Raw genomic sequence first — 57671 nt, 5'->3', positions numbered from 1 at the left:
GTATCAAAAGCGTTGAGCCGAGCCAGTGAGCTTGGGGTTGGCTTGGGGAACGAACTGATCGAAAAAACGGGTCTAAGAGGGTGTTGGAAAAGTCCAGAAACCAGCCGTTTTGGCGGCTGAAGTCGCCACTACAAACGCCAAGCAACCCTTAGGACAGTCCAATGTCGAGGTTCGTAGTCACGGTTTGACAGCCGTTCCCTCTCTAATGAAGTACGGTCAAGCCTTGCGAACCAGGGGCTTAAGCCCCTGGTCTGTACCTTACCAGGCATGGCAGTGCGATAACCGCGATCCCCCTTTTTAAACATCCTCTCAACGCCGTGAGGTTATGCGGCTTAAGGTTGCTAGACTGAGGGCGAAAGAACCCAATACCCGTAAGGGGGGGGTTGCATAAGCTGTCTACCCGGAGCGTTTCCCCTACGGAGACGCTTCGCGAAGGCGACTTCCGGACGGTTAGTCGTTGGGAACCAGCCCGTCAGGTTGGTTCTGAATGGGGTTACCGTTGGGGGAAGCTCGATCTGTCGGTGCATGAGGTTGTCTGTATGAATTGTGGTACCCATCACGATCGGGATGAGAAGGCCGCTGTCAATATCCAGCCAGTCGGGGCGGGGCACGTCCATGACGCTCAATGGACAGGGATGGCGCATAGGACGGGTTCGCTCGCTAGTCCTGTTGAGCCGTTAACCCGCCTAATAGCCGTTCAGTTCAGTTCGTTGGCTAGTTAGGAATCCCCGCGTCTGCACCGGGGGGTGGCTCTCAACTTCCTCTGTGTTTTGTTCAGGAGCAATGTTCAGGATTGATTAGCACTATGTCGCAACCACAATCCTCCTTCCTCGCAACCTGGGGCGTGCTCATCGTTATCGGTTTGGCCGCCTTTGTCCTGGTGTTTGATATCACCATAATGAATGTGGCGATCGCCGCTATCGTCGCCGATTTGAATACAACCGTGCAAGGCATCCAAGCCGCTATTGCCCTGTACGCGATGGTCATGGCGGCCTTCACGATCGCCGGGGGGAAGTTTGGTGATGTGTTTGGCCGCCGGCGAGTTTTTATCCTGGGCCTAGTCTGCTACGCCGTTGGGACGCTGACGGCAGCCCTGACCCCCAATATTGGGATTCTGGCCCTAGGGTGGTCGTTGATGGGAGGATTGGGCGCTGCCCTGATCCTGCCGATGTTGCTGACGTTCCTCACCCGCCAATATGTGGGTCAACAACTTGCCCTTAGCTTGAGCGTGATCGGTGGGGTGCAGGCCAGCGGCGTGACGATCGGTCTCATTTGGGGTGGCTTTATGGCTTCCCAGTTAAGTTGGCGCTTAGCCTTTGGCAGTGAAACGCTGATCGTCGTTATCATTTTGGCCTTGACTTATCTCCTGCCGCGTTCCGAACCGCAGCCAGGGGCCACGATCGACGGGCTGGGCATCCTGCTCGTGGCGACGGGGTTCATGTTTATCCTGTTTGGGGTGATTCTGGCGAGTCATTACGGTTGGGTGTGGGCAAAACGTCCTTTCCTGCTGGGGGATTGGGAGGTGGCCCCCTTGGGACTCTCGATTGTCCCTTTCTTGATTGCTTTGGGCCTGATGTCCCTGGTGACATTGGGGCTGTGGCAGCAGCAACAGGTGCAGTTGGGTAAAACCCCCTTGGTGCGTCTGGCTCTGCTACGCCATCGTCCTTTATTGGCAAGCATGATCGCCGCTGGCGTGTTGAACCTGATTATGGCAGCGATTTTATTTACTATTCCCGTCTTTTTACAGGGAGCCTTGGGCCTCAGTCCTTGGCAGAGTGCGAGCATCCTGCTGCCCCTGTCCCTGAGTGTGGGGGTCCTGGTCCTGAGTGCCTCTGGGTTGGGCCAGTTGATTCAACCCAGGTACGTAATGCTGTTTGGGTTGGTGATCATGATGATTGGCATGGCTACCCTCCACCAGGCTCTAGCTTCCACGCTGACAGGCGATGAGTTACTGACCGGACTCCTCGTGTTAGGTTGCGGCGCGGGCCTGGTACTGGCGCAGATCACGCCGGTAACGCTAGCCAACACCCAACTGGACACAGCGGACGAAGCGTTTGGTCTCACCAATACGGCGAAACTGCTCGGCACGGCCTTGGGGACGGCGATCGTCGGGGCGTTGCTGATTACCTCCCTCTTGGGCGGGATTGCCACAGGGGTTGCTCAAAAGGAAACACTAGATGCCCAAACGCAGCAGACGACGATCGTCGCCCTCCAGGATGCGGCCCAAGCCCTTTCCCCTGACCAAACAGTTGCCTTTCTCACCCGTTTCTCCACTGATGAGCAGGCGCGCCTAACCCAGATGGTCAAACATTCCTGGATCCGGGCTGAGCAAGTGGCCCTCATGGCAGTGATGGGGTTTACCCTGCTCTGCCTGGTGGCGGTTTTATGGGTCTAGAGGTCCCAGCCTTGGGGAAAGCCAGTCAAAATTCACAAGTCAAAATTCACAAGTCAAAATTTATTGCCCATGAACCTTCCCACCTGGATCACGGTTTCGCGTCTTCTGGCTGTGCCCCTGTTGCTCTATGGCCTCCATGACCCTAGCGATCGCTGGCGGTGGGTTTGCCTGGGGGTTTTTCTGCTGGCAGCGGGGACGGATTGGCTGGATGGTTATCTGGCCCGTCGTTGGCAACAAGTGACGGACCTGGGGAAGTTTCTTGATCCGTTGGTGGATAAGTTGCTGGTCCTGGCGCCCTTGTTGGCCCTGGTTGAGTTGGGACAAGTGCCCGCCTGGGGGGTATTTCTCATTCTGGCGCGGGAATTGGCGATCGCCGGGTGGCGGGTCAATCAAGCCCAAATTCGGGGAGCCAACCTCTGGGGTAAGCTTAAAACCGTTAGCCAGATGGCTGCGATCGCGTTGCTGATTGCACCGTTACCCGATCCGTGGCAGTTGCCGACCCTAGTGCTGTTTTGGATAGCTGTCGCTTTGACGCTGCTTTCGGGTGGAATTTATCTGCTGCCGACGGAGAGCTAGATGAAATCCTCTGGCCCAATTAAGCTCGCCTCAACTCCTGGCAGGACAGCGATTAACTGGCCAGTATTGCGGTTAGTAATGAGTGTTTCAACTTGCTTATCCGGGACAAATTCATCAAAGCCCTGGCGAATCATCAGATCGGCAAAGGTCACGCCCGTGGGTAGTTGGATAAAGTCTTCGCGATCGTTATAAAAGACAACGTCAAACATATCCCCACCCAGAATGTAGGTATCCCGGCCCGGTCCCCCAATGAGGGTATCTCGGCCTAAATCCCCCCCTAACACATCGTTGCCAGCATCCCCCACCAGGGAATCGTGATCTTTGCCCCCGTAGAGGGTATCATCCCCATTGCCACCAATGACCGTATCCTTTTCGCGATCGCCGTAGAGCCAATCATTCCCATCCCCGCCAGAGAGAAAATCATCCCCTTTGCCGCCGCGAAGGGTGTCATTCCCGGCTTCACCCAGGAGGCGATCGTTGCCCTGCCGTCCATGCAACCAATCATTGCCGCCCCGCCCGGAAAGGGTATCGTGACCACTAGTCCCTAGCAACTCATCATCCCCCTCCGTACCCACCACGCCTGAATGACCAGAATCGGTATTGTCGGAATCGGTATTGCCAGAATCGGTATTGCCAGAATCGGTATTGTCGGAATGACTACCGCTACCAGTCGTTGACCCGTTAGGAATCGTATTATTGCCTGAGGTCCGACCCAAGACCTGGACCCAGTAGTGTTTGTAGTTGATATTGCCTGTATCATTGGCCAGGAAGAAATAGCCAACGCCAATACTTTGCAAATTGGGATTCAAGATATTCTGACGATGGTTGGGGCTATTCATCCAACCACTCACGACTGCTTCTGGGGTGGTATACCCGGCCCCAATATTCTCCGCAGCGGCACCGCTAAATCCAAAGGCTGTCGCCCGACTGTTGAATGTAGAGCCGTCTAAACCAGTGTGGCTAAAGTAATCCTTCAAGGCCATATCTTCACTGTGGGCCTCGGCGGCATTGATCAAGCGAGAGTCAGGCACGAGGGCGCTCAAGCCAGCCTTGGCCCGCTCCTGGTTGGTGAGGTTGATAACTTGGGCAATAAAGGCAGTAGACATGGTGAATGCAGGCCGAGTGAGTAGGCGCGTCAGGCGCGTCTGCGGGCGACGGTGTTAGTATGCCCCGATCGCGGCAAACCTGCCATCTACTCAAGGTTGGTTCTAAAGTTGGTTCCGCGCTTTCAGTTGCAAATAGCGATCGACGACGGCCTCGCTCACCTGGGTAGCGGGCGCATCCAGGACCAGCACCCCCCGCTGACGCAATTGGGCAAAGGCAACCCGGCGCTGGTCTAAAATATCCAGGGCCACCGCACGGGCATAGGCGCGATCGAGATTAGACGGGTGGGGCAGCCTATTGCCACTGGCTACCTGGGGGTCTGCGGACCTCGGTAGGATGCCAAAACCGTCCCCCCTGGCTACTGCATCCACCCCTGGATCGCGCAGCGTCACACAGAAGGGGAGATAACGGGGCGTCAAATGGGCCAACGCCGAGAGTAATTCCGCCGAAGCCGTTGCATCCACCACATCCGTAATCACCACCACCAGGGCGCGACGGGGTTGCTGGGTGACCAGTGTCGTCACGGCTCCGACGTAATCTGGCTCTAATAATTCCGGCTGTAGCGGTGTCAAGCGTTCCAGGATATGGGCCAGGTGGGCCTGTCCCCGCTCCGGCGGTATCCATAGGGTTAAGCGCTGCTCAAATACTCCCACCCCTACCCGATCGCCCCGATGCAAGCCAGCCAATGCCAGCGAGAGCGTGGCGTTTAATCCCCAGTCAAACCGTTGTAGCCCCTGGACCCGTGCCGTCATCAGTCGCCCGCGATCGAGCAAAATAATTAAGGTTTGTTCCTGTTCCGTTTCCAGGACTCGCACTAGGGGTTGCCCTCGCCGTGCCGTTGCTTTCCAGGCAATCAGGCGGGGATCATCCCCGGTACTGTAGTCTCGCAATTCTGCAAATTCGGTTCCCAGGCCCCGTTGCCGCACCCGCCGGATGGTCCCGCTGGCCTGGAGGGTGAGCCGAATCGTCAATTCCCGAAGGCCAATGAGGTCAGGATAGACCTGCACGGTTTGCGCTGCCGGGAGACGCCAGGTCTGCCATGCCAGTTGCCAGGGGCCTTGCTGTCGCAGGTGAAGATCCCCCCAGGGATATTCGCCCCGCTGACGGGGATGCACGGTATAGGTGAGGGTTTGGGTCTGGTTGGCTCCCAGGGTAACGGTGAGGGGCATGGTGGTAGGCCCAAAGGTGGGAGGACAGGCATCATAGATACGAACTTCAGCCGCCTGTGGCCCATTCGCCACCGTCAAGTGAATGGGGTTATCGCGCCCGATCGCCAGCCGGGGAATCGGCGAACGCTGGACCTGCACGCGCCGTCCCTGTACCCGGATACCGTCCACGATCGCAGCCCCCACGATCACGAGGTCAAAATAGACCAAAACGATGAAGACCAGGGAATCGGGCAGCCCCGCGTTATCCAGCGCAACGGCGATCGCTAGCCCCAGTCCTAGTAATAGGTAGGTTCGCCGGGTGGGAATCATCGTTTGCGATCAGGGGATAATTCCCGCCAACAACGCTGTACCTCTTGAAGGGTAAAAAGGGCCTCGAAGCCGATTCCCGCTTGCTGATAGCACTCGGCTCCCCCCTGTTGCCGATCGACGATCGCGATCACCTGATTAACCTGATATCCTGCCGCCCGCAGGCGATCGACGGCTTTGAGGGCCGACTGTCCCGTCGTGACCACATCCTCCAGGACCACCACCGGACTTTGGGGCGGCAGCGTTGGCCCCTCCAGATAGGCTTGGGTCCCGTGCCCCTTGGGTTCCTTGCGCACGATGAGGGCAGCCAGTTCGCGATCGTGGTACGCAGCCACCACACTCACCGCCGTTACCAGGGGATCGGCTCCCAGGGTGAGACCCGCGACGGCCAGGGTATCCGCTGGCAAGTAGGGCAGAAGTAAACGGGCGATCGCCACCGCCCCCGCTGGATGCAGTGTCACCTGTTTGCCGTTGATGTAGTAAGAGCTGGCTTGCCCAGAACTCAGTTGAAAGTTGCCCTCCTGGTAAGCCACTGTACAGATGAACTGCAAAAGGCGATCGCGTAAGTCGGAGAGATCTAGGTGGGTGGCAGCTTGAATCGAAAGGGGAACGTTAATATTCATGAACAGCCATTGAACAGTGCTTACAGGGTGCGTGCAGGGCTGGAAGACCCAAATCGGGTATCGAACGTGTGTACCGCTATCCCAAGCGTGTACTGGCTTGACTTCCCAGGCAAGCAAGCCTAATGGCCATGCCTACCTCGCGCTTGTCTGAAAACGGGCGCTTTCCCATCTTACTGCGGCTGGGGAGTACCCTCGCGGTGGCCTGGTACCTAGAGGTCTAGAGATCATGGTGTTGTCCCACTGCGTCGTCCCAGGATGCCGTTGGAGTCGGTGTATCCCACCCGCATACCCTTCACACCCAAATTAAGTTAAGATTGGGCAAAATTCTGAGGGTTAACCCTATGGATGTGAGGAAGAGAAATGCGCTTTTGGGTTTGTTAACACTGGTGGGTGTGGCCCTTGCTGCTCCAGCGGTGCGGGCTGAAGAACAGCTAGAGTTTTACCGCATTCGCTATGTGACCATTCCCACTGCGTTCAATACGGAATTTTTCCGTGCTTCGAAGGATATCTTCGGCAACGCCACCCTGCTCGAACAAACCGCCCAGCTATTTTGGGATTATCCCGAAAACCAAATTCTGCGCGACTCTCGGCGAGTAGCACGGCTCCATCAGGAAATCTGGCTCCAGCAAACCTCCAGTGACCCCTTGATGCGCACCCTGGATGCCGATAATCCGTTTAGTACCTCGATCCGGCTCTCCCCAGAGTTGGGGGGTGCCCGGATTCTGGGCAGTGAACTGGTCTTCGAGCGGATTCCGCTGCGTTAGGACGACCCAACCTGTTTTTGTTCTCCCGTAATCCCTCACCCCGATCGGGCTACGTTCGTAGTGACAACTTGAGTCAGCGATCGGGTGGAGGGGCTAGGGGCAATTGGCCTACCCCCCAGCGATCGGGAGGGCGAAAATCCAGGGTGCAGGAGTTGAACCTGCCTGAGGCGAATTATGAGTTCGCTGCCTAGACCGCTCGGCCAACCCTGGTCATCGTAGAATTTCCCCTATTGTAATGTCCCTGAATCCAACTGACAGGCTAGGGACTGGCAAAATTTATCTCTTTGCCTTAAAACGTAGCTAGTGGATTTTGCTGACGGGGTTTGATCGGGCCGTATGCGACTCAACTCAACACTTGCACTTAGTTTATTGCTCTTGTCCTTAATGTTTGGGGCAGGCTTTGTCAGCGCAGCGGCTGGCTTTGCCCTAGGGCGACAAGCCCTCAAAGGCGTTAGACAACCGGAAGCTCGCCCGACGAAAAAGCCCCTCGGTCATCGACCGGGGATTAATGACAGTGCCACCCCCATCCTGCTGAAGGAAGCCGATATCCTGGCCACTGTCCTCAAGCGAACCCAACAAGGGGGTGCCCCCGCTGACGCGTTCACCAAGCCCTCGGCAACCGACGCCGCTACTGCCCAGCCCAGTCCTGCTGCCAGTCCCGCCGCCAGTCCCAGTCCCGGTGTCTCGCCTGCGGGGACTTTCCCCTTGGTCAGCCAGGATAAGGAGGTGAAACTGGCGGTGTTGGGATCGCGTCGCCAGGGGGGATCATTGCTGCTGGATGTGAGTCTGCAAAATGAAAGTGCCCAGCCGATCCGGTTCCTCTACAGTTTTTTGGATGTGTCTGATAACAATGGCCGGCCCCTAAGTGCGATCGCGGAGGGGCTACCGGGCGAATTACCCCCCCGCAGCGATGCCTTCAAGGGAACCGTGCGGATTCCCACGGCCTTGCTAGAAGACGCCCAAAGTGTATCGCTGATGCTGACGAATTATCCTGATCAGGAGTTACAGCTTAAGGTGGCCGATATTCCGCTGAATCCCTAGGGGGTTGTGAAGCTTAATTGATTAGTAGACTGGGTCAAACGCCGTGCGGCCCAACCAAGCAAACGTGTTGGGGTTTGCAAATTCAACACCAATCGACCATTCCCCTTTTTAGCGACGACAGACTCTTAGTGCTAGGCTGGTGGTGCTGTGTCAGGGGCGATGCTCCGCGATCGCCAGATGATCAGCAGGGAAAAATAGGGCAGTTGTAAGTTGGGATGGGCACTGAGGTCATGATAAATCTGCTGATCGGGAGCCGTTGCTCGGACAACGACGGCACTTTGAGCTAAGAGATGATGGCGCTGTAGGATTGGCCAGACCTGGCGATACACCGAACTGACCTTGAGCAGCACGATCACATCCGCCTGGTTCAGGGCGGCTTCCAAATCAGCGATCGCATAAAGGGCCGGCAAGATTAACAACCGCTGTTCCGCCATTGTCAAGGGCAAGTTGAGGGCGGCAGCAGCGGCCACGGGGGAGCAAACCCCTGGTACGGTGACGATCGCAATCCCCCCAGGGATAGTGACCACAGCAGGTAACTGCCGTAATGCCTGGGCTAAATAGGTAAAGGTACTGTAGAAACTAATATCACCCTCGCAGGCAAAGACCACATCCTGTCCCTGCTGGAGATACTGCCAGACGATCATTGCCGCTGTGTCCCAGGCGGTGCGTAACTGGTCACGATCGTGGACATAGGGAAACTTCAGGGCCACTTGCTGCTGGTGCGGCTGTAACCACGGCGCAATAATTCGCTCGGCAATCCCTGGGTTACCCCCCACCCCCACCGGAAAGGCCACCACTGGGGCACGTTGCAATAAGCGCCACGCCTTCAGGGTCAGTAACTCTGGATCGCCGGGACCGACGCTCAGCCCATACAAGGTCCCGATTCCCGCCGGGATCGCTTCGCCCACATTCACCATGATCGGTCTCTAGACAAAAGGTTGAGGCGTGGTAGGTCACCCGCTCCCTAGCGGGTACTGGTGGGTGGAATGCCCTCGGTGACAATGAGGGCTTCCATGACGGTCTTGACGATCGGGGCTGCTACGGTTGAGCCAAAGACCACGCCGCCAGTGGGTTCGTCCACCACGGCCAGCACCACATAACGGGGCGCTTCCACCGGCAGAATGCCCACAAAACTGGTGATGACCGCATTGCTATAGCCCCCGTAGGGGCTGGCTTTTTGGGCTGTGCCTGTTTTGCCCGCAATCCGATATCCCGGAATTTGGGCCGGTTTGCCCGTCCCATCCTTCACCACTTGTTCCATCATTTCCACCACCGCTTGGGCAGTTTTCGCTGAGAACACGCGCTTCGCATCCGGTAGGGTGGGCTGCCATTGGGATTTGCCGTTTTCATCGATTAACCCCTGTACGACATGGGGGGTGATCATCAGGCCACCGCTGGCCAGGGTCCCGTGTAGGCGTAGTAATTGTAGAGGGGTTAGGGAAAAGCCTTGGCCAAAGGACGTTGTGGCTCGATTGATTTTGGTTTCGGCAAATTCCTGCCGCGATCGCACCTGTCCCTCGGCCTCGAAGGGCAGGTCAATGCCCACCGGTTTACCCAGGCCAATGCGTTCGAGCCAGTCGTAGTAGGTATCTGCCTTCATCCGCTCGACCATGTGGACCATGCTGATATTGCTAGAGTATTTCACCGCTTCGATGATCGATAGGGAACCATAGGAGACGCCATCGTTGTTCCGAATCGGCCAACCATCGACGAAGATTTCCCCCTCATCCGGTAACACGGTTTGCGGCTCTACCACACCTGCTTCCAGGGCGATCGCGACGTTAATGGGCTTGAACGTGGAACCCGGTTCATAGAGATCAGTGAGTGCCCAGTTCTTTAGTAAAGCCATGTCCGCTTCATAGTAGCGGTTGGGGTCAAATGACGGTTCCGAAACGAGGGCAAGCAGCGATCCGTCTCTGGCATCCATGACCAGAACGGTGCCCCGTTTGGCATTAAATTTTTTGATTTGTTCCTGGAGGGCTGTCCGGGCGACCCGCTGAAGGCCACTGTCAAGGGTTAGTTGCAGGCGCAGGGTATCGGCGTGTAAAAAGCTTTCCGGCAGGTCAATCGGCAGAATTGTGCCATCCCCTGTCCGCCGGAGCCGGAGATCGGGAGCCGATCGCTCTAGAACCTTCTGTTGACTAAACTCAACCCCGGCCTGCCCCTGGCGATCGGCATTGACATAACCAACGATCCCCGCAAACAACTCTTGCTGGGGATATAGGCGTTCCTGCTGTTGCTCTAAATCCAGGCCATCCAATTGCAAACGCTGGATCTGTTGGGCGATTGCCTCTGGTAAGTCGATGGCCACCTTAACTCCCGTATCGGCTTGGGTAAAGGTTTGCACCAATGCCTCCACGGGACGGTCCAGGAGGGGGGCTAACTGGGCTGCCACCTGTTCGGGCGGGAGCGTGAACATCCGGGGATGGGCGTACATTAGGTACACCGGTTGATCGATCGCTAGGACCACGCCATTGCGATCGGTAATCGGACGGCGGGGAATAAAGGGCCGCACTAGGGCGGTTTGTTGCTCCTGGGCGCGTGCTTGCAGGTCGGCTGCCTCCAAAATCTGTAAGCGCCCTAGATTCACAAGCAACCCCACACTACTGGCTACGAGCAACCCCCAGACCAACAAAAAGCGTAGACGCGAAGGCTGGCTCAAAACTTCCCGTGAACGTGCGGTACGGGAGGGACGGGACCGAGGCGCAGCCGCCGGATTGGGCGCGGGGCGGGAATGCCGACGGGAACGCTGATGGGATTGGGCCAGTGGCGGGGGAACCCATCGCGATCGCCATGCCCCCGTCCGCTCAGCAGGGTTGACCCCAGCCCCAGAAAGGCTTGGGGCAGAGCGATCAGCCGATTTGGGTTGGCGCGTCCACGGCGACGAGCGGGGGGTCGGGCCTGGAGACGATTGCCTGACCTCACCCCGATCGGAACGTTTTCCCCGCAATAATGGCAGTCTGGAAAGAGTCATGGTTTCCGCCGACTTGAAGCAATCCCTGAATCGCCCTATTGCCTGAAGGCTTGCGGTTGAAATCTCCTCTGGGCGTAACGAGGAGACAAGCCGCCTCTCACAGTCGCCCCATTATAAAGCAACTGTTTCGGAAGCGGTGGCAAGTTTATCCAAGATTCAGGTTTGCCCCGGCACGGCACCTTTGCCCCGGCACCGCACCAGAGTTGACCGACAGGCCGGACTCGCGACGCGCCTTACCCTAAAAACGGTGCCTTAATAAACAGTGCCCCGATAGCGGCGGACGGGGGTTGGCACGGCGGGTTCTTCCGGTGGGGCAGCGGCAGGTTTGGGTGCGCTCGCGATCACCTTGGTTTCCACTTGAATCTTGGGATTCGCAACCGGAGGCGCTGGGAGCCGGGGTTCTAGGCGTTTAGCCGCAAGCTTCTGGGGCATGGGATTCCGCCGCTCTGGCACCTTACTCAGATCCAACAGCACGGGGATTAATGACTGCTGATCCAGGGCCTTATTTTCCAGGAATTGCAAGACCTGCTCAACTCCTGACATCAGATCGGTTAGCAAGGTCTCCCGTTGGAAACCGGGAACAACCCCCTGCGCCCCCTGGAACACTGCCCAACGACGCTCGGCATCAGAAATTTGCCGTTGGCTGTTATTGGTGAGAATAATCGCAAGATCGGGATACGCATCCCGGCAGAGGCGACAAAAGGCGTAGGGGTTGAGGCCGGAAATCCCCATGTCCAGCAAGAGCAGGTCCGGTAGTCCAATCCCAGCTTCTTGCAGTTGCCGCAGGATGAGAATCACATCCGCATCTGGAGATTCACGAATAACGGCCACTTGTTGGGATGCTAAGGCCAGTTCCCAGGCTTGTCCCTGGAACTCTGTTGCCTGAATGACAAGGACAGTCGGTTGTAAATGGGCCATGACGATTTGGGAGGTATGGGGGGGTAAGGTTATGTGGAGCGGCTAACTAGCCAACATCGAAACTGACAGGCAGTGATAGGCAGTAGAGACACCCACCCCAGCGAGTAACTGCTTGGGAATTGGATGCGCCTAGTGACAGGCGATCGTGAGTACACTGAAACCGTAAGAAAATAAGTAAAAATTATAAAACGCTCTAAATTCACCGCGTATTATCTACTTTACCTTCATGGGATAGGGATGCTAATGTTCCAATGGATGTCCCACTCCAGTCAAAACTTTCAGTCAAAATACTTACATCAAACCAATTGCACGAAAATATTATTGCTTAAGATCCCGTGAGCTGTCACTCCCATTCTGCATCAGCGCATACATTTAATCCAATCTTTATAGATATTTATAGACCGTTGGGACTGACGGGAGCTGTGGGCCACAAGGCAGGATCGTCATAGGAAACCTTGTGGCAGTGGGGTAGGCACGTTCCTGGCCCACGGGAACTAGGTAATACGGGGAACCTCCCTAGGCTTAAGAGCCGGATTGATCCCCAAATATACTCATCATCTATGTACAAAAAACAACACCTCTCCTGGGGAGAGGTGTGTGTAGAGACTGAGGGTCTCCGATCGCCCATGAATCGCTGCGGTGGGGGCGGTTAGTTTACGGTAATCGAGCCAACCATGCCGGCGCCCCGGTGGGGTTCACAGTAGTAGCTGTATTCACCCGCAACATCAAAGGTGTTTTCAAAGGTTTCACCGGGTTGATAAACCAGCTTATGGGAAAGGCTTTTGGCGAGGGCGGCGTCACCACCAGGGACCTTAGCCGGATCGAAGACGACGTTGTGGGGAGGGAGCTTGTTGTTCACCCACTGGACGGTGTCGCCCTTTTTGATGGTCAGCTTAGCGGGTTCAAAGGCGAGCATCCCGTTGTCAGCCCCCATTTTGACCGTATAGGTTTCTGCTGCTGCCGGGGCTACACCCACCCAAAGGGTACCCAGCACCAGAAAGCCAGTGACCAGCAGAAGACTCAAACTCCGTCTGAGCGAAGTTATGAGGCGCATACTTACCTCCAAAGTTTCACGTATGTTTGACAGGCTGTCTTATAACAATTTAGAACAAATTGGGATCGCTCCTGGTATTTCCGTGGGATTGTCGGCCAGGAGGGTGGGTTCGTAGCGGCTGCCGTCGGGCAACACTAGGCCGCATAGGTCGGCCCCGGCCAGGAAGGTTCCGGTCAGGGTGGCGGCTTCGAGGTTACTTTGCCGGAGATCGGCCCCCCGGAGATCGGCCCCCTGGAGGTTGGCAGCCTGGAGGTTGGCGCAGCTTAGGCTGGCTTCCTTGAGGGTGGCTTCCACCAGCGAGGCTTGGCGCAGATCAACGGCATAAAGGTTGGCTTGGAAGAGAAAGGCACGGGTGAGGTCGGCGCGGAATAGTTGGGCGCGACTGAGGCTGGCGGCACTGAGGGTGGTTTCCCGGAGGCGGGCGCTGGTCAGCAGGGCTTGGGTGAGGTTGGCCGCATTCAGAACCGCCCGATCGAGGTTGGCTAGGTTGAGGTTGGCGGCGCTCAGGTCTGCATGGCTAAGGTCAGCGGCAAACAGATCAGTGGCGGCAAGGAGTGCCCCGAAGAGATTAGCGCCCTGTAATTGGGCATAGCGCAGATTGGCCCCGGCCAGATCGGGAATGAGATCCAGGTGGGTTTGTCGCCAGTGGTTCCAAGCCGCGACATCCTCTTTTAAGCGTGCGACATGATCGGGATTAGCCATGACGACGAGTTTTCATCCTGCCTGACGGCGTGACATTGGCTGATCGGTAGGGTGGGGTGACCCCGATCGTAGCCCAGGGGGCATAGGCCCCCACCTCCCCCTACTCTCTTTCTTCAGGGCGATGGGCAATTACCCGTACTAAATGCAAGATTGACATCTACCCCGCGCTGAAGACGCGGGGATTCCTAACTCACAAACAGGCTTAACTAGACTGCTATTCGGCGGGGGCAACCAGGTTCGTCGTAACGGCTTCAGCCGTTGTAGGCTAAAGCCAGCCTGACCAACGGTGCCGAATTGACCGTTCGCGCGACTAGGACCCAGCGGACTGACCGGGGGTAATCATGCCGATTTACGGCGGGGGTGGTGAGGCGATCGCAAAGCTGCCATAGCCCAGTTCACTAACGCCATGCCAACGGAAGATCGCTTCTCGGAAGGTTTTCCAGGGTTCGTAAATTTCCCGAAAACTCGGATTGGCGGTGGCTTTTTCTTCCAATAGGTCTACGGCTGTCCGTTGGGCGGCGGTGAGGATGTCGCGGCTGTAGGGCCGCAGTTTCGTGCCCTTTGCTAACAATCGCGCCAGGGCCTCTGGATTGCGGGCATCGTACTTGGACAAGCAATCAATGTTGGTATAGGCTGCCGCTGTCTCCACTACGGCTTGGTACTCCTGCGGCAATTGCTGCCAGGCTGTGCGGTTAATGGTGAGATCAAAACTAGACCCTGGCTCCCACCAACCGGGATAGTAATAAAATTCGGCGGCATCGTGCAGACCCAACTTCTCGTCATCGTAGGGACCGACCCATTCAGCGGCATCGATCGCGCCGCGATCAAGGGCCAGGAAGATCTCGCCCCCTGGCAAAACCTGGACATTCACCCCCAGGCGGGCCAGAACCTCACCCCCCAGCCCCGGAATCCGCATCTTGAGGCCATTCAGGTCAGAGACCGTGTTCACTTCCCGCTTAAACCAACCCCCCATCTGAACACCGGTATTCCCCGCCGGAAAGGCAATGACATTGAAATCGCTGTAGATTTTGTTCATTGCCTCAAGGCCGCCGCCGTAGTAGAGCCATGCATTTTGTTGCTGGGCATTTAAGCCAAAGGGTACGCAGGTGCCAAAGGCGAGGGCGGAATTTTTGCCAATGTAGTAGTAGCTGGCGGAGTGACCGCACTGGACTGTACCGGCCTGCACAGCGTCCAGGACCTGAAGACCGGGGACAATTTCGCCCGCTGCGGCGGGTTCGATCGTAAAGCGGCCATTGGTCATGGCACTGACCCGTTCTGCCAGGGTTTGGGCAGCCCCAAACAGCGTATCCAGGGAGGTGGGCCAACTGGTGGCCATTTGCCAGCGCACGATCGGGAGATCGCTCCCGGTGGTGCCTGCCGTTGGGGTGGCATGACTACACGCCCCTAGGGCTGCTACTGTCCCCGCCCCGATCGCGGTTTGGGTCATAAACTGACGCCGCTTCATAGTTCCCTTCCTTGAACGCTGATTTTGCAGGAGTTACTGTCAGAATCTCATATACAATGGCCGCCTGCACTAGATGTGCGGCACTAGGGTGGGTAGACTGGGATGGTTGGCACTCGCAACCTGTACGCAGGATAGTCTTGGATGATGAGTTGGGATGTAGACCCCCCCATGTCTGGCGGGTCGCCGTCGGAAAATCGCCCGGTGAAGAAGGTTTGGGTTGAACAACTGGAAGCTTTCGTCCGTAACCACCAGCATACCCTCGCTGCCCTGAATTGGGCTTTATATCTGGAACAAGGGGCTGAAAAGGACACGATCGGCGTTGATTTTGAACCCACTCCCCACCTCGTCTTCTGCCGCCGTGAGGCGATCGCAACGCTTAATGAGCAGGTCAACAACCAATTGCGCGAAATTATCGGCATCCTGAACGGTCATAAGCCGGAACAGGAGGTCTTCATCTTAGGGATTGGACCGGGACAAAGTTGTGAATTTAAGCTGATCCAGTTCCAACCAGACCCCGCTCCCCCCACCTGTTACGAGCAGCGATCGGGCAATCCGTCCGAGCTAGTCGTCCAACTGGAGGGGGAACTCAATCGCTTTACCTAAGAATGTTTAACTTTTCTGTTCATGGCAAACATTTACTCAGGGTTCGTGTCATGCTTAAAGTGGTAAGGCACTGATCCCCTGGTGCAGTGCAGTGATCCTTTAACGCTCAGACCTCGACCATTTCCGCTCTTCACCCCTTCAGTGCCAAGCCGTCGTCGTGCGATTGTCAGGGAGAAGGATCATGTTTCTCAAGCATAAGCCCAGTCAACAACTCGTCGAAGTTCTCACGCTGCCAGATCTGTGGGACCCTTGCTTGACGCAAATCATGGGGCGTTTCCATGCGGGGGAAGAACTGCAAGAAGCGGAAACCTTTGCAAAAAACGAGCTTGTCTTCCCATCGGACGAAAGCTTGCCCGAATGCTGGCTCAATCCCCACTACCGCGATCGCAGCAGTCCCCATCTACACCCCCTGACGGCCCTAGCCCGCTAGCAGTCGAGACCAGACCTCGGAGGTTTGCAAAACCTCCGAGGTCTTTCTAGTCTCGGCATTTGTAGCGGTACACTTTCCGCTAAGATGAAGGGTGCTTGTCAATACATCCTTTTGGAAGAATTTCTGTACTTGGGTTGAGGAATTGTCATGAGTGAAGATGAGATTTTTGCCAAAGTCCAAAAAATTGTTGCAGAACAATTGAGTAAGGACGCGGCGGAAGTGACGCCTGAAGCCAGTTTTGCCAATGATTTGGGTGCGGATTCCCTGGATACGGTGGAATTAGTGATGGCGCTGGAAGAAGAGTTTGAAGTCGAAATCCCGGATGAAGATGCGGAAAATATCGCCACCGTGCAAGCGGCGGTAGACTACATCCGCAACAAGGTCGCTGCCTAAACAAGCTTGGTTTCAGGCGCAGGCATTGAGGCCACCCTATTGGGGCAGGCCGTTAGCCACCCTTCCTGTTCTCTACCTTTTTGTGTATTCATGGCAAGTTCGGAGCTAAAGCGCGTTGTTATCACTGGTCTGGGCGCAATCACTCCCCTCGGCAATACCCTCGCCGACTACTGGGAGGGGTTACGCACGGGGCGTAACGGCATTGGTCCGATCACACGGTTCGATCCGGCGCGTCATGCCTGTCGCATTGCGGGCGAGGTCAAAGGCTTTGACCCCCATGATTTCATGGACCCCAAAGATGCCAAACGCATGGATCGCTTTGCCCAGTTTGCCGTGGCGGCGAGTCAGCAAGCCTTGGCCGATGCCCAATTCGTCATTAATGATCTCAATGCCGAGCAGGTCGGCGTGGTGATTGGGACGGGGGTGGGGGGCATCAAGGTCATGGAGGACCAGCAGGAAATTAACCTCACTAAGGGACCTAGCCGCTGTAGCCCGTTCATGGTGCCGATGATGATTGGCAATATGGCCGCCGGGTTGACGGCCATCCATGTCGGGGCTAAGGGACCCAATTCCTGTGCGGTGACGGCCTGCGCAGCGGGGTCAAATTCCATTGGGGATGCCTTTCGGCTGGTGCAGCACGGCTACGCCCAAGCGATGCTGGGGGGCGGTGCCGAAGCCGCGATTACGCCGCTGTCGGTGGCGGGGTTTGCTTCAGCCCGTGCCCTTTCGACCCGTAATGATGACCCGGCCCATGCCTGTCGGCCCTTCGATCGCGATCGCGATGGTTTTGTCATGGGTGAAGGGGCGGGGGTGTTGTTGTTGGAAGAACTGGAACACGCACGGGCGCGGGGTGCCCGAATCTATGCTGAGATCGTGGGCTATGGCATGACCTGTGATGCCTACCATATGACGGCTCCCTCGCCTACGGGTGAAGGGGCGACGCGGGCAATGCAATTGGCCCTCAAGGATGCGGGGTTAGCGGCCACCGATGTGGATTACGTGAACGCCCACGGTACCAGTACCCCTGCCAATGATTCCACGGAAACGGCAGCGATTAAACGGGCATTGGGGGACCATGCCTATCAGATCGCTGTCAGTTCCACGAAATCCATGACTGGGCACCTGCTGGGCGGATCGGGCGGGATTGAAGCCGTTGCGACGGTGATGGCGATCGCTAACGACATCGTTCCCCCCACGATCAACCTCGAAAACCCAGACCCTGCCTGTGACCTCGACTATGTGGCGGGTCAAGCCCGTGCCCAAACGGTGAATGTTGCCCTGTCCAATTCCTTTGGCTTTGGCGGTCACAACGTCACCCTGGCCTTCCGGAAATATGCCGACTAAACCAGACCTCGGAGGTTTTCAAAACCTCCGAGGTCTAGGCTTGCTTGCGGGTCCCCGTCAATGGTAATGGTGAAAAGAACCGATCGCTGGCGTTGCGAAGCCTTGAATAGCTAGTCGTGATGCCGGGGTCGTGCCCCATTGCCGCCTGCCCGATGCTTTCTGCTCGATGCACGTTGGTGCTGTCCTTAACCCTCGCACAGTAGATCATTATGGTTGTTGCCTCCCAATCTTTGGAAGAACTTTGTATTAATGCGATTCGCTTTCTGGCGATCGATGCGGTTGAAAAAGCCAAATCGGGTCACCCCGGCCTACCGATGGGCGCGGCCCCAATGGCGTTTGTCCTGTGGGACCAGTTCCTGCGGTTTAACCCCAAAAATCCCAAGTGGTTTAACCGCGATCGCTTTGTCCTCTCGGCGGGCCACGGCTGTATGTTGCAGTATGCCCTGCTCCACCTGACGGGTTACGACAGTGTTAGCCTGGACGACATCAAGCAATTCCGCCAGTGGGGGTCGGTTACCCCTGGCCACCCAGAAAACTTTGAAACCCCCGGTGTGGAAGTCACCACCGGCCCCTTGGGCCAAGGGATTGCCAATGCGGTCGGTCTGGCAATGGCGGAAGCCCACTTGGCCGCTCGCTTCAATCAACCTGACTGCACCCTGGTGGATCACTATACCTACGTCATCCTAGGGGATGGCTGCAACATGGAAGGGGTTTCCGGCGAAGCCTGTTCCCTGGCCGGTCACCTGGGTCTTGGTAAGCTAATCGCCCTCTACGACGACAACCATATTTCGATCGATGGTTCCACCGATATTGCCTTCACGGAAGATGTGGGCAAGCGCTTTGAAGCCTATGGCTGGCACGTCCAGCACGTCCCTAACGGGAACACGGATCTGAAGGCCATTGCGGATGCGATCGCGGCGGCTAAAGCAGTCACCGATAAACCCTCGCTGATTAAGGTCACCACGACGATCGGCTACGGCTCCCCCCAAAAGGCCAACACGGCAGGAGTCCACGGTGCCCCCCTGGGTGGTGATGAAGTCAAGGCCACTCGCGAGAACTTAGGTTGGCAGTATGGCCCCTTTGAGGTGCCCGCCGATGTGTTGAATCACATGCGCAAGGCAGTCGATCGCGGCGCTAGCCTCGAAGCCGAATGGCAGGAAACCCTGGCTACCTACCGTACCCAGTACCCCGATGCGGCGAAGGAATTTGAACGGATGTTGGCGGGTACCCTGCCCGATGGTTGGGAGCAATCCCTACCCAAGTACACCAGTGCTGATAAGGCGATCGCCACCCGCAAACACTCGGAAATTACCCTGAATGCCCTAGCCCCGGCCCTTCCGGAACTGATCGGGGGTTCAGCGGACTTGACCCACTCCAACCTGACGGAGTTGAAGATCTCCGGCGACTTCCAGAAGGGGCAGTATGGCAACCGCAATCTGCGCTTTGGCGTGCGTGAACATGGTATGGGGGCGATTTGCAATGGCATTGCCCTGCACAACTCTGGTCTGATTCCCTACTGTGCCACGTTCCTGGTCTTTGCGGACTACATGCGGGCCGCCATGCGCCTAGCCGCCCTTTCGCAAATTGGGGTCATTTATGTGATGACCCACGACTCGATCGGGCTAGGGGAAGACGGTCCCACCCACCAACCCGTGGAAACGATCGCCTCCCTGCGGGTCATCCCCAATATGCTGGTCATACGCCCGGCTGATGGGAATGAAACCTCTGGTGCCTATAAGGTTGCTATTGCTAACCGACAGCGGCCTACGGTGATTGCCCTCTCACGGCAAAACCTGCCTAACTATGACGAAACCACGATCGACGGAGTGAGCCGGGGCGCATACATTATTTCCGACAGTGAGGGCACCCCTGACCTGATCTTGATCGGCACGGGGAGTGAACTGCACCTCTGTGTGCAAGCTGCTGAACAACTCCGGGCGGCGGGAACCAAGGTGCGTGTGGTATCCATGCCCTGCTGGGAACTGTTTGACGAGCAGGATGCCAACTACAAGGAGTCAGTACTGCCCAAGGCCGTGACCAAGCGGTTAGCCGTGGAAGCGGGATCGACCTTTGGTTGGTGTCGTTATGTGGGGGATGCCGGTGCGGTGATTGGGATCGATCGCTTTGGCGCATCGGCCCCCGGCAATGTCTGTATGGAGAAGTTTGGCTTCACGGTGGATAACGTCATCGCTAAGGCCAAGGCTCTGCTGAGCTAAGCCAGCTCGACAGCAAACCCTATTAGTTCAACGCCTGGATCGGTTGCACAAAAAGGTCCAGGCGTTTTTTCGTGATTTTTAATTTTTAATGTTTGATCTGTCGGTTGTTCAAGGGGGCAGGCAAGATGTCTAGGGGCAGGCAAGATGCCTACCCCACGTGGGTTTGCGATCGCTTGCTTCGGAATGGAAGCGGCTCGGTCAATGCGGATGGGATTGGATCTCCACCAACCCATAGCCGATCGCAATGCCCAGAAGACTCGTGCCCAAATCCCAAAGGCTAAAGGTGCGGTTACGGGAAAGCTGTTGCAGCCCTTCTTCGATAATCGTTAAGCTAGTAAAGAGGGTGGGCCAAAGGGGTAACTAGGGTCGGCCAGCGCGGTGAAATCGCCGCAGTAGATGGTGGCCCAGATAAGCACCGATGCCGTACAGCCCAACATGGCCAACCTTGTCGTAGAACGGAACTACCTGGATGCTGCTGGGGAGGTTGCCGTGGTAGGCCAAGGCCAAAATGATACCCAAGAGGGCGATAAAGCATAGGCTGAGCAGGCTGCCGAGCGCCAGGGGCCACGATCGGGATAAGGGTCGGGTTAGTTGGACATGGGCTGAAAGGCTGCAATAAAGATTTTCGGGGATTCATAGGCATTTGTGCAATCTGCCTGTAGGCTAGCAGTGTGTAGCTTCCCCTGGAGGATACAGAAAATGAAGGCACTGTTCTGGATTTTACCCATCGCGATCGGCCTCCTGGGCCTCGGTCATCCGGCACTGGCCCAAGTGGGCACCCCACGCCCAAACCCGCCCGCGCAACCGCCCGCCGAGCCGGAGGAACCAATGGGGTCGGCGGCTGATTTACTGGTGTACGATGCCGATCTATCGACGATCGAGCTAGAAGTTTCCCGACCGCCGAATGCTTCCATCCTGCCAGACCAAGCTGAGCCGCTGATAGTCGTTCCGAGTCAGCCCAATAACTCCCTAATCTGGTTGCCCAATAACGAAGCGCCTAGCGATCGCCTGCGGCTGAGTGGGTCATAAGAAGTAGGGCACGACGAATGTTTCAGAAGCTTTGGCACTGGCTTCAGCAGCTATGGCAGCGGTGGTTTGGCCGTCACCCCGCTGCTGCGGTGGCACCACCCGCCCCGATAGGGAATGCCGCCCCAGCGCGATCGGAAGCTGAGTACGAGGCCTTGTTTTTAGCCCTGCTGGATAATCCTGAACTCACTTCCGGTCGGTTTAAGGGCTGGCTAATCAGTAAGAACCTCACGGAAACCGAATTGACGGTCTGGTTACACCATTTTGGCGATCGCCTACGGGATAATCCTGAGCAGCACCAGGAATTAGCCCAGCGGTTAATTCATTTTGGCACGATCGTTAATGGCCCCACGGCCCAGGCCGCGTTACAACTCGGCAAGCAGATTTATATCCCCCCCCCCGAGCCGGAAGCCGGAGAGTGGGACGTGATTGAGGCTATCTTTAAAGGTGATCCCTTGGGGCATTAAACCTTGCCGACACCCATACGTCTGTGGGATCGTCAACGGTCAACGGCTCAGGATGGGCCAGAATGCATCCCCAAAAGCTTCACGATCGCTGGTGATAAATCCGAATCTCTGGGTTGATCTTGTCGAAGTTAGAGTGAATCGCGCGTGTTTCCAGGTACCGTTCGCCCAATTCTGCATGGTTAAGTAGATCAGGCCACGGTTGAGATTGATAAGCAAAAACGTTTTCATAGCCTAGTGTTCCCCCCGCAAGCTGGGTAAAGAATTCATATTGGGGGGAGCCGATCGCAAACCGGCGAATATCGTAGCCACTGGTTGTAATGACATACTCAAAGTCCTGCGAGTGTAGATGCGCGATCGTGGGTTCCATTTCAATATCTACATGGGCGTATTGTGCTTCCAATCGGGGTAAATAGCGTTTTGCACCTGTGGCCAAAATGATGGCTTCCCGATCCATATTAGCCGCCATCCAAGACTCGACCGTATACCGAGAATCGTGCTTCATCAAGACATTGATCGAATAGGCATAGAAAAAACTGTAGATAAAGATCAGGATAATGGCTAGCGATCGCCAAGATCGCCAAGATCGCCAAGATCGCCAATGATTTTGCATTTGGCCTAGTGTCTGATTTTCCCTCTGTTTGGTTGCTTGGTCTTGCCGGGAAAACTGTTGTGCCAACCACTGCCCACCAAAAATTGTCAGGATAAGATTAAAAGGCAGAAGATAACGCACGTCATTAAAGACAATCACGGTAATATAGGTTAAATAATAGGAAATAAGCGGAACCCAAAGCATCAGGGCAAGGGCATTTTGTCGCGGTTTCCGCAGGGCGTTGATCAGACCCACTAGGCAGATAAGATACAGGGGCCAACCAAAGGCAAAGCGAATATGTCGCCAACTCTGGCTAAACATTTGCAGGTGTCCCCACAGATTTTGCGGGTAACGAGGAATAACACTTGCTGACCCGGCGGTAATCAAATCCACGTGTTGAACAAAACCCTGCCAATTAAAAATCAGATTATTCAGAACGATAAAGGTAAAGGCTCCGGCCATGATTGTATACACAAGACGCGGATCGCGTAGTACCTGAAGCCAAACCCGCGATCGCGATGTCTGACCTGTCTGGGCTTGCAGCAGTCGGGAGTATTGCCAGAGAATGAAAAAGGGAGTCAGGATGTAAAATCCGTAGGCTTGATCTTTGGTCGAAACCGCGATCGCAGCCATGATGGCAAATAGAATATAGTCTTTTAAGCAGTGATATTTAAGAATTCGCACATAGAAAATAAACGAGACCATCACCCAAAATAAGTAGGGAACATCCAGATTAACAACCTTGGCATAGTAAACCATTGGTAACAGGATAGCGGTCATCAGTGTTGCCCATAATGCCGCCGATCGCGAGGCAACCTCCCGCGCTAACCGATAGAGACAAAAAACGATGCCTACCCCCATCACGACACTGAGTAAACGCCCCAGATAAAACAAAAGGGTATAGGTTGGTAGGTCTTCCAAAAGCTGATTAAATTCTCGATGGTGTAACCAGTAAACAGGGGTATAGAGAATGGCTAATAGATAGAAGTGAAAGGGGGGATACTTTTCGGACCAACCATTGGTAAATCCGGCCTGCATCCCCCGTAATACCTGGGCGGGCAACACTTCATCCACGGCCCAGCCACTGAAACTAGGCAATCCCCAACTGATACCATCCAGATAGAGGCATAAACTTACAATCAGAATCGCAATTAATAGGGTATGGCGTGTTTGTAGTCGTTTAATCCAGGATTTTGTGATCCAGGTCTTCATCCGTCATCGCCTGCTCCGATTCGCCTTTCCTATTGAAGCATTGTGAGCCGCGGTACTTCCAGTTTTTCCTAGCGCGATCGCTTTTGCGACTGAAGTCGCCACTACGAACGTGGGATACAAACGTGGGATGCGAATGTGGGAAAATGACTGGGAGGGCTAAGTATTAAGGTTTGTAGTCGCGGTTTTAACCGCGATCTCCCTCTTAAAATATACCCTTACTGACAAGCTAGAGCCGAAATGGTATAGGCGTTATTATTCGCTCCCCCAATGCGGAAGTTAATTTGATGCGGCTGACGGCCTGTTGGCGATTGGAACGGCAGACTGTAGGTACGGCCTCGCTCCAGAGGAACACGGCGTTCAAAAGCCGTCGAGGAAGAACGATCGGGGTAAATCATGTTAATCGTGGCATCGTACTGAGCGTTGTTTTCCGGTGTCATCACGGCCACATAAAAGGAAAAAGGCGTACCGGCTGGCACCGCAAAATCCGTGTTCCAATTGTTCGATCGTACAATTCCTACCGTGGGGGTATTAATCCGCTTGCGGATATGGGTTTGCCCCGTGCTAATCTCCCGCAAATATTGACAGCTAGAGTTTGGATCAGTACTCGCGGCTTGCGTTTGGGCGATCGCCGGGGGGAGGCCGCTCAGCGAGAAACACACCCCTAGCCCCCCCATCAGGCCCACCACCTGACCCACCGTCGTTTTAGTCATTTTCATAACCACATCCTTGAGCAATATAGAAATCGAGCCACAGTATAGCCCCCCCTTCGATAACTGCAAAAAATGGACACAAAAAATGGGCACAAAATTGCCCCCTACGTCCGTATGCTGGGTATGGGATAGGCGGTAGGATAGGGCCTGCCCCCGCAGTGGGGAAGGTTGTGATTCGGAATTGGGAGGCGGCGATCAGGATGGTGACCCCAGCGACGGTTTGTGTAACGGTGCCAGCAACGACGGCGAATTTGGGACCTGGATTTGATTGTCTGGGGGCGGCCCTAACCCTCTATAACCGCTTTACGTTTACTCCTCTCCCAACAGCGGCCCCCCCTGTGGAGATTCGCATGACGGGGGCCGAGGCCGATCGCGTCAGTACCGGGCCAGACAATCTGCTCTACCAATCCTTCCTGCGGCTGTACCAGGAGATGGGGCAATCGCCTCCCCCTGTGCGGATTGAGGTGGAAATGGCGGTCCCGTTAGCACGGGGATTGGGGAGTTCAGCGACAGCGATCGTTGGCGGGTTGGTGGCGGCCAATGTGCTTGCGGGGGAACCCCTGTCTACAACTGCGGTTCGGGACCTGGCGATCGCGATCGAGGGCCATCCGGATAACGTGGTCCCGGCGCTGCTGGGGGGCTGTCGCTTAGCGGTACAGGCAGAAACGGCTAACGCGTGGGTGATTTGTGAACTTCTCTGGCACGAAACGATCGCCCCAGTCTTAGCCATCCCCGACTTTGAACTTTCAACCCAGGCAGCCCGCCAGGTCCTACCCACCCAGTACAGCCGTGCCGATGCGATTTTCAACGCCGCCCATGTGGGTCTACTGGTGCAAGCCCTCGCCACTGGCGAACGCACCTGGTTGCAGACAGCCCTCGCCGATCGCATTCACCAGCCCTACCGTCAATCCCTCATCCCAGGCTATGAAGCCGTGCAAGCTGCGGCGCTGGCAGCGGGAGCCGATGGCCTAGTGATTAGTGGCGCAGGCCCCACATTACTGGCCTTAACGTCACCCACCCAAGCTGCCGCTGTCGCTGCTGCAATGGTTGCCGCATGGCAAGGGGTGGGGATTCAGGCGACGGCCCTGCCCCTCGCGATCGCCGCCCAGGGTACCCAAGTCCAGATTGTTTGAAGGATGAAATCATTTTTTCATCTACAGGAGGACCCGCGATCGCTGCCCAGGGTACCCAAGTCCAGATCGAGGGGGGGGACACACCGTAATTGCACTCGCCGTAATTGCACTCACTGTAATTGCACTCACCGTGATTTCACTCACACCTGCGGTCGAAACACATCACCCCTCAGCCTCTGGACTATCACGACGGGAGGCATGGCCCATCACTGAAGCAGCGGGAAATCCAGCCGATACTAAAGATATCGAGAGAACCAACTGACCGCTGAGGTGTTCGCCATGCCATCTTCCTCCTTTACCCTCCCCAACCTGGAAAACAACCTAGAACAAGTTGTGACCAAAATTTTGACGACCCGCCGCATTACCCGCATGGACCAAGAATGGTTGATGAGCCTGCTGAACAAGCCAGTGATTGAACCACAGGAGCATGATCTGGTCAATCGAGTCTTTCAAAGCTTGCAACAAGGTCGGCTGCGGGTTGTTTAGCCTTCCCTTCCCGGCAACCCCTTGGCACTGCTTTGGACCTGGTAGAGAACTTCCAATAATTCCTTCGTGGTAAACGGCTTCGGTAAGAAATACTGTACCCCCAGTTGCTCCGCTTGCAGGGTGGGTTCCGATGCCCCCAAACCGCTCATGGCCACGATCGCCAGATCAGGCCGCAGGTGACGAATCAGGGGGATTGTGGAAAGTCCATCCATGACGGGCATCATCAAATCAATTAAAACGCCTTGTAACTGATCCTGATATTCCGCCACGAGGGCGATCGCCGACAGGGCATCATTGGCCGTGAGAACACGATAGTTATAGGTTTCCAAGGTAGCCTTCGTAATCTCACAAATCGCCGTTTCATCATCGACCACCAGAATTAATTCCTGGTGGCCCAGTAATAGGGCTAAACCATCCTGTGCGGGCGGGGAACTGGGCTGGCAGGCAGGGAGAAAAATACGAAACTCACTGCCCTTGTGGACCTCGCTCACGACATCAATAAAGCCCCCGTGGCTTTTGACAATACCCATCACCGCCGATAGGCCCAGCCCCGTACCCTTGCCTAGGGGTTTCGTCGTAAAAAAGGGATCAAACACCCGGTTCAGAACCGACGCGGGCATCCCCATCCCCGTATCCGTGACGGAAACAACCACATAGGGACCCACCTGGGCATCCAAATAACGGCGAGCCATTGCCTCATCCACCTCACAGTTGGCAGCCGCTATCTGTAAAGTGCCCCCATCGGGCATGGCATCCCGGGCATTCACGCAAAGGTTCATCAAGACCTGGTGTAACTGGGTGGCATCAGCGAAGACGGGCCAAAGCTGGGGGGCAATATCTAGTTGAATCTCGATCGACTTGGGTAAGGTTTGCTGAATCATCCGTCGCACTTCGGCCAGTAGATGCTCAATTTGCAACGAGACGCGTTTTCCCTCAACCCCACGCGCAAAGGAGAGAATCTGTTTAACTAAATCGGCTCCCCGCTGGGCACTGGTTTCTAAGGTTTGCAGTAAATGTTGGGTTTGCTCGTTTAAGTCGGGCACTTTCATGGGCAATAGCTGCACCACGGCCAAAATCGGGGTCAGGATATTGTTGAGGTCGTGGGCAATGCCGCTAGCCAATGTCCCCAGGCTTTCCAGCCGTTGCGCCCGCAAAAATTGGGCTTCCAACTGCTTTTTCTCGGTGATATCCATGTGAATCCCGATCATGCGCAGGGGCCGTCCTCGATCGTCTTGGAACAGGCTACTTTTCACAGCCAGCCAGCGAGTTTCCGTCGCCGACCAGCGGATGCGAAATTCCGTATTTAAGCCCTGGTTATTCGCGATCGCCTGCCATAGTTCCTGCTCGGTGCGATCGCGATCGTCGGGATGGAGGGCCTGTAACCAAAGCTCGTAACCATCGCCAAAACTCCCCGCCGCCAATCCGTATAGGGCTTCCACCTCTGGACTCCAGGTCACCTGATTCGAGCGAATATTCCACTCAAAAGTGCCGATTTTACCCGCTTTTTGGGCCAGTTCTAACCGTCGCTGCACCCGCTGTCGGGCTTCGATTTCCTGGCGCAGGAGTTCATTTGCCGCCTTTAATTCAGCGGTGCGTTCCTGGACCCGTTGCTCCAGAATTTCGTTGGTTTCCCGTAGGGCTTCGGCATTTTGCTTGCGTTCGATCGCATATCGCAGCGATCGGACTAATAATTCTTGATTAATATGGCGCTTAACAATATAGTCCTGTGCCCCGTGCCGGACCGCCTCAATCGCCAGATCCTCATCATTGGTATTCGTGAGTACCACGATCGGTAAACTGGGCATCTGGGCAATCAGGGCATCTAGCGAATCGAGACCCGTGCTATCCGGTAGGGTCAAATCCAGGAGCGCTACGGCAAAGGACTGTTCCTGTAATTGCTGAAAGGCATCCTTTAAGCGCTGCACATGGACCAGTTGGAAATGATGCAGGGCCATCCCCTTAAGGACTTCGCGCAGCAACCGCGCCTCCACCAGGTTATCCTCCACCAACAGCACATTAATGACGGCCCGGGCACTTAAGGGCTGATGGCTTAAGGGCTGGTTGCTTAAGGACTGGGATCTTGGCCCTGGGGGGGTAATGTTGCTGTCTCTAACCAAAATTCTTCAATCCCCCGCACAATTTTGAATAATTGACTGAGATTGCGTGATTTAGAAATATAGCAATTCACGTGTAAATCATAACTCTTAAAAATATCCTCCTCATTGCGGGAGGTGGTCAGCACAATAATGGGAATATGCTTGAGAACCGGATCGGCCTTGATCTCAGCTAAGACCTCGCGACCATCTTTTTTGGGAAGGTTCAAGTCTAACAGAATCAGATCGGGATAGGGAGCCTGGGCAAACTCCCCATCCTGACGGAGATAGGCCATCGCCTCCATGCCGTCCCGTGCAATCACAATGTCACACGGGACATGGGTGCTTTTCAGCGCCTCTTGAATCAGACGAATATCCCCCCGATTGTCTTCAATCAGGAAGATAATTTTATTTCTGGTTTCCGCTGGCATGGTGGTGATTGACGTAGCGATTCTCTTGGGGAGACGCTGCGCGAACGCGGCGGGAATCCCGGCCTCCGACCGGAATCGTGAAATAGAAGGTGGCTCCCTGACCGAGCTGGGAATCGACCCAAATCCGACCCCGGTGACATTCCACAATCTTCTTACAAATCGCTAGCCCCATCCCCGATCCGGGATATTCATCACGGGTATGCAACCGCTGGAAGATCACGAAAATGCGATCGGCAAACTGGGGATCGATCCCAATGCCGTTATCTTTAACCGAGAAGAGCCAAGCATCCTCCTGCCGCTGTACACCAATGTGAATGCGGGGCGCGACATCGGGTTGCTTGAACTTGATCGCATTGCCCACCAGGTTTTGGAACAACTGCATCAGTTGCGTGCCATCGGCGACGATCGTGGGTAGCGGATCATGGGTGATCACCGCTTCGGTTTCGGTGATGCGGCGGCGCAGGTTACCCAGCGCTTGGTTAAGGGCCGTCTCCACGGGGGTCAGTTCCCACTCAATCCCCTTGAGATCCACCTTGGAGTAGGCCAGCACATCATCGATCAGGGTTTGCATCAGGCTCACCCCATCGACAGCAAAGCCGATGAACTCCTTGGCATCGTCATCCAGGGCTTCGTCATAGCGCATTTCCAGCAGTTGCACAAAGTTGGCGACCTGGTTCAGGGGTTCCTGCAAGTCGTGGGAGGCCACATAGGCGAACTTCTTCAACTCAGCATTGGAGCGCTCCAAATCTTCCGCCAGCAGGGCCAGTTCTTCCGCCTGCCGCAGGACAATGTTGACGATCGCCTTACGCAATTCCAACGCCGCCTTGACTTCGACCACCTGCCACGGTAGGGACTTCAACCGGACCGTTTCCTTCCACAGGGCAAAGGACTGACGCGGACATAGCCGTGCTTCGCCGCCCCGTTCCTTTAGTTCATACGCCTGGTTGGGATCACCGCCCCAGTTCACGGTTTGGATCACCTCCGGACGGAACCACAGCACATAACTGCGCCGGGAGATGGGAATCGCCAACAGACCACTGGCCACGTCCTTGAACCGTTCGGCGTCGGAATAGACCAGAGGTAGGGAATTCGTGTAGAACACTTCCTCATCCACGGATTTCGCCAGCCATTGCACCAGATAATTCAATTCTTCCTCTGGCGGTGTCCGGCCTAGGGTCGTCCAGCGGCCCCGGAAATACACGGCGGCACCACTGGCATCGACCACATCCAGCAGGTTAGGTTCATGCTGCACCAGGCCATCAATGAAATCCTCCGCCTGGGACATGGACTCCATCAGTTCCACCTGCACTTGGGCCAGTTTCATCCGGTAACCGTAGTCGGCGGCTTCTTCCCGCGTAGAGATTTCGCCAAAAATGACTCGGCCTAGGAATTCGCAGGCTTTGCGCAGTTCGTAGGGCACCAATTTCGGGGTGCGGTGGTGGCAGGCGATTAGGCCCCAGAGCTTCTGATCCTTCATCAGGGAAATCGTCAGCGAGGCTCCCACGCCCATGTTGTGCAGATACTCCAGGTGGCACGGGTAGGGACTGCGCAGGATCGAGAGGGTCAGGTCGATCGCTTGCCCGGTAATCGGGTTCTGGGCAGGATACAACGCCACGGGTTCGGCATGAGCATCGGGAATAACGCGAATCCAGTTAGAGAGGAATAATTTGCGGGCCGGTTGGGGAATATCCGATTCGGGATAGTGCAACCCCAAGTACGGCTCCATGTCATCAAGTTTGTCCTCGGCAATGACTTCGCCATGCCCATCGGTGTCGAATTTGTAGAGCATGACGCGATCGAACCCCGTCACACTGCGCACCTCCTGGACAATGACCTGATAGAACGCTTCTAACCGGGAAGTGGTTTTGAGCTGGTTAATCGATGCCTTGGCCAGGTGATAAAAACTTAAAAAGGGAATGGTGTCCTGTGTCAGGGCTGGCTCCAGTTCTAGGACTAAAAAACCATCGCCACTGCGGTGGAAGACGGCATCAAAGACGCGGTAATCATCCCCGTCGCGACGGACCCAAACCTTGCTGGGGTTGATCAGATCCAAATTGCCATTGGCGAGACCCGCTTTGAAGCGATCGACCTGGAACGGATCAAGAATTTCATCCAGGGGCTTGCCCAAAACGGTATCGGGCGCTAAACCCAGCGCGGCACTGCTGTTACGACTCACCTGGAGAACGGTAAAATCTGGCTCCTGCAACACGAGGAGGACCCCATGTGGCTGAATTTGGGTCAGGGTATGAATCTCCGGCTGCTTAAGCTGGGTCAGATTAAACGTTTGCCCCGCCTCTAACTGAACTGTTTCGACCATAAGGCCCTCCACGATAAAAATGAAGTTAAATCACACCCCACATGCTTTGCTGCGTCACGCACCGCGATCGCGCCAGGATGGCTACCCCATTTCTAGCGAAATAGCTTAAATAAATACCGGAATACCGAATCGTCATACAAGACTTAACATCTATCAAGTAAAACTTAATATCAATCAAGTAAATTTCTTATCTGAGCCTGAAGATATTCCAGGGGAAGACGCGGTCTGAATGTCATCCCAATCGCAACTTCTATTCAGCAGGATATCGAGAAAACCCAGTGACTTTCCCGGAAAATTATTAAATAAACCAGAAACTTTCCCGGAAAATCCTTGCCGATAACTTAAATTCTGATTAAACCTTATGGTTATTCTTAAAAAAATTAAACTTAGTTAATCAAAAGTCTAACATCCAATAGCCTTTACTCTAGAGGTAAGGTCACAATTCCTAACCAAAACTCCTCAATTCGCTTCACAATTTGAAACAGGCGATCGCCCGCCGCTGGCTTGATCACATAGCAGTTCCCCTGGAGGGCATAGCTGGTCAGGATGTCCTCATCGCGATCGGAAACGGTGAGGACGACGATCGGAATCCGCCGCAAATCGGGGTTGGCCTTAATCTCAGCCAATACCTGATGGCCGTCTTTCCCTGGTAGGTTGAGGGCCAGCAAGATTAAATCCGGACGGCGGGCGTTGGCGTAATCCCCCTGCTGCTGCAAAAACGCGAGGGCCTGTTGGCCGTCAGCCAGGATCTCTAGCTGGTAGGGGGTTGCTCCTAAGTCAAACGCACGACGAATGGTGTCGATGTGTTCGGGATTGTTTTCGACAACGAGGATGAGGCGGTGTTCCGGAAAACCTTGCATGGGGACTGAAAACGCATTGATCTGCATTTTAGGGTTAGCCATGCCCGATCGCTGCTTAATGCTTAACTCTGTCCGTGGTCTTGTCGGATGTTCAAAACTCTTAACACCGCGATCGCCCCCCGCGCTTGCTATGCTTATTTCCATTACTTTGTAGTTATTAAGAAATTTTGGATGGTTTAGGCGTGGTTGACTCTCTTCCTTCCCTCAAGCCCCTGCGCATTGGCAAGCATCTGGCACAGGTGCCGATCGTGCAGGGGGCAATGGCCGTGCGGGTATCCGGTGCGGGACTGGCGGCGGCAGTGGCAAACGCGGGCGGTATCGGGGTGATTTCCTCGCTGGGGTTGGGATTGATGTCCCCCTATTTCAATCATCCAGGGCAGCGCAAACCGTTCCCGGTGGCCAATCGGTTGGCTTTGATTGATGAACTGCAACGGGCGCGATCGCTCAGCCCCCACGGTTTGATCGGTGTGAACGTCTTGGTGGCCACCCGTGACTACGCTAGCCTGGTGCAAACTGCCGCTGCCCACGGCGCGGATTTGATCATGACGGGGGCCGGTGCGCCGCTGGATTTACCGGAACGGTTGGCCGACTATCCCCAGGTGGCCCTGGTGCCGATGGTCTGCGGTCTGGAAGCCGTCCGGGAGATTTGCCGCACTTGGCAGGAGCGCTATCAACGGTTACCGGATGCCCTGATTGTGGAAAACTCCCAGGCGGTGGGCGGCCATATTGGCACGACCTGCGGGATGCCCACGGACCATAATCGGATTGAGGTGATCCTGCCCCTGATCCGCGACTATATTCACCAGGAACTGAAGGCCGATATCCCCTTGATCGCGACGGGCGGAGTGTGGGATCGGGCCGATGTCGATCGCCTACTGGCCTTGGGTGCCCAGGGGGTCCAGGTGGGCAGTCGCTTTATCACCACGGAAGAATGTGATGCCCACCCCCGCTATAAGGAATTCCACCTGAAGGCCAAGCCGGAAGATGTGGTGCTGGTTCCCAGTCCGGTGGGGAAACCAGGGCGGGCGTTGCGGAATGCCTTCGCAGAACAGGCGATCGCGGCTGATCCCGATCTTGTTCAACCCTGCGTCGCTAATTGTCTCACCACCTGCCTCTGTCGAGATACGAAGCGGACCTATTGCATTGCCCAAGCCCTTGCGAATGCAGCCCAGGGCAATCTGGAACAGGGGTTGGTGTTCTCCGGGGCAAATATTGGGCGGGCCGATCGCCTGCAACCAGTTGCGGAGGTCATGGCCAGCCTCACGGGAAGCTAAACCCCCAGCCATCGACTTGCCCTGACAACACGTAAGCCAAAGGCTGGGGCGATCGGGCCAGATACTCCCTAACCCCAGCCAAGACGGCTCGATAACCTAAGCAGCCGCTAGCAAACCACTATGGCGCAAGAGAGCTGTGGTATCCGGTTCCCGCCCCCGGAAGGCTTGGAATACTTCCATTGGCGGTTTGCTGCCTCCTAGGGCGAGGACGGTATCCCGGAATCGACGACCTACCTGGGCGATCGCCTGTGCGTCCTCCAGACCCGCTTCCTCAAAGGCGGCAAAGGCATCAGCACTGAGGACCTCTGCCCACTTGTAGCTGTAATAACCGGCAGCATACCCTCCAGCGAAGATATGGCCAAAGCTACAGAGGAAGCGATCTTCGGGGAGGGGCGGTAGGACTGCCGTGCGTTGGGCAATGCGATCGCGCACCTGATGGGGGGTTTCTGAACCGCCGGGTTGGTAACGAGCGTGAAGTTCCAGATCCACCCAGGAGTAGAGCAGTTGCCGCAGGGTGGCGGTGCCACTCATAAAGGTGCGAGCGGCCAGGAGTTTTTGATAATAGTGTTCTGGTAGGGGTTCGCCAGTGCGGTAATGTTTGCCTAGGCTTAGGAGCGTCGATCGGTGGTAGCACCAGTTTTCCATGAACTGGCTGGGCAGTTCGACCGCATCCCACTCGATATTGCGAATGCCCGCCGCCCCGGTATCATCGACCGTGGTTAGCATGTGCTGGAGGCCGTGGCCAAATTCATGGAAGAGGGTTTCCACCTCGCGGAAGGTCATAAGGCTGGGTTTGTCGTCCACTGGTGGAGTTTGGTTACACACCAGGTAGGCGACGGGAAGCTGGAGCTTTGATTCTGCTCCTTCCAGATATCGACTGCGGTTCAGGCAATAGCCCATCCAGGCTCCCCCCTGCTTTTCCGCTGGTCGGCTGTAGGCATCGAGGTAGAAATAGGCGATCGGCTGGCCGGTTTCATCGGCAATTTGGAAGTAACGCACATCGGGATGCCAAACCGGGACCTGACCATCGGCAGCGGTAATCGTCACGCCAAACAGGTGGTGGGCCAGGTCGAATAAACCTTCGAGGACTTGATTGAGGGGGAAATAGGGACGCAGTTCTTCGCTGTTGAAGGCAAACTTGGCCTCCCGCAGGCGCTCGGACCAGAAACTAATATCCCAGTTTTGCAGATCATCCGCCTCCGGTGCCCCTTGCTCACGGGCAAATTGGCGCAGGGCCGCCAGGTCGGCTACGGCTGCATCATAACTAGCTTGCCGCAGGGATTCAAGGAGTTCGTCCACGGCGGCAACGCTGGGGGCCATCTTCTGGGACAGGCTGAGTTCGGCGTAGTTCTTAAACCCTAGGATTTCGGCCATTTCCTGGCGCAGGCTGAGGATGCGATCGATCAGGGGTTGGTTATCCCATTCCCCCGTAGCGGCCCGTGTGATCATAGCCCGATAGAGAGTCTCCCGCAGATCCCGCCGTTGGCTGTGTTGCATGAAGGGCATAAAACTGGGGATATCCAGGGTGATCCGCCAGGGACCATGCTCTGCTGTGGCGTCAGGGTTACCTGCCTCCCGTGCAGCTTGGGCAGCCTGGGCCAGGAGACTGGGGGGCAGTCCTGCAATTTCGGCGCGATCGGTGAGGGTGAGGCTGTAGGCTTTAGTGGCATCAAGGACCTGGTTGGAGAAGCGAGTCCCCAGATCGGCCAATTCCATCTGGATGGCGTTGAACCGTTCCCGTGTTTCTCCCGTTAGCCCGACCCCGGCCAATTCTGCATCCCGGAGGGCCGTGTCCAGGATACGCTGTTGGGTTTCATTGAGGCGATTCTCCTGCGGAGACCCTGCACGATCGCCCTGTTCAGCCAATTGCTGATACCCGGCATAGAGAGCCTGACTTTGGTTCAGCCGTACCCAAAATTTGATGACCTCTGGCTGCATGGTTTCGTGGGCTTGCCGAAGTTCCGGGCTGTTTTTGACTGACATCAAATGCCCAACAATATTCCAACTCCAGGACAGTCGATCCTGCAACCGTTGCAGGGGCACCATCAACCCGTCCCAGGTGGGAACAAAGTTTTCTTCCAGATGGGTGAGGCGATCGTGGGCATCGGCCAGCGCTTGGGTGATGGCGGGAACAACGTGTTCCGGTTGGATCTGGTCGAAGGGCGGCAGGCCCGTCCCGATTAGCAGGGGATTGTCAATTTTGGTAGCGGTTGCAGTCATAGGGGTTTTGCGTAATAGACAGAAAATGATGTAGGCAAATTGCGAGCGATAAAACCCAGAAAAGGGCACTTCGATTGATGGGGATGGAGGGCAGTTCAACCGCCCCAACCGACGAGATGACGCTGGTTATCAGCCCAAGATTGGGATTTCTGCGGTACCCGGAATGGTTTACAGCCGTTCCCTCCCTAATGAAGTACGGTCAAGCCTTGTAAACAATGGGGCTTAAGCCCCTTGTCTGTACCTCACGAAATATGGAAGGGCTGTATACGTTCAACTATAAGTTCAAATTTGCGGTACGGGGGGAGTGAGTATAGGCGGGATCTCCCCCGCGTCAGGGGGGCACTTGCAAGGGGCCAATCGCAGGCAGGGAGCCACCCCCGATCCGTCAGCCGCGATTCCGCCTTAAACTATGAGCCAAGCCTACCAGTCACCAGAAACTTCAAGATGGGTAAATTAACGACGCATGTTTTGGATACGGCGAATGGGCGTCCAGCGGCACAAATGACCCTGGAATTGTGGACGATCGCGCCGGATACGGGAACCCGTACCCATCTCAAAACCTGCGTGACCAACGCCGATGGCCGCACTGATCAGCCCTTGCTCAGTGATGGGGATTTACGGGTAGGGATTTATGAACTGATTTTTGGAGTTGGGGATTATTTTGCGCAGCGATCGCCCACCCTCCAAGTGGGATCTCCCCCCTTTCTCGATCAGGTTCCCATTCGTTTTGGGATTGCGGATACGGATGCCCACTACCACGTTCCTTTGCTGACGTCTCCGTGGTCATATAGTACCTATCGTGGTAGTTAGATGCTCATATAGGTCCATGAAGGAATTAACCGATCGAGCCGTAATTGTCTGCTGATGGCGCTTCCAGTGTCCACCTTCTCTCTTCTCTCTTCTCTCTTCTCTCCCCTCTCTTCTCCCAAACGCTAATTCACGCGATCGCTCCCCAGGGCGGGTAACCAAATCGTCACCGTTGTGCCCTGGTTAGGGACACTTGCAACTTGGATCTGGCCGTGGTGGTTCGCCACGATCGCTTGGGCGATCGCCAACCCTAACCCCGATCCAGCGGCATTGTGATGGCTCCGGGCCGGATCAGCCCGATAAAACCGCTCGAATACCTGGGAGAGGGCCTCCGGCGAAATCCCAATCCCCGTATCTTGAACCGTTACCTTGAAGGCCATTTCTGTCTGGCGACCCAGGGGATGGTGGGTGTCTGGTTGCAGGGTGATCGTCACCTTACCCCCCGGTAGTGTGTATTGGATACTGTTCGCAATCACATTGGTAAATAAACGCGCTAGCTGATCACGATCACCCTCCAGGGCATAGCGGGTAGGTCCGATGGAGTTCGGGCTGGTTGGGGGCGGGACACCGTGCAAAGCGATCGACTTGGTATCCGCAAGGGTCCGCTGCTCCTCAATCACCTCCGCTAACACTAGCTCCAGATCAAGCCGATCCCGGTGCGGTTGGACCATACCACTATCCTGTCGGGCCAAAAATAGGAGATCCTCCACCAGCCGCCCTAGGCGACGGGTCAGGCGCTCGACGACCTGGAATTGTTGAAGTTGCACCTGGGGGTCGGGGTCCGGGTCTGCTAGCGCTACCTGGACATTGGTTTGGATCATCGCGATCGGGTTACGCAATTCGTGGGAGGCATCCGCTGTAAACTGCTTCAGCCGTTGGTACGACGCCCGGATCGGCTCCATTGCCAAACCAGAAAGCAACCACCCGATCGCCGCCACCGCACCCACCATTGCCGCTGTCCCCAGCCCCAGGTCCAGCAGTAGCCGCCGTGTGGGTTTTGTCACCTCAAACCAGGGATGGCTGACCCGCAAATAGCCCAACCGGGTATGACCCACTGTCACTTGGGCTGTTACCTGTCGCAGCAGTAAGGGTTCCGTAGGTGTCAGGGCTGCTGGGGGTAATGTAAAGGCTGGCGGTTGGGGGCTAGGAGCCAGCGGTTGATGACGGGGTACCGCGATCGTCTCGCCCGCCCGATTCACGTGCAACGGAATCGCTAACGGATCGGCAAATGTGGACCAGCGAAGCACGCCATCCGCATCAAACCACTCCAGATCAATATGGTCATCATCTAGAGCATCCGTATTGCTGCGGAAACTGGCCTCCACATTTACCCGCAGGGGACCTCCCTCCCGATGGGGATTTACTGGCTCAATCACCAGCGATCGCGTTACCACCTCAACCACGTGATTGAGCGTGTCATCAATCCGCTCGACCAATGTCGCCCGCACATATCCATAGAAACCACTGGCAAATAGCAGCAATAACACAGCCGTTACCGTGGTATACCAAAGCGCTAGTCGGCGGCGAGTCGTTTGGAACATCGGTTGGGTACATCAGCTTAAAAACAGCAGGGGTCTGGTTGTGCGAAAACGCGGGACAATCAAACCATAAATCCTGGGTAGCCGTGTCACCATTATCCCCAGAGCGGGCCGTACCTCTGGGCTGCGGCGATCGCGGTTTTCCGTGGTTCGGTTTTCCCTATTCCTCTCGCTGTGCGTGGGCAGCCTTCATGCTTAATCAGTGGCCACTATTTTCTAAACCTTTATCCCAACTCACCCCCCAGGTACGAACTATCCTGGCGATCGCGGTGATCTTTTTTAGCCTAACCCTGCTCCTGTTGTTGCAGCGCTACTTCAGTTTCACGGCTTCTTACGTTTCCTTTGATCAGGGCATCTTCAACCAGGTTTTTTGGAATGGGTTGCGGGGTAATTTTTTCCAAAGTTCCCTGTCCTCCACCCTGTCAACGCCCGTGGTCCACGATGGCGAAGTGCCCAGCGTTGCCTACCATCGCCTCGGTCAGCACTTTACCCCTGCCCTACTGCTGTGGCTGCCGGTGTACGCGATCGCCCCCAGTCCCGTGACTCTCATGGTCTTGCAGGTAACCCTGACCACCAGTGCGGGCCTCGTTCTCTATGCCCTTGCCCGCCACTACCTCATGCCCAATGTATCGGTCTGGGTAGCGGCCAGTTATTATTGCGCCAATGCGGTGATTGGACCAACGCTGGCCAATTTCCACGACCTTTGCCAGATTCCCCTATTCCTCTTTGGTCTCCTGCTGGCGTTGGAAAAACGCTGGTGGTGGCTGTTTAGCCTGCTATCAGTCCTGACTCTCTTGGTTCGCGAAGACACGGGGATTGCCCTGTTTGGGGTGGGGGCCTACCTGCTCCTCAGCCGCCGCTACCCCCAACTGGGGTTAGCCGTGTGTAGCTTGAGTTTCCTCTATGTGGTCAGCCTGACCAATGTCATCATGCCGCTCTTTTCGGATGATATTTCCCGGCGGTTCATGATCGAGCGGTTTGGCCAGTATGTTGACGGTCCTGAAGCTACCACCCTGGATATTATTTGGGCGATCGTGCGGCGGCCTTGGCGCATGGTAATCGAAATCCTGACGCCCTTCACCCGCAAGGTGGAATACCTCCTAGGCCAATGGCTTCCCCTGGCATTAATCCCCGCGATCGCTCCTGCTGCCTGGATCATCGCGGGCTTCCCCCTCCTGGCTATTTTCCTACAGCGGGGCCAGTCGCCCCTGTCGCTCAGTATCCGGTATGCGATCGTTGTTGTCCCTGGCCTCTGGTATGGTGCAATCCTTTGGTGGGCGCATTACTTCACCCTGCGTTCGCGGCGGGCTGCCCCCGATACCGCTTGGCCGGAACGCGCCGCCGCCTCGGAGCAACCGGCAGTCTCTAGGTCGTCTGCCCCGCTAGTCCCCCTGCCGCTGTCTGAGCAGCGGCGTGATCCAACGGCCCCAGCAGTAAAATTTCCCCGTCGCCTGCGCCAATTTTGGGCTTTCTGTTTAGTCCTGGCCCTGGGGTTTACGATCGCCGCCAATCCCAACCGCGCCCTATCGTTTATGATTCCTGATTCGATCAGTCCCTGGGTCTATATTTCACCCGTGCGCCAGTGGCAACACGCCCAGGCCATTCGTCCCCTATTGGCCGAGATTCCCCCAACCGCCAGCGTTGCTGCCACTACCCATATTGTGCCGCACCTATCAAGCCGCCGCGAGATTGTCCGCTTCCCGGATTTACACCTGCGCAATGATCAGGGGGAGGTGATCCTGATGGATTACGCCATCGCGGATCTATGGCAACTCCAGCAGTATCAGGTGGCCTTTAAGGACGATCGCCAAAAGCTACAGGCGATGCTGCCTGCGATCGCCCAGATGTTGGCGGGCCAGGACTATGGCCTCCGGGCGGTGCGAGATGGGGTTCTCTTCTGGCAGCGGGGCGTCCCTGCCGATCCCCAGGCCCTAGCTGACTGGTCACGCTGGCAACAGGATCTAGAGGCCAGTTTGCGATCGCCTTGAAGCAGGCCGCGATCGGGCCAACGAGCGCCCAGCAGACGTTCTTCCCAGTTCGCAACAAGCAGCGGTAGCTGTCGAGACCCCTAACCGGGCCAGTTTACGCGCCACCTCCAGCCCTAAGACCCCCAGCTACCGAGGGAAACGATCGCCCCCATCTTTCATGCTTATTGACAATTTATGCTAATAAGCTCTAATCTAAGGTAGCTAAAGATTTTCCTGTGACCAATGGGCCAGCACTGGCTAGCGCTTAGACTGGGCCAGCACTTACAAGGCAATATTAATAATTAATTAAGGATTCCAGGCTCCAATCTGTATTAATAGTTCTCAAGAGGTACTCACACCATGTACGTCTGTATTTGTAACCCCGTAACCGATGCCCAAGTTCGCCAAGCTATCCACAGTGGTTGCCGATCCCTGGACGATCTCCAGGCTAAGCTAGGTGTGGGGAGTATGTGTGGCCGGTGTTCGGAGTGTGCCCAAGGCATCCTCCAGGGGTTAGTTCCTGGTGAAGGGGGGGATAGTCCGCATCAATGAATGCCGTAAGCTGTCCCTGTAAGCCTCTTTTGTAAACCAAACTCAGACTGCTGTAGGGAGATTGACATTGAAAGGTGATCCGCAGGTTATCCAGCATCTCAATAAAGTTCTAACTAACGAGTTAACAGCGGTTAACCAGTATTTTCTGCACGCTCGGATGTACAAGAATTGGGGCTTCAATAAGCTCGGTTCCCACGAATACAAGGAATCGATCGAAGAGATGAAACACGCCGATTCGGTCATTGAGCGGATTCTTTTCCTAGAAGGTTTGCCAAATCTGCAAGATCTCCATAAATTGCGCATTGGGCAAGCGGTCCCAGAATGTTTGGCCTGTGATCTGGAGCTGGAGCGGACAGCCCAGGCTACGCTGAAGGAAGGGATTGCCTATTTTGAAACGGTCCGGGATTATGTGTCCCGTGAAATCCTGGAGCATATCCTGGATGAGACGGAAGCGCATATTGACTATCTGGAAACCAACTTAGAACTGATTGAAAAGGTGGGGTTGCACAATTACCTCCAGTCCCAAATGGATGTGGACTAGTAGAACGCTTGCAGTTTGTCGTGCGGGCTTCAGCCCGCAACGCCTAAGGTCGTTACTACCAACGTTGTGAAGCTTCCGGTTGCGAAACTTTATGCTCGCGGTACTAGGCTCACCCCGCTCCCGGTGAAAACGGGAGGCTGTGTCGAAAATTATGTGCCTATTGCCCCTAGTCGGGCTACTATGAAACCTCGGTTTTCAGCCCTAGGGGGGAGTTGGGGCGATTGTCGGCGGCACAGCAGGCCAAGGCCCTCGGAGTTAGCCAGTTTCGGATGGGCTAAGCGCAGGTTATTACAACCTGAATCGATGCCGATCGGCTGCAAACCCTGACCCATATTCGTCAGTCCGGGATCTCGGTGTGTTGCGATGGCATCATTGGCCTGGGTGAAACCCGCTCTGCATCTTTGGAAGGTGATTTTGAAATGAAGCAAGAGTTTACTAATGACTGGTTTCTCGTCTCTGCAAAATCTAATTGGGATCAGTTGCTTCCACAGTTGCAACCGAAACGAATTCTGGAAATTGGTTCTTACGAAGGAGCCTCTACTTGCTATTTAATTAGAACTCTCTCATCTATGGTAGATAGCCTCGAAATTTATTGTATCGATACTTGGGAAGGCGGTATAGAACATCATCGAGGGGGAATTGTTGAAGCGGACATGCCCAGTGTAGAAAGGCGATTCAAGGCTAATACTGAGATCGAGATTCAAGGCTCATCTTGTCCAGTGAATTTGGTTTGCTATAAAGAAAAATCTATTACTGCATTATCAAAATTGATCGCACAAGGGATGTCTGGCTATTTTGATTTTATCTATATTGACGGTTCACATCAAACTCCTGATGTTCTTTCAGATGCAGTTCTCGCATTCCAACTGGCTAGGAAAGGAGGATTAATTGCATTTGATGATTATCTCTGGAGTGAACATTCTGTTGAAGCTAGGGATATTTTGAGATGCCCCAAAAGTGCAATTGATGCATTTGTGAATATCTTTTTTAGGAAGGTTACTATTATCAGTGCCCCACTTTATCAGTTATACGTCTCTAAAGTTTCAGACTAACCGAGACAGCCCTTCCCTCGCTAATGAAGTACTGTCAAGCTTTGTGAACAAGGGGCTTAGGTCCCTTGTCTGTACCTCACCAAGTATGGAAGTGCTGTAGTAGGGCTTTCATTGTTGATCTATTCTAAGGGGGTGTTTGAAAAGTCCAGAAACCAGCCGTTTTGGCGACTGAAGTCGCTACTACAAACACAAAGCAACCCTTAGGACAGCCCGTCGAGGTTTGTAGTCGCGGTTTTAACCGCGATCCCCCTTTTAAAGCAGCCTCTACCAACGTTGTGCAGCTTCCGGTTGCGAAACTTTATGCTCGCTGGACTAGGCTCACCCGATATTTGCAGGTACCCTAGGCGGATATTTTCGGGCGACTGCCGCTAGCGATCGCGAACTGAATGTGCGACGATAGCGGATGCCCTCCGCTCAGAGTACCCATGTTGGCGATTCGTCATAACTGGACCACTGCCGAGATTCTGGACCTGTTGCAGCGTCCGTTAATGGATTTGGTCTACCAGGCCCAAACGATCCATCGCGAGTACCAACCCGCAAACCAGGTCCAATTGGCCACCCTCCTGAGCGTGAAAACGGGGGGCTGTGCCGAAAACTGTGCCTATTGCCCCCAGTCGGGCCACTATGAAACTTCGGTTTCTCCCCAGGGGGTGTTAAGTGTGGAGGCGGTTGTCGGCAAGGCACAGCAGGCTAAGGCCCTCGGCGCCAGCCGGTTTTGTATGGGCTGGGCGTGGCGCGAGATTCGCGAAGGTCCTGCCTTTGAGGCCATGCTAGACATGGTGCGTCAGGTGCGGGCGATCGGGCTGGAGACCTGTGTTACGGCGGGGATGTTGACCGCCAGCCAAGCCCAGCGGTTGGCCGCCGCCGGGTTGACGGCCTATAACCACAATCTTGATACCAGCCCCGAGTTCTACGAGCAGATTATTACAACCCGGACCTATGCCGATCGGCTGCAAACCCTGGCCCATATTCGTCAGTCCGGGATCTCGGTATGTTGCGGTGGCATCATTGGCCTGGGTGAAACCCTCACCGATCGTGCTCGGATGCTAGAAGTCCTGGCCACCCTTCAGCCCCATCCTGAAAGTGTGCCGATTAATGCCCTAGTCGCTGTGGCGGGAACCCCCCTGGCTGAGCGCCCTCCGATCGATCCCCTGGAGCTAGTTCGCATGTGTGCTACCGCCCGTATCCTCATGCCTAGGGCAAGGGTGCGCCTCAGTGCTGGTCGTGCCCAACTGAGCCGTGAGGCCCAGGTCCTCTGTTTGCTTGCGGGGGCTAATTCCATTTTCTACGGTGAAACCCTGCTGACGACCCCTAATCCCGATCGCGATGCCGATCGCCAACTCCTCGCTGATATTGGGGCCACGGTCCTCGCCCCCGTTTGTGGTTGATACCCGCCTGTCGGCTCGAACCATTGGGAAAAGTTCCCAGTACAATAGAGGCTGAATTTAGGTCATGCGGTCACGCACATACAGTCCCTATGAGCAAAGGCACCCTCTTCGATAAGGTTTGGCAACTGCATACGGTGGGCACCTTGCCCTCTGGCCAAACCCAACTGTTGATTGGGCTACACCTGATCCACGAAGTCACCAGCCCCCAAGCCTTTGCCATGCTGCGCGATCGCGGCCTCAAGGTGCTGTTCCCCGAACGCACGATCGCCACGGTAGACCACATCGTGCCCACCGATAACCAGGCCCGTCCCTTCGCCGATGACTTGGCGGAAGAGATGATGCAGGCCTTGGAAAAGAACTGCCAAGAGAACGGGATTACCTTCTACAACATTGGCTCCGGTAATCAGGGGATTGTCCACGTGATTGCCCCGGAACTGGGGCTAACCCAACCGGGAATGACGATCGCCTGTGGCGATAGCCACACGTCTACCCACGGGGCCTTTGGCGCGATCGCCTTTGGCATTGGTACCAGCCAAGTCCGCGATGTCCTGGCATCCCAAACCCTCGCCTTGAGTAAGCTCAAGGTCCGTCGCATCGAGGTGAACGGGACCCTGAGGTCGGGGGTTTACGCGAAAGACGTGATTTTGCACATCATCCGCAAGCTAGGGGTCAAGGGCGGGGTGGGCTATGCCTACGAATACGCCGGGACGACGTTTGAGCAGATGAGTATGGAAGAACGCATGACCGTCTGCAATATGGCGATCGAGGGCGGTGCCCGCTGTGGCTATGTCAACCCCGATCAGGTCACCTTCGATTACCTCAAGGGCCGCGACTTTGCCCCCCAGGGGGCTGACTGGGACAAGGCCGTGGCCTGGTGGCAACAGATCGCCAGCGATGCCGATGCCGAATATGACGATGTCGTGGTCATCGACGCCGCCGAGATTGCCCCCACTGTCACCTGGGGCATTACCCCCGGCCAGGGGATTGGCGTCGATGAGTGTGTGCCCATGCCCGCAGACCTGCCGGAAGCAGAACGGGCAATCGCCGCAGAAGCCTACCAATATATGGATCTCACCCCCGGCCAGCCGATCCAGGGTACCCCCGTCGATGTCTGCTTTATTGGCAGTTGTACCAATGGGCGTCTGAGCGATCTGCGGGAAGCTGCCCGCTTTGCCAAAGGGCGTCAGGTTGCCCCAGGGGTGAAGGCTTTTGTCGTCCCTGGCTCGGAACGGGTAAAGCGGGAAGCCGAAGCTGAAGGACTTGACCAAATTTTCCAGGCGGCGGGCTTCGAGTGGCGCGAACCGGGTTGTTCCATGTGTCTGGCCATGAACCCGGATAAGCTCCAGGGACGGCAACTGAGCGCCTCCTCCTCCAACCGTAATTTCAAGGGACGACAAGGCTCGGCCTCCGGTCGCACTTTACTCATGAGTCCCGCGATGGTTGTTGCTGCCGCCGTTACGGGCCAGGTGACGGATGTGCGGACCTTGCTCGCGTAAGGGCACTTCGATTCATGGGGGTGAGGAGGGGGGTCGAACCGACGTTTGCGGCTGAGCGCTCAGGTTAGGATGTTGCGAGGTACCCATAAAAAATTGCTCTCCGCCGCATTTGAGGTAGCAGAGAGCAAACAGGGGATAGAGAAATCGAGATGGAACTTTTGTGATCAGCAGTTGAAAATCGATATCTTAAACGGCAAGCGGGAACTGCCCTAGGGCATCAAACCAGCATTAGCACGCAAGGCTGAGGCGCTCAGACTGTTTCATTACGGCGGCTAACTCGATCACCAACTCCTGCCGATCGCGCTCGTCGGCTGCCGGCGTGGCCGCGATCGGCGCAACTGGCTCCTCTTCTTCTTTGACCACCAAACTACTACAGGCAATCGTGTCCGATAGGATAGCACTTGCCATCATGCCTGTATGAATTTCTAATAGTGCTGTCGGTAGAGCCTCAAAAATTAGCCGTTGTCCAGGGAAAACCACGCGCTCAAAATACCAGTTAGGGACATTGGTAATCCGAGCTATCTGAATTTTACTCGTTGCATTGACATAGCAACAAACCACTGGATTCGTGCTATCGGGGGGGAGGGGATCAAGAATTTGAGCCATAGCGTTTGCGGTGAGTTCGCGGTTAAGGTGGGTATCGAAAAGCGAGTCTTGAGCCTTCATAGTCTTAAACTAACATCTGGTTATTGTTAATAGCTGTAAACACGACTACCATCCTGCTGTAATCAGTCAAAATTCTCCATCCAAGCCCAGCAATCGGGCAATTCTAACCCTAAAAAGCCAGGAACGGTATCTGGATATACCTTTTGGCGACGGGGCGTTAGACTGGATAAAGATAATGGCTGGTAATGGCCCCATCCCTAGGGCCTAGCGCCAGTCATCCAGCGCGATCTCCTGGCCAGCTTAATGGTATCCTATTATGTGAAGTTTTGTAAAAGAACTGTTACAAGCATGATCGCAAACCGATCGCAATGGGTTGCCATTGGTCGGTCTGATTGTCCCCCTGCTGAGGTCATTCGACCGATCGCCACCCCTGGGGTTAACGGGTAAGGGGGGACAATAATTAAGAAAATGTTAAATTATTGATCAATGTCCTTGCGATTCCTAATGCCATTGCTATCCATTCATTGAGTGCCCGCCCGCCATGCACGATCGCATTCTCTATGTTCGGCTCCCCTGTAATCCGATTTTCCCGATCGGGGTGGTCTATTTAGCAGACCATATTCACAAGCAGTTTCCTGGGGTTACCCAACGCCTTTTCGATTTGGGAGCGGTCCCGCCCTTGGACTACAGCAGTGCCCTCGATCGTTGCATTGATACGTTCCAGCCCACCCTGTTGGTCTTCTCCTGGCGAGATATTCAGATCTATGCGCCCGTGGGTGGCCGGGGAGGCAATCCGCTCCAGTATGCCTTTGAGTTTTACTATGCCCGCAATCCCTGGCTGCGGCTGCGGGGAGCACTGGGGGGCCTGCGCCTGGCCGCGTCCTACTACACCGAACTCTGGCGCAACCTCGGACTGATCCGGCGGGGGCTGGCGCGATCGCGGCGCTATTGCCCCACGGCACGGGCGGTGGTGGGCGGTGGGGCCGTCAGCGTGTTCTATGAACAGTTAGGGCGGGGTCTGCCCCAGGGGACGATCGTTTCCGTGGGGGAAGGGGAAATCCTGCTGGAAAAAATCCTCCGCCAGGAATCCCTGGCCCAGGAGCGGTGCTACATCGTCGGCGAAACCCAACCCCGCGATCGATTAATCCATGAAGCCCCACCCCCCGTGGAAAAGGCAGCCTGTGATTACGGCTATATTGAGACGATCTGGCCGGAACTGGAGTACTATCTCCAGACCCAGGATTTTTATATTGGGGTGCAAACCAAACGCGGTTGTCCCCACAACTGCTGCTACTGCGTCTACACGGTGATCGAGGGGAAGCAGGTGCGCATTAATCCCGCTGATGAAGTTGTGGCGGAAATGCGTCAACTCTACGATCGCGGCGTGCGTAATTTCTGGTTCACCGACGCCCAGTTTATCCCTGCCCGCAAATATATAGATGATGCCGTCGAACTGCTGCAAAAGATCCTGGCATCGGGGATGACGGATATCCATTGGGCCGCCTATATCCGGGCGGATAACCTGACGCCGGAACTGTGTGACCTGATGGTGAAAACCGGGATGAACTATTTCGAGATCGGCATTACTAGCGGCTCCCAAGAACTGGTGCGCAAGATGCGCATGGGCTATAACCTGCGCACGGTCCTGGAAAACTGCCGCGATCTCAAGGCAGCGGGGTTTAATGACCTGGTATCGGTCAACTATTCCTTTAATGTGATCGATGAGCGCCCAGAAACGATTCGCCAGACGATCGCCTACCACCGGGAACTCGAACGGATCTTTGGGGTTGATAAGGTTGAACCGGCCATCTTCTTCATTGGCCTGCAACCCCACACCCATCTGGAGGACTATGCCTTCGAGCAAGGTATCCTGAAGCGGGGCTATGACCCCATGAGCCTCATGCCCTGGACCGCTAAAAAGCTCCTCTGGAACCCGGAACCCTTAGGGGCCTTCTTTGGGGAAGTGTGTCTAGCGGCCTGGGAACGCAATCCCCACGATTTTGGCCGCGAGGTGATGACCATTTTGGAGGAGCGCCTGGGGTGTGCTGACCTAGAGGATGCCCTGCGGGCACCGATCGTTCCAACCACGCCAGTCCCGCCGCCCGCCTTCGCGACAGCTCGCCCCTAACGTTGCGTTATTCGGGAAACAGGAGGTGTGTGGCCCCCTGGACCCTTGCCAAGGGGGTGACCGATCGCGGCAAGGCGGGTAACCGCACAACCGTCAAATTTGCGAACGTGCCTTCGCTGGTGTCGTCCGTTAATACCTGCCCCGGTTCATAGCGATTGTGGACCAGATACCGTTGGTATAAGCCTAGCTTCGCTAAGGATGCAGACAGACGCTGGGCCTCGGCCACGATCGCAGCTTGGGCTTGGACGACCCCGATAAATTCCGTATGCTGGGCATCCTTCAGCTTTTTCTGGGTGAGGACCACCTGTTGCCGCAACCCCCGCAGTCGGCCCATCAGATCCGTCCGTCCGAGAACATCCTGGTATTTCAGCCAAAGCTTGAAGATCCAGGCCAGCCAATCACTCAATGCTGTGGGCATTTCCAAAAAACGCAGGAGGTGGCCCGTCGGGGCGGTGTCGAGGATGATCAAATCCTGCTCCCCGCGTTCGAGCAGGTCAATCACCGTCACCAGGGAGAGCATTTCGTCAATGCCGGGTAGGGCCTCGGCGACAATTTGCTTCCAAGCTTCCGGCCCATAGGCCAGTTGCAGGGGACTCTCTGCCGACTGCTCCCCACTCATCATTTCCGCCAACTCCCACAAATAATCCTCCCGAAACTGCTGGAGCACCTGTTCCGCATCAACCTCTTGACCACTCAGTTGCAGTGGGATAGCGTCCGGCTCGGCGGTGTCCCACTTAATCGGCTGGGGTTCGTGGCCCAGGGGTTGGCCGAAGGCATCCCCCAGGGAATGGGCTGGATCGATCGAGATGAGGCGAATCCGGCGATCGCGGTGTCGTTGCGCCATTGCCAATCCGATCGCCGCCGTAATCGTGGTTTTGCCAACCCCCCCCTTACCGCCAACCAAAATCAGCTTGCGCCCCTCGGCGATAAAGTCGGAAAGGCCCGGAGCGAGCGGTTCTGGCCACTGCACCACCGGGGGGGGAATGGGAACCAGGGTGGTTAAGGGTTGAACTTGGGCCATCAGGCGATCGAGGCCGCTGGCCCCTAAGGGTTCGGCAGGGAGAAGGGGCACGGTTAAGAGGGGTTGTGTCGGGGCGAGCGTCCGAAATTGGTGCAGCAATTGCTGTTGCTCACTCAGGCGATCGTGCCTTGCCCACGGAAGTTGCTCCCAAGCCGTGGGGTTGGGGTTGAGGGGCGGTAAGGGCAGAATGCGGTTAATCAACACCCCCCCCAGGGGAATCTGGAGTGTCTCCAAGGCGGTGATAAAGCGTTGGGTTTCTAGCCAACTCATGGGTTCGGCAATGGCCACCACCAGGCAGGCCGTCCGCTGAGGATTCTGTAACCAGGCGCGTCCGTTGGCCAAATCCTGCTTGAGTTCATGGAGGAAAGCATCGGCCTCATCCGGGGTGTAGCGTCCCGTAAAGCTGCGGCTGATCACCCGGTGTTTTTCCTGGAATAACGCCAACGCCGCCAGGATGGTGTCGAGGAAGTCCATGAGTTTGAACAGGTTGAGCGTATGACCGCTGGGGGCCATGTCAACGATGATGCGATCGACAACCTGTTGATTGAGTAACCGCTGAATTTCCAACAATCCCATCAACTCATCCACCCCCGGCCAATTCAGATCCCACACGGGGGTGAGATCCTCGCCTTCCACAAAGCTACCCCGCTCGACCAGTAGTTCCAAGACTGCTCCGTAGCGATCGCGGAAGGCTTGCAGGAGCTGTTTTGCATCCAGCGCTTGCACCTGTAAATTGGGCCGATCGGGAACGGACTGCGCCGTGGCGGTGACGGGCAGGCCGAGGACATCCCCCAGGGAGTGGGCTGGATCGGTGGACAGCAACAACAAGCGATGATTGGGGAATTGCTGTGCCCAATGTCGGGCACAGCCACAGGCCAGGGTGGTTTTGCCGACACCGCCCTTACCGCTGAACAGGGCCAGTTGCAGGGACTCCCAGGCTGCGGGCAAGGGAGATTCAGTGCGGAAATCAGGTGAGGGTTGAACAGCCATTGGTTCACTATACAGGGGGACGGCGGGTCGAGGCAGTTGGCCGCTGGTGGCTAGGCCAGGGAACGGCTTCCCCCCTGCCTATCCGTAGCGTACCGATCTCCTCCAAAATTCTTCGTCAACCTTAGCGGTTATCGGGAATATCATGGCTTCCCCGGCGTCAACGGGGCCAAATCCCTCCCGGCAATTCTGGTGGAGCACGAGCATGGGTCGGGCCTTGTCCTGCGCCCAGATCATCCAGCGATCGGAGGCGGCTGGCGGTCGCAGACGCGATCGGGTGGGGTTTGAGCAGGCCATCTCGTCAGATGTTCCCATATTATGTATTATTAAAAGACTATCGAAAGTAGTTAAGTCATTTTATTTACTCTATGCAAAAGCCGGAATCTCCTAGCATAAGCTGCTTACAGCCCAGTTGCTCCCAGGCCCAGGGGCCATTGTCTAGGGGCAGGGTGAGCTAGGTGCAGCTAGCACTTCCCTCGGTTAGGCCCAGCCCGTGTGGGGTCTGGTGGCTGGTTTATCGCTGTTATTCGTGATCGGAAAACGCCCGTGCTAAAAATCCCCGTATTAGAAGCCCTTATCTTTGCCACTGTCCTCTTTGGGTTTCTTGGCATCCTCGTCAAGAAAAACCTGATGATGAAAATCATCGCGATGGATGTCATGAGTACAGGCGTGATTGCCTATTATGTGCTGGTGGCCGCTCGTCAGGGGGTGTTTACGCCCATTTTGACCGATGCCCCAAATGGGGCCTATGCTGACCCGGTGCCCCAAGCGGTGATTTTGACCGCGATCGTGATTGGTTTTTCGATTCAGGCGCTGATGCTGGTGGGGGCGATGAAGCTGGCACGGGAGAATCCCACCCTGGAAACGAGCGAGATTGAGCGGGGCAACCAACCATGACCCTCACTCCGCATCTGCTTTCCCTGACGATCGTCTGGATTACCCTGCCCTTTTTTTTGGGCTTTTTGGGGTACCTGCTGCCCCGGTGCGATCGCTATTTTGCTGGCGTGATGGCGGTGCTATCGGTAGCCTACGCGCTGCTCTTGTTTTGGCAACCCAATCCCCTGGAATTGCGGCTGCTAGATCATTTTGGCGTGAGTTTGCTCCTGGACTCGCTCACCGGATTTTTTGTGATTACCAATGGTCTGGTAACGGCGGCGGTTGTGTGCTACTGCTGGCCCAGTGGTAAGACGCCGTTTTTCTATGCCCAGCTTCTGATGTTGCACGGCAGTATCAACGCGGCCTTCGCCTGCTCAGACCTGATGAGCCTCTATGTCGCCCTTGAAGTGTTGGGGATTGCGGCCTTTTTGCTCATTGCCTATCCCCGGAGCGATCGCAGCATTTGGGTCGGGTTACGCTACCTGTTTGTCAGCAATACTGTGATGCTGTTCTACCTGGTGGGGGCGGTGCTGGTCTACCAGGCCAACCATTCCTTCGACTTCGTGGGGTTGCGCACCGCGCCCCCGGAGGCGATCGCCCTGATTTTGTTGGGCCTTCTGGTCAAAGCCGGGATCTTTATATCAGGTTTGTGGTTACCCCTAACCCACTCGGAGTCGGAAACCCCGGTGTCGGCCTTGATGTCGGGGGTTGTGGTCAAGGCATCAGTGTTGCCGCTGGTCCGCTGTGCCCTGTTATTCGAGACCGTCGAACCGATCGTGCGGCTGTTTGGGGTGGCGACGGCCCTGTTCGGGGTGTGCTATGCCGTCTTTGAAAAAGATACCAAGCGGATGCTGGCCTTCCACACCATCTCCCAGCTTGGGTTCGTCCTCGCTGCGCCCGTAGTCGCCGGGTTTTACGCCCTCACCCACGGGTTAGTCAAATCAGCTCTGTTCCTGATTGCGGGGAATCTGCCCAGTCGCAGCTTTAAGGTCCTCAAGCACCAACCGATCTGGACACCGCTGTGGGTCGCCCTGGTGATGGCCAGTTTCTCGATTTCCGGATTTCCCCTGCTGTCGGGTTTTGGGGCCAAGGTGTTGACGATGAAGAACCTGGCCCCCTGGCAGGTGATTGGCATGAACCTGGCGGCGCTGGGCACGGCCATCTCCTTTGCTAAACTCATTTTTCTGCCCCATCAACGTCAGGCTGCCCTGGCGGCTCAGGCCGGGGTCGTGGCGTTGCCTGTGCCCAGTCGCGGGTTTTGGCTGGCGATGGCCATTTTGCTGGGGGGGTTAGTAGTGGCGAATGGGGTGTATTACGAAGCCTATACCTGGGCCAATGTGGCCAAACCCCTGGCAACGATCGGCCTAGGGTGGGGGGTCTATTACTATGGGCTACCCCGGTTGTCGCTCCACCTGCCCCAAGCCCTGGAACAATTTGAACACCTGATCGGCATGATGGCGGTGATGTTAGTGGCGTTGTTCTGGATGGTATTGGCATGAAGGGTACTGGCAGTTGGCACCAAGGAGGTAAGACGCGATGACAACCCTCACCATCCTCTGGATCGCGCTACCCTTTTTCCTCGGCTTACTGGGGTACGTGTTACCGAAGGGCGATCGCGTCCTGGCTTTGGGCATGGCGATCCTGTCGGGAGCCTTTGCCGTCAGCCGGTTGGGCGAAGTAGCTCCCCTGGAATTGCGGCTGCTCGATCACTTTGGCGTTACCTTGCAACTGGATGAACAAACGGCTTGGTTTGTCCTCACCAATGCTCTGGTGACGGCTACCGTGGTGTGCTACTGCTGGCAAAGCCAGAAATCCTCATTCTTCTATACCCAAATGCTGATGGTCCACGGTAGCGTCAATGCCAGCTTTGTTTGTGCGGATCTCATCAGTTTATATGTGGCCCTAGAGGTCCTGGGGATTGCGGCCTTTCTCTTGATTGCCTATCCCCGCAGCGATCGCAGCCTTTGGGTGGGCCTGCGCTATCTCTTTGTTAGCAATACGGCCATGTTGTTCTATTTAGTGGGGGCTGTGCTGGTCTATCGTACCAATGGTTCGTTTGCCTTTACCGGCATCACCCATGCCCTTTCTGAAGCCCTGGCTTTGTTGCTCGTCGGCTTGCTCACGAAGGGGGGGATCTTCCTGTCGGGTCTGTGGCTACCCGTCACCCACTCAGAGGCCGAAACGCCCGTCTCAGCCCTGTTGTCGGGAGTGGTGGTGAAGGCGGGGGTCTTTCCGCTCCTGCGATTTGCCCTCATCAGCGAGACCTTGGACCCTCTGGTGCGTGGCTTTGGGGTGGCGACGGCCCTGTTTGGGGTGACCTATGCTTTGCTGGAGCAAGACACCAAGCGGGTGTTAGCCCTGAGTACGCTGTCTCAAATGGGGTGGATACTCGCGGCCCCAGCCGTTGGGGGGGGGTATGCCCTTGCCCACGGTCTGGCCAAGTCCGCCAGCTTCCTCATCGCGGGGAATTTGCCTAGTCGGCAATTTCAGGAACTCCAGCAGCGCCCGATCGCTTTTCCCTTGTGGCTAGGCTTAGCCCTGGCCAGTCTGTCGATCGCGGGTTGCCCGCCCCTACTGGGGTTTACCGCCAAAGCCGTTACCCTCAAGCACCTGCTCCCCTGGCAAAGTTGGCTGATGAATTTGGGGGCGGTCGGCACCGCGATCGTGATGGCGAAATTTATCCTACTGCCCATGCAGCCACTGGGTCAGATCGCTCACCTGGAGCCAGCTAGCCCAACCCAGCCTCGCCCCTTTGGCTTTTGGGTCGCCATGATTCTGCCGATTAGCAGCCTGATCATTGCCCAGCTTTTGGCCTTCGACCCGACCCTTGCCTGGGGTGAGACCCTGTTAAAAACCGTTGCCACCCTAGGGAGTGCCTGGCTGATTTATACGCTGCTCGTGCAGCGATTATCGGGGCGATTCCCCCGTTCATGGGAACAGCTTGAACAGTTGATCGGCATGATGAGTGTAATGTTAGTAACCCTATTCTGGATGGTGTTGGCATGATTGGCTATCTGAACCTGATCCTGCGACTCGCCATTTGGTTCCTATTAACGGCAAATTTTAGTGTCGTCAATAGCCTCATTGGCGTGAGTGTGGCCCTAATCTTACCCGGTCGGCCCAAGTCCTTAGGTAAACTTCAGCATTGGTTACGCGCCCTGGGTGAAATCCTCATTGCAATTCCCCAAGCCTATTGGGAAGCGTTTGAAATTATCTTGCGTCCCCATTTATATGAAGAGATTACCCTGGAGCGGGTAAAACCCAATCGCACTCCCGGCTTGATTTTCCTTGATATTTTCCTGATTACCTTCACCCCCAAAACGATCGTCGTCAAATACCACGAAGCGGGCTGGTATGAGGTCCACCGCATTACCCGTAAGCGTCCCCGTCCAGTCGTCGGAGGAGAATCGTCATGAACACCCTCGTTCTCCCCGTCATGCTGTTGATTCTGCTGATCCCCATCTATGAAGCCTGCCAGGATAAGAATATCTGGCAAAAGATGCTGGCCTTCGCCAGTATTGCGACTAAGACTTCCTTGATGGTGCTGGTGATTTCCGTCCTCCGGGATGACTGGATGATTGGGGTAGTTGGCGTCATTATCCTGAGCGTCGGGAATGCAGCCTTGATGCTATTAGCCCACGTGATTAAACGACTCAATGAAATTGGGGAGGTGTAAGCAATGGTTGACCTGCTGAGTTATGGCTGTATTGGCCTGGGTTTAGTCTTCTGGCTATGGGGTACCTGGCCGCTGCTGGGACACCGATCGGTCCTGTTCAAACTCCATAGCCTATCGGTTGCCGATACCCTCGGCTCGATGAGTATTATTGTGGGTCTGCTCCTCAAAATTCCCAGTGAATGGCCCCTCTTGGTTTTGGCCCTCATTTCCCTCGCTATCTGGAATACCGTGCTGGGCTATGTATTGGCCTACTGTGCCACGGGCGATCGCCCCCTAACGTCCCTGGAGGAGAACTAAGGATGCCTGTCAGTATGCCTATCACCTTCCCCGAAGCCGATCTGGCCCTCTATGCCATTGTGGCCCTACTGCCCCTATCCGCGCTGATGGTGGTGGTGCAGGTGAACCCCTATCATGCTCTAGTGATTCGGGGCATTCTGGGAGCCGTAGCGGCTCTTGTCTATGCCCTGCTGGGGGCGGCGGATGTGGCCCTGACGGAAGCTCTAGTCGGGACGATGCTGGCGATTACCCTCTATGCCGTGGCGGTGCGATCGTCCCTGCTGATGCGGTTGGGGATTGTCCACACAACCACCAGTCTACCGACTCCGCCAGCGGCTCTACTTTCGGAAGCGACGCAGGCCTTAGAGCCGCCGGTATTAGACCCACAGCCATTGGGGGCCGCTGCCGATACGATCGCCGCAGTCGAAACTCGCCCCGCAACTGCGATCGCGCCCCTCGCTGATCCCGCCCTGGAACCCTGGTTAGCTGATCTCCGCCGGGTGCTAGACAAACGCCACCTGCGGCTAGAACTGGTCCCCTATCCAGATACGCAGAGTCTACAACAAGCCTTCCGCGAGGGGGAAGTCCATGCGGTCTGTACCCGATCGACAACGGCTGTGGATACCGCTGCCCCGACGCCTGAGTCCCCTGCCTATCAGACCCAAGTTCGGATTCGTCGTCTTTACGACATTCTCCAGGCCGAACTCACCGACCCGGCAGACCTCACCTATACCCCCGTCTCCGATCGCGAGGAACACCCATGATTAAACTGTCCCCCATGCGCTGGCTCTATCTGGTTGCCTGCATTGCTTTTTTTATCAAGCTGATTTGGATCACAAATCCGACCCCACTGGTTGGTAGCAGTACGATACCCACTACCCCCGCCGCGATCGTTGAGGCCGTGGTCCAGGATAGCGGCGTCCCCAATGCCGTATCGGGGATTATTTTCCGTAATCGCCTCTACGACACCATTTTTGAGGTAACCGTCTTTACGATTGCGATTATGGGTATCCAGTTCCTCCTGGCGAATGAACGCCCCTCCCAAATCATCCGGCAGTTCACAGATCAGCCATCGATTGTATTAGCCCGCCTCGGGGCGACGATCGCGGCCCTAGTCAGTATCGAACTGGCGATCCGGGGACACCTCAGTCCAGGAGGGGGGTTTGCCGCTGGCGTGGCCGGGGGGACAGCGATCGGCCTTGTGGCCATCACCTCACCGCCGGAGTGGTTACAGGGCATCTACCGGCGGTGGCGGGTGGCAACCTGGGAAAAGATCTCGGTTTTGATTTTCATTGGTTTAGCCGCGATCACCCTCATGGGCTGGGAACTTCCCCACGGCGAACTGGGGGCTCTGGTCAGTGGCGGGGTCCTGCCCCTGATGAATATCCTCGTGGCTTTCAAAGTTGCCCTGGGATCATGGGCTGCGATTTTATTGTTTATTCACTATCGCGGTTTGCTTTAGCGTGTGATGGCGCTTACCCTAACCCCTCTCCCCCAGGGAGAGGGCAATGACCCGCTGATGGCATCTCGACTGGCTAACGGGCGGCTCGGACGAGGAAAAGGATACCAATCCCCAAGGTGACGCCGATCGGTAACCAGGCTGCTAGGAAGGGCGACAGAATATTCAATTGCCCCAGGGAGCCGGAGATAAAGGCCAGTAGGTAATAGCCAAAGATCAACAGGACGCTAATGCCAAAACTAGTGGACTTACTCGCCCGTTGGGGCCGAGTCCCCAGGGCAGATCCCACGAGGCCAAAGACCACACAGACAAAGGGAAAGGCGTATTTTTGCTGGATGCGCACTTCCAGCTTACGAATCTTGTTCTCATCGTTCCCTTGGCGCAGCAGGGCTAGGCGCGCTTGGGCTTGGGCAATGCTCATCTCACCGTAGTCCCGTCCCCGTTCTGCCAGGTCCAGGGGCGTGCGGGGGAGTTGGAGTTGTTGCTCTTCAAACTTGATGATGTTGCGATAGGAGCCATCCGCCGATACCAGGTAAATCGTGCCATCGTTAAAATCCCAGGTGTTTGCCTGCATATTCCAGGTAGCACGTTCCGCTGTGACAATCTGATTCAGACCCCGTTCCGAAAAATCCAGAATGGTCAACCCCTTCATCTTCGTGCCGTCAAAACGGCGGGCATAAAAAATCCGGACTAATTCGCGCTCCGTGCCCCCCTCCGGTTGCTCCACCTCGCCAAATTCTTGGTAAAAGATATTTTTTTCCTGAAAGGGGGGGCGATCCCGCTTGAGGGCCTGCTCTAGGGTTATGGTGGCTCGATAGTTCGCCGCTGGGACAATGAGTTCGTTAAACACAAAGGTTAAGCCCGTCACGACCAGACTCATCACGATCGCCGGTAGGACAATCCGGTAGAGGCTGATCCCGCAACTGCGTAGGGCAATCAACTCACTGTCACTCGACAACCGCCCGTAGGTCATCAGGGTTGAGAGCAGGACCGCCATCGGAAACGAGAGGACCAAAAAGTCAGGCAATTTGAGAAAGAACACCTGCATCGCCGTACTCATCGGCAACCCGGCTTCCGTGACTTGCCGCACCAGTTCAAACAGGGCACCGATCGCGATCCCGATCGACGTGAACGCACCCACGCCAAACAAAAACGGCGGTAATAATTCCTGGATGATGTAGTAGTCGAGAACGGGCAGGCGATCGCTCAGCCAACGCCACCACGGGAGATTTAAGGAAGGAGAAGCAGCCATTATCAGGTCAATCCAATCAGCAGACACGTGCAACCACACGCCCAGATCTTAATCTACCCTTCGCGCCTTTGGGTTTTTGTGTCTTCGTACCTGGGTAGCTTCGGGCCTGGGGGCCTTCGTGGTTTTGTGCGCACTAGATCTGGAAGCTCTCACCCAGGTAGTATTGCCGTACCAGCGGGTTGTTGTACAGTTCGTCAGCATTGCCAGCCGCCAGGATTTGGCCATCCCGCATGATATAGGCCCGATCGGTAATCGCCAGGGTTTCGCGCACATTGTGGTCCGTAATCAGGATGCCGATCTTTTGCGCCCGGAGGCGGGCGATCGTGCCTTGGATTTCCGCCACTGCGATCGGATCAATCCCCGCAAAAGGCTCATCCAATAGCAAAAACTTGGGACCCTCGACCCCCACCGCTAGGGCACGGGCTAACTCCGTGCGTCGCCGCTCGCCCCCCGACACCGCAATTCCCGCCGTATCCGCCACCCGTTCGAGGCGAAACTCCTGTAACCAATGGTTTAGTAGGGCTTGCTGCTTCTGACGGGGAACCTGGCTTTCCTGCAAGACGAGGCGGATATTATCCCGCACGCTCAAGTGACGGAAGATACTGGCTTCCTGCGCCAGATAACGAATACCCAACCGCGCCCGACGATGCATCGACAGGGAAGAAATATCCACCCCATCCAGCCAAACCTTACCCTGATCTGGCTTAACCAATCCGGTCATCATATAAAACGTGGTGGTTTTTCCCGCGCCATTGGGTCCCAATAGGCCCACAATCTCCCCCTGGGAAATGGATAGGCTCACCCGGTTGACCACCGCCCGCTGCCCATAAAACTTATGAATGTTCTCTAGCACTATCCGCAAAGCACTCCCTCCCCCGCAGCGATCGCCAGGTTGCTCCTCCTGGCAAGGTTAACAAAATTATGGATGGGTTGAATGTATTGGCAACGTGAGATCAACGGGCAGCGAGGGCGGGCCGATCGCGCCTAGGGCAGCATTCCATTACCGGGCAATCGGGGCAGGGGCGTGGTCGGTACGGTAAATGGCGGCGTGGTAACGGGTGGCACACTGGCGGGAGGCACGATCGGGGGAGGCACGGTTGCGGGGGCCGTCACGGCTGGTGGGGCCTCGAAGTTGGGCACAGGTAGGGGGGTGG

55 protein-coding genes and 1 tRNA gene are annotated in these 57671 nt (G+C 56.0%); 32 read left to right on the top strand and 24 right to left on the bottom strand.

The window, feature by feature from the left end:
* Positions 1-383: 383 nt before the first annotated feature.
* The 3 genes from ACWIUF_RS15095 (at position 384) to pgsA (ending at position 2971) form a co-directional block, all read left to right on the top strand.
* On the top strand, positions 384-722 hold the full coding sequence (locus tag ACWIUF_RS15095) for a zinc ribbon domain-containing protein (protein ID WP_448573316.1): 339 nt from the start codon (positions 384-386) through the stop codon (positions 720-722).
* A gap of 83 nt (positions 723-805) precedes the next feature.
* Positions 806-2395 (top strand): MFS transporter, encoded by a 1590-nt coding sequence (locus ACWIUF_RS15090; RefSeq protein ID WP_448573315.1) that lies wholly within the window; start codon positions 806-808, stop codon positions 2393-2395.
* A gap of 69 nt (positions 2396-2464) precedes the next feature.
* Positions 2465-2971, top strand: coding sequence for a CDP-diacylglycerol--glycerol-3-phosphate 3-phosphatidyltransferase (gene pgsA / locus ACWIUF_RS15085; RefSeq protein ID WP_448573313.1), 507 nt, complete (start codon positions 2465-2467; stop codon positions 2969-2971).
* Here the strand turns inward: pgsA and ACWIUF_RS15080 are convergent.
* The 3 genes from ACWIUF_RS15080 to pyrE all read right to left on the bottom strand — a co-directional run bounded on the left by ACWIUF_RS15080 (position 2968) and on the right by pyrE (position 6173).
* Positions 2968-4077: a CAP domain-containing protein gene (locus ACWIUF_RS15080; protein ID WP_448573312.1), complete on the bottom strand. Its 1110-nt coding sequence runs from the start codon at positions 4075-4077 to the stop codon at positions 2968-2970. The genes pgsA and ACWIUF_RS15080 overlap by 4 nt on opposite strands.
* Positions 4078-4179: 102 nt before the next feature.
* Positions 4180-5553 (bottom strand): DUF58 domain-containing protein, encoded by a 1374-nt coding sequence (locus ACWIUF_RS15075; RefSeq protein WP_448573311.1) that lies wholly within the window; start codon positions 5551-5553, stop codon positions 4180-4182.
* Complete coding sequence (gene pyrE, locus ACWIUF_RS15070; protein ID WP_448573309.1) at positions 5550-6173, bottom strand: orotate phosphoribosyltransferase; 624 nt, start codon at positions 6171-6173, stop codon at positions 5550-5552. Before pyrE ends, ACWIUF_RS15075 begins: the two co-directional genes overlap by 4 nt.
* Before the next feature lie 341 nt (positions 6174-6514).
* Here pyrE and ACWIUF_RS15065 point away from each other — a divergent pair, with 341 nt between their 5' ends.
* Entirely contained in the window at positions 6515-6937 is a 423-nt protein-coding gene (locus tag ACWIUF_RS15065) for a hypothetical protein (RefSeq protein ID WP_448573308.1), read from the top strand.
* A gap of 137 nt (positions 6938-7074) precedes the next feature.
* Here ACWIUF_RS15065 and ACWIUF_RS15060 read toward each other — a convergent pair.
* A tRNA-Ile gene (locus ACWIUF_RS15060) sits at positions 7075-7147 on the bottom strand.
* A gap of 165 nt (positions 7148-7312) precedes the next feature.
* Here ACWIUF_RS15060 and ACWIUF_RS15055 point away from each other — a divergent pair.
* Positions 7313-7978, top strand: coding sequence for a hypothetical protein (locus tag ACWIUF_RS15055; RefSeq protein WP_448573307.1), 666 nt, complete (start codon positions 7313-7315; stop codon positions 7976-7978).
* Between the two features lie 131 nt (positions 7979-8109).
* On the opposite strand, the gene ACWIUF_RS15050 is transcribed toward ACWIUF_RS15055, so the two are convergent.
* From ACWIUF_RS15050 to ACWIUF_RS15025, 6 genes are all read right to left on the bottom strand, one after another.
* On the bottom strand, positions 8110-8895 hold the full coding sequence (locus ACWIUF_RS15050) for a precorrin-2 C(20)-methyltransferase (RefSeq protein WP_448573306.1): 786 nt from the start codon (positions 8893-8895) through the stop codon (positions 8110-8112).
* Between the two features lie 47 nt (positions 8896-8942).
* A complete protein-coding gene (locus ACWIUF_RS15045) occupies positions 8943-10952 on the bottom strand; it encodes a peptidoglycan D,D-transpeptidase FtsI family protein (protein WP_448573305.1) in 2010 nt (669 codons plus the stop codon).
* Positions 10953-11204: 252 nt separating this feature from the next.
* On the bottom strand, positions 11205-11870 hold the full coding sequence (locus tag ACWIUF_RS15040) for a hypothetical protein (protein ID WP_448573304.1): 666 nt from the start codon (positions 11868-11870) through the stop codon (positions 11205-11207).
* 649 nt (positions 11871-12519) lie between these two features.
* Positions 12520-12924, bottom strand: coding sequence for a plastocyanin (gene petE / locus ACWIUF_RS15035; protein ID WP_448573303.1), 405 nt, complete (start codon positions 12922-12924; stop codon positions 12520-12522).
* A 39-nt stretch (positions 12925-12963) separates the two neighbouring features.
* Complete coding sequence (locus tag ACWIUF_RS15030) at positions 12964-13626, bottom strand: pentapeptide repeat-containing protein (RefSeq protein ID WP_448573302.1); 663 nt, start codon at positions 13624-13626, stop codon at positions 12964-12966.
* A gap of 349 nt (positions 13627-13975) precedes the next feature.
* The gene (locus ACWIUF_RS15025; protein WP_448573301.1) at positions 13976-15091 is read right to left on the bottom strand and encodes a TRAP transporter substrate-binding protein; all 1116 of its coding nucleotides are present in this window, start codon (positions 15089-15091) and stop codon (positions 13976-13978) included.
* A 141-nt stretch (positions 15092-15232) separates the two neighbouring features.
* Between ACWIUF_RS15025 and ccmS the strand changes: the two genes are divergently transcribed.
* The 6 genes from ccmS to ACWIUF_RS14995 all read left to right on the top strand — a co-directional run bounded on the left by ccmS (position 15233) and on the right by ACWIUF_RS14995 (position 20407).
* Complete coding sequence (gene ccmS, locus ACWIUF_RS15020) at positions 15233-15694, top strand: beta-carboxysome assembly chaperone CcmS (RefSeq protein ID WP_448573299.1); 462 nt, start codon at positions 15233-15235, stop codon at positions 15692-15694.
* A 181-nt stretch (positions 15695-15875) separates the two neighbouring features.
* On the top strand, positions 15876-16124 hold the full coding sequence (locus ACWIUF_RS15015; RefSeq protein ID WP_448573298.1) for an acetyltransferase: 249 nt from the start codon (positions 15876-15878) through the stop codon (positions 16122-16124).
* A 147-nt stretch (positions 16125-16271) separates the two neighbouring features.
* Positions 16272-16517, top strand: a complete 246-nt coding sequence (gene acpP / locus ACWIUF_RS15010; protein ID WP_448573297.1) for an acyl carrier protein — start codon at positions 16272-16274, stop codon at positions 16515-16517.
* 90 nt (positions 16518-16607) lie between these two features.
* The gene (gene fabF, locus ACWIUF_RS15005) at positions 16608-17861 is read left to right on the top strand and encodes a beta-ketoacyl-ACP synthase II (protein ID WP_448573295.1); all 1254 of its coding nucleotides are present in this window, start codon (positions 16608-16610) and stop codon (positions 17859-17861) included.
* 209 nt (positions 17862-18070) lie between these two features.
* On the top strand, positions 18071-20077 hold the full coding sequence (tkt, locus tag ACWIUF_RS15000; RefSeq protein ID WP_448573293.1) for a transketolase: 2007 nt from the start codon (positions 18071-18073) through the stop codon (positions 20075-20077).
* Between the two features lie 144 nt (positions 20078-20221).
* Positions 20222-20407, top strand: a complete 186-nt coding sequence (locus tag ACWIUF_RS14995; RefSeq protein ID WP_448573292.1) for a hypothetical protein — start codon at positions 20222-20224, stop codon at positions 20405-20407.
* A 30-nt stretch (positions 20408-20437) separates the two neighbouring features.
* Here the strand turns inward: ACWIUF_RS14995 and ACWIUF_RS14990 are convergent, their stop codons facing one another.
* Positions 20438-20596, bottom strand: a complete 159-nt coding sequence (locus ACWIUF_RS14990) for a hypothetical protein (protein WP_448573290.1) — start codon at positions 20594-20596, stop codon at positions 20438-20440.
* A 180-nt stretch (positions 20597-20776) separates the two neighbouring features.
* Here ACWIUF_RS14990 and ACWIUF_RS14985 point away from each other — a divergent pair, with 180 nt between their 5' ends.
* Both ACWIUF_RS14985 and ACWIUF_RS14980 read left to right on the top strand, forming a co-directional pair.
* The gene (locus ACWIUF_RS14985) at positions 20777-21106 is read left to right on the top strand and encodes a hypothetical protein (protein WP_448573289.1); all 330 of its coding nucleotides are present in this window, start codon (positions 20777-20779) and stop codon (positions 21104-21106) included.
* 17 nt (positions 21107-21123) lie between these two features.
* Entirely contained in the window at positions 21124-21570 is a 447-nt protein-coding gene (locus ACWIUF_RS14980) for a hypothetical protein (protein ID WP_448573288.1), read from the top strand.
* A 79-nt stretch (positions 21571-21649) separates the two neighbouring features.
* Here the strand turns inward: ACWIUF_RS14980 and ACWIUF_RS14975 are convergent, their stop codons facing one another.
* Positions 21650-23371 (bottom strand): ArnT family glycosyltransferase, encoded by a 1722-nt coding sequence (locus ACWIUF_RS14975; protein WP_448573286.1) that lies wholly within the window; start codon positions 23369-23371, stop codon positions 21650-21652.
* Between the two features lie 215 nt (positions 23372-23586).
* Positions 23587-24087: a hypothetical protein gene (locus tag ACWIUF_RS14970; protein WP_448573284.1), complete on the bottom strand. Its 501-nt coding sequence runs from the start codon at positions 24085-24087 to the stop codon at positions 23587-23589.
* Between the two features lie 152 nt (positions 24088-24239).
* On the opposite strand from ACWIUF_RS14970, the gene thrB reads away from it, so the two are divergent.
* The gene (gene thrB / locus ACWIUF_RS14965) at positions 24240-25214 is read left to right on the top strand and encodes a homoserine kinase (RefSeq protein ID WP_448573283.1); all 975 of its coding nucleotides are present in this window, start codon (positions 24240-24242) and stop codon (positions 25212-25214) included.
* Positions 25215-25493: 279 nt separating this feature from the next.
* The gene (locus ACWIUF_RS14960) at positions 25494-25700 is read left to right on the top strand and encodes a hypothetical protein (RefSeq protein ID WP_448573282.1); all 207 of its coding nucleotides are present in this window, start codon (positions 25494-25496) and stop codon (positions 25698-25700) included.
* Here ACWIUF_RS14960 and ACWIUF_RS14955 read toward each other — a convergent pair.
* From ACWIUF_RS14955 to ACWIUF_RS14940, 4 genes are all read right to left on the bottom strand, one after another.
* On the bottom strand, positions 25697-27817 hold the full coding sequence (locus ACWIUF_RS14955; protein WP_448573281.1) for an ATP-binding response regulator: 2121 nt from the start codon (positions 27815-27817) through the stop codon (positions 25697-25699). The genes ACWIUF_RS14960 and ACWIUF_RS14955 overlap by 4 nt on opposite strands.
* Positions 27766-28224: a response regulator gene (locus ACWIUF_RS14950; RefSeq protein WP_448573280.1), complete on the bottom strand. Its 459-nt coding sequence runs from the start codon at positions 28222-28224 to the stop codon at positions 27766-27768. Before ACWIUF_RS14950 ends, ACWIUF_RS14955 begins: the two co-directional genes overlap by 52 nt.
* Positions 28202-30541, bottom strand: a complete 2340-nt coding sequence (locus tag ACWIUF_RS14945; protein WP_448573278.1) for an ATP-binding protein — start codon at positions 30539-30541, stop codon at positions 28202-28204. The genes ACWIUF_RS14950 and ACWIUF_RS14945 overlap by 23 nt, the downstream gene beginning before the upstream one ends.
* Before the next feature lie 419 nt (positions 30542-30960).
* Entirely contained in the window at positions 30961-31443 is a 483-nt protein-coding gene (locus ACWIUF_RS14940; protein WP_448573277.1) for a response regulator, read from the bottom strand.
* 140 nt (positions 31444-31583) lie between these two features.
* Here ACWIUF_RS14940 and ACWIUF_RS14935 point away from each other — a divergent pair, with 140 nt between their 5' ends.
* On the top strand, positions 31584-32675 hold the full coding sequence (locus ACWIUF_RS14935; protein ID WP_448573275.1) for an NAD(P)H-dependent flavin oxidoreductase: 1092 nt from the start codon (positions 31584-31586) through the stop codon (positions 32673-32675).
* 96 nt (positions 32676-32771) lie between these two features.
* Here ACWIUF_RS14935 and ACWIUF_RS14930 read toward each other — a convergent pair whose 3' ends face one another.
* A complete protein-coding gene (locus tag ACWIUF_RS14930) occupies positions 32772-34895 on the bottom strand; it encodes a M3 family metallopeptidase (RefSeq protein ID WP_448573274.1) in 2124 nt (707 codons plus the stop codon).
* A 444-nt stretch (positions 34896-35339) separates the two neighbouring features.
* On the opposite strand from ACWIUF_RS14930, the gene uraH reads away from it, so the two are divergent.
* Positions 35340-35705, top strand: a complete 366-nt coding sequence (uraH, locus tag ACWIUF_RS14925; protein ID WP_448573273.1) for a hydroxyisourate hydrolase — start codon at positions 35340-35342, stop codon at positions 35703-35705.
* 122 nt (positions 35706-35827) lie between these two features.
* On the opposite strand, the gene ACWIUF_RS14920 is transcribed toward uraH, so the two are convergent.
* Positions 35828-37243 (bottom strand): sensor histidine kinase, encoded by a 1416-nt coding sequence (locus ACWIUF_RS14920; RefSeq protein ID WP_448573272.1) that lies wholly within the window; start codon positions 37241-37243, stop codon positions 35828-35830.
* An 83-nt stretch (positions 37244-37326) separates the two neighbouring features.
* Between ACWIUF_RS14920 and ACWIUF_RS14915 the strand changes: the two genes are divergently transcribed.
* The 6 genes from ACWIUF_RS14915 to leuC all read left to right on the top strand — a co-directional run bounded on the left by ACWIUF_RS14915 (position 37327) and on the right by leuC (position 44236).
* Positions 37327-39228, top strand: a complete 1902-nt coding sequence (locus ACWIUF_RS14915; protein ID WP_448573271.1) for a DUF2079 domain-containing protein — start codon at positions 37327-37329, stop codon at positions 39226-39228.
* Between the two features lie 339 nt (positions 39229-39567).
* Entirely contained in the window at positions 39568-39759 is a 192-nt protein-coding gene (locus ACWIUF_RS14910; protein ID WP_448573270.1) for a (2Fe-2S)-binding protein, read from the top strand.
* A 67-nt stretch (positions 39760-39826) separates the two neighbouring features.
* Positions 39827-40300, top strand: coding sequence for a bacterioferritin (gene bfr / locus ACWIUF_RS14905; RefSeq protein WP_448573269.1), 474 nt, complete (start codon positions 39827-39829; stop codon positions 40298-40300).
* A gap of 419 nt (positions 40301-40719) precedes the next feature.
* Positions 40720-41352, top strand: coding sequence for a class I SAM-dependent methyltransferase (locus ACWIUF_RS14900; RefSeq protein ID WP_448573268.1), 633 nt, complete (start codon positions 40720-40722; stop codon positions 41350-41352).
* A gap of 425 nt (positions 41353-41777) precedes the next feature.
* Complete coding sequence (gene bioB / locus ACWIUF_RS14895; RefSeq protein ID WP_448573267.1) at positions 41778-42740, top strand: biotin synthase BioB; 963 nt, start codon at positions 41778-41780, stop codon at positions 42738-42740.
* 89 nt (positions 42741-42829) lie between these two features.
* Positions 42830-44236 (top strand): 3-isopropylmalate dehydratase large subunit, encoded by a 1407-nt coding sequence (gene leuC / locus ACWIUF_RS14890; RefSeq protein WP_448573265.1) that lies wholly within the window; start codon positions 42830-42832, stop codon positions 44234-44236.
* A gap of 228 nt (positions 44237-44464) precedes the next feature.
* Here the strand turns inward: leuC and ACWIUF_RS14885 are convergent, their stop codons facing one another.
* Positions 44465-44902 (bottom strand): DUF1830 domain-containing protein, encoded by a 438-nt coding sequence (locus ACWIUF_RS14885; RefSeq protein WP_448573264.1) that lies wholly within the window; start codon positions 44900-44902, stop codon positions 44465-44467.
* A gap of 481 nt (positions 44903-45383) precedes the next feature.
* Here ACWIUF_RS14885 and ACWIUF_RS14880 point away from each other — a divergent pair, with 481 nt between their 5' ends.
* Positions 45384-46970 carry a photosystem II high light acclimation radical SAM protein gene (locus tag ACWIUF_RS14880; protein WP_448573263.1) on the top strand — a complete coding sequence of 529 codons (1587 nt, stop codon included), beginning with the start codon at positions 45384-45386 and terminating at the stop codon, positions 46968-46970.
* A 7-nt stretch (positions 46971-46977) separates the two neighbouring features.
* On the opposite strand, the gene ACWIUF_RS14875 is transcribed toward ACWIUF_RS14880, so the two are convergent.
* Together ACWIUF_RS14875 and ACWIUF_RS14870 are read right to left on the bottom strand one after the other, a co-directional pair.
* The gene (locus ACWIUF_RS14875; protein ID WP_448573262.1) at positions 46978-48981 is read right to left on the bottom strand and encodes an ArsA family ATPase; all 2004 of its coding nucleotides are present in this window, start codon (positions 48979-48981) and stop codon (positions 46978-46980) included.
* 78 nt (positions 48982-49059) lie between these two features.
* On the bottom strand, positions 49060-49293 hold the full coding sequence (locus ACWIUF_RS14870) for a hypothetical protein (protein WP_448573261.1): 234 nt from the start codon (positions 49291-49293) through the stop codon (positions 49060-49062).
* A 231-nt stretch (positions 49294-49524) separates the two neighbouring features.
* Here ACWIUF_RS14870 and ACWIUF_RS14865 point away from each other — a divergent pair, with 231 nt between their 5' ends.
* Genes ACWIUF_RS14865 through ACWIUF_RS14830 form a run of 8 tightly spaced genes read left to right on the top strand, consistent with a single transcriptional unit; the run spans position 49525 to position 55268 of the window.
* Positions 49525-49875 (top strand): cation:proton antiporter subunit C, encoded by a 351-nt coding sequence (locus tag ACWIUF_RS14865; protein WP_448573260.1) that lies wholly within the window; start codon positions 49525-49527, stop codon positions 49873-49875.
* Entirely contained in the window at positions 49872-51353 is a 1482-nt protein-coding gene (locus ACWIUF_RS14860; RefSeq protein WP_448573259.1) for a cation:proton antiporter, read from the top strand. Before ACWIUF_RS14865 ends, ACWIUF_RS14860 begins: the two co-directional genes overlap by 4 nt.
* 37 nt (positions 51354-51390) lie before the next feature.
* On the top strand, positions 51391-52860 hold the full coding sequence (locus tag ACWIUF_RS14855; protein WP_448573258.1) for a cation:proton antiporter: 1470 nt from the start codon (positions 51391-51393) through the stop codon (positions 52858-52860).
* Complete coding sequence (locus ACWIUF_RS14850) at positions 52857-53270, top strand: cation:proton antiporter (protein WP_448573257.1); 414 nt, start codon at positions 52857-52859, stop codon at positions 53268-53270. The genes ACWIUF_RS14855 and ACWIUF_RS14850 overlap by 4 nt, the downstream gene beginning before the upstream one ends.
* Positions 53267-53530 (top strand): hypothetical protein, encoded by a 264-nt coding sequence (locus ACWIUF_RS14845; protein WP_448573256.1) that lies wholly within the window; start codon positions 53267-53269, stop codon positions 53528-53530. The genes ACWIUF_RS14850 and ACWIUF_RS14845 overlap by 4 nt, the downstream gene beginning before the upstream one ends.
* A 3-nt stretch (positions 53531-53533) precedes the next feature.
* Entirely contained in the window at positions 53534-53827 is a 294-nt protein-coding gene (locus ACWIUF_RS14840) for a monovalent cation/H(+) antiporter subunit G (protein WP_448573255.1), read from the top strand.
* Between the two features lie 14 nt (positions 53828-53841).
* Positions 53842-54570: a DUF4040 domain-containing protein gene (locus ACWIUF_RS14835; RefSeq protein WP_448573253.1), complete on the top strand. Its 729-nt coding sequence runs from the start codon at positions 53842-53844 to the stop codon at positions 54568-54570.
* Positions 54567-55268, top strand: coding sequence for a Na(+)/H(+) antiporter subunit B (locus ACWIUF_RS14830; RefSeq protein WP_448573252.1), 702 nt, complete (start codon positions 54567-54569; stop codon positions 55266-55268). The genes ACWIUF_RS14835 and ACWIUF_RS14830 overlap by 4 nt, the downstream gene beginning before the upstream one ends.
* A gap of 73 nt (positions 55269-55341) precedes the next feature.
* Here the strand turns inward: ACWIUF_RS14830 and ACWIUF_RS14825 are convergent, their stop codons facing one another.
* A complete protein-coding gene (locus ACWIUF_RS14825) occupies positions 55342-56517 on the bottom strand; it encodes an LptF/LptG family permease (protein WP_448573250.1) in 1176 nt (391 codons plus the stop codon).
* A 133-nt stretch (positions 56518-56650) separates the two neighbouring features.
* A complete protein-coding gene (gene lptB, locus ACWIUF_RS14820; protein ID WP_448573322.1) occupies positions 56651-57370 on the bottom strand; it encodes an LPS export ABC transporter ATP-binding protein in 720 nt (239 codons plus the stop codon).
* Positions 57371-57671: the final 301 nt, after the last annotated feature.

The organism is Trichothermofontia sp., from assembly GCF_053493415.1.
Note: the sequence above shows the minus strand (reverse complement) of the source record. Positions and strands in the feature narration are given on the sequence as shown.

Coding starts and splice junctions, on each gene's coding strand:
- ACWIUF_RS14860 (WP_448573259.1), top strand. CDS start 49,872: ATGACCCTCACTCCGCATCTGCTTTCCCTGACGATCGTCTGGATTACC.
- acpP (WP_448573297.1), top strand. CDS start 16,272: ATGAGTGAAGATGAGATTTTTGCCAAAGTCCAAAAAATTGTTGCAGAA.
- ACWIUF_RS14900 (WP_448573268.1), top strand. CDS start 40,720: ATGAAGCAAGAGTTTACTAATGACTGGTTTCTCGTCTCTGCAAAATCT.
- ACWIUF_RS14880 (WP_448573263.1), top strand. CDS start 45,384: ATGCACGATCGCATTCTCTATGTTCGGCTCCCCTGTAATCCGATTTTC.
- bioB (WP_448573267.1), top strand. CDS start 41,778: ATGTTGGCGATTCGTCATAACTGGACCACTGCCGAGATTCTGGACCTG.
- ACWIUF_RS15080 (WP_448573312.1), bottom strand. CDS start 4,077: ATGTCTACTGCCTTTATTGCCCAAGTTATCAACCTCACCAACCAGGAG.
- ccmS (WP_448573299.1), top strand. CDS start 15,233: ATGATGAGTTGGGATGTAGACCCCCCCATGTCTGGCGGGTCGCCGTCG.
- ACWIUF_RS15015 (WP_448573298.1), top strand. CDS start 15,876: ATGTTTCTCAAGCATAAGCCCAGTCAACAACTCGTCGAAGTTCTCACG.
- fabF (WP_448573295.1), top strand. CDS start 16,608: ATGGCAAGTTCGGAGCTAAAGCGCGTTGTTATCACTGGTCTGGGCGCA.
- ACWIUF_RS14870 (WP_448573261.1), bottom strand. CDS start 49,293: ATGGGAACATCTGACGAGATGGCCTGCTCAAACCCCACCCGATCGCGT.
- ACWIUF_RS14840 (WP_448573255.1), top strand. CDS start 53,534: ATGGTTGACCTGCTGAGTTATGGCTGTATTGGCCTGGGTTTAGTCTTC.
- ACWIUF_RS14910 (WP_448573270.1), top strand. CDS start 39,568: ATGTACGTCTGTATTTGTAACCCCGTAACCGATGCCCAAGTTCGCCAA.
- ACWIUF_RS14920 (WP_448573272.1), bottom strand. CDS start 37,243: ATGTTCCAAACGACTCGCCGCCGACTAGCGCTTTGGTATACCACGGTA.
- pgsA (WP_448573313.1), top strand. CDS start 2,465: ATGAACCTTCCCACCTGGATCACGGTTTCGCGTCTTCTGGCTGTGCCC.
- ACWIUF_RS14930 (WP_448573274.1), bottom strand. CDS start 34,895: ATGACTGCAACCGCTACCAAAATTGACAATCCCCTGCTAATCGGGACG.
- ACWIUF_RS14830 (WP_448573252.1), top strand. CDS start 54,567: ATGATTAAACTGTCCCCCATGCGCTGGCTCTATCTGGTTGCCTGCATT.
- ACWIUF_RS14875 (WP_448573262.1), bottom strand. CDS start 48,981: ATGGCTGTTCAACCCTCACCTGATTTCCGCACTGAATCTCCCTTGCCC.
- ACWIUF_RS14950 (WP_448573280.1), bottom strand. CDS start 28,224: ATGCCAGCGGAAACCAGAAATAAAATTATCTTCCTGATTGAAGACAAT.
- ACWIUF_RS15050 (WP_448573306.1), bottom strand. CDS start 8,895: ATGGTGAATGTGGGCGAAGCGATCCCGGCGGGAATCGGGACCTTGTAT.
- ACWIUF_RS15065 (WP_448573308.1), top strand. CDS start 6,515: ATGGATGTGAGGAAGAGAAATGCGCTTTTGGGTTTGTTAACACTGGTG.
- ACWIUF_RS14985 (WP_448573289.1), top strand. CDS start 20,777: ATGAAGGCACTGTTCTGGATTTTACCCATCGCGATCGGCCTCCTGGGC.
- leuC (WP_448573265.1), top strand. CDS start 42,830: ATGAGCAAAGGCACCCTCTTCGATAAGGTTTGGCAACTGCATACGGTG.
- ACWIUF_RS14940 (WP_448573277.1), bottom strand. CDS start 31,443: ATGGCTAACCCTAAAATGCAGATCAATGCGTTTTCAGTCCCCATGCAA.
- ACWIUF_RS14855 (WP_448573258.1), top strand. CDS start 51,391: ATGACAACCCTCACCATCCTCTGGATCGCGCTACCCTTTTTCCTCGGC.
- ACWIUF_RS15030 (WP_448573302.1), bottom strand. CDS start 13,626: ATGGCTAATCCCGATCATGTCGCACGCTTAAAAGAGGATGTCGCGGCT.
- ACWIUF_RS14970 (WP_448573284.1), bottom strand. CDS start 24,087: ATGAAAATGACTAAAACGACGGTGGGTCAGGTGGTGGGCCTGATGGGG.
- petE (WP_448573303.1), bottom strand. CDS start 12,924: ATGCGCCTCATAACTTCGCTCAGACGGAGTTTGAGTCTTCTGCTGGTC.
- ACWIUF_RS14980 (WP_448573288.1), top strand. CDS start 21,124: ATGTTTCAGAAGCTTTGGCACTGGCTTCAGCAGCTATGGCAGCGGTGG.
- ACWIUF_RS14825 (WP_448573250.1), bottom strand. CDS start 56,517: ATGGCTGCTTCTCCTTCCTTAAATCTCCCGTGGTGGCGTTGGCTGAGC.
- ACWIUF_RS15075 (WP_448573311.1), bottom strand. CDS start 5,553: ATGATTCCCACCCGGCGAACCTACCTATTACTAGGACTGGGGCTAGCG.
- ACWIUF_RS14945 (WP_448573278.1), bottom strand. CDS start 30,541: ATGGTCGAAACAGTTCAGTTAGAGGCGGGGCAAACGTTTAATCTGACC.
- uraH (WP_448573273.1), top strand. CDS start 35,340: ATGGGTAAATTAACGACGCATGTTTTGGATACGGCGAATGGGCGTCCA.
- ACWIUF_RS14960 (WP_448573282.1), top strand. CDS start 25,494: ATGCCATCTTCCTCCTTTACCCTCCCCAACCTGGAAAACAACCTAGAA.
- ACWIUF_RS15090 (WP_448573315.1), top strand. CDS start 806: ATGTCGCAACCACAATCCTCCTTCCTCGCAACCTGGGGCGTGCTCATC.
- ACWIUF_RS14835 (WP_448573253.1), top strand. CDS start 53,842: ATGCCTATCACCTTCCCCGAAGCCGATCTGGCCCTCTATGCCATTGTG.
- ACWIUF_RS15045 (WP_448573305.1), bottom strand. CDS start 10,952: ATGACTCTTTCCAGACTGCCATTATTGCGGGGAAAACGTTCCGATCGG.
- tkt (WP_448573293.1), top strand. CDS start 18,071: ATGGTTGTTGCCTCCCAATCTTTGGAAGAACTTTGTATTAATGCGATT.
- ACWIUF_RS15040 (WP_448573304.1), bottom strand. CDS start 11,870: ATGGCCCATTTACAACCGACTGTCCTTGTCATTCAGGCAACAGAGTTC.
- ACWIUF_RS14845 (WP_448573256.1), top strand. CDS start 53,267: ATGAACACCCTCGTTCTCCCCGTCATGCTGTTGATTCTGCTGATCCCC.
- ACWIUF_RS15025 (WP_448573301.1), bottom strand. CDS start 15,091: ATGAAGCGGCGTCAGTTTATGACCCAAACCGCGATCGGGGCGGGGACA.
- ACWIUF_RS14885 (WP_448573264.1), bottom strand. CDS start 44,902: ATGAAGGCTCAAGACTCGCTTTTCGATACCCACCTTAACCGCGAACTC.
- ACWIUF_RS14850 (WP_448573257.1), top strand. CDS start 52,857: ATGATTGGCTATCTGAACCTGATCCTGCGACTCGCCATTTGGTTCCTA.
- pyrE (WP_448573309.1), bottom strand. CDS start 6,173: ATGAATATTAACGTTCCCCTTTCGATTCAAGCTGCCACCCACCTAGAT.
- ACWIUF_RS14975 (WP_448573286.1), bottom strand. CDS start 23,371: ATGAAGACCTGGATCACAAAATCCTGGATTAAACGACTACAAACACGC.
- ACWIUF_RS14995 (WP_448573292.1), top strand. CDS start 20,222: ATGCCTACCCCACGTGGGTTTGCGATCGCTTGCTTCGGAATGGAAGCG.